A 57478-nucleotide genomic window follows, 5' to 3' on the forward strand; every position below is an offset into this window, starting at 1 on the left:
GGTCGGCGTCGGAGGGCTGGATGACGGACTATGGTCGGCGACCGGGATCAAGGACGCGTGGACGACAAGTGATGGCTGATCAGTCGAACAGCGCAATCGCGCCGCGAGTACCTGCCTTGCGCCCCAGGGGTGCGCGGGCCCCGGGTATCGGCATCGTGCGTCAAGCGCGCGTGTATGCCGACAGAGGAAACCTGGTCGTACGGGACGGACGCAGGCGCGAGCGCCGCTACACCGTCGGTGGCGCAGGAATCCGTAGAGCAGCCTTCTTCCCTCCTGCCGACATGTGGGAAACGGCGATGAAACGGGCGAATGCCCGTTGGGGGATCGCGGTCTTCGAGGATGCGGAAGGCCGTCATCTGCTACATGTTCCGCTGGCGGAGTGGCTGCCGGAAGCAGGGACCGTCGGCACTGCGGATGTCGGACCGCTCGACTGTCTGGAACGGACCGGCCTGAAGGATCTCTGCGACAGCCTGGGTATCCCTTTCTCGCAGAGCCCCACGGCATGGGGCCGCGAAGCCTCGGAGAACCCGGGTGATGGTCGTCCCGATACAGCGCACAACGCACTCCTGCCTCCTTGGCACAGCTGGGTGAGAGGGATCGGTGTGTTCGGCTGGCTCATCGCGCTGGGCCTCTTCTTCATCCTGAAGGGCGCAGACGTCTGGGGTCTGATGGCCGCAGTCGCGCTGCTCCTGGTGCCCGGAAGCGACGCCGTGATGCGCGTCCTCGACTGGTGGCGGACTCGTGATGACGCGAGGCTCTCCACCGCGGTGACGGTCCGGCCCTCTCCCGCACAGGGCTCCGGAGCCACCCGGCGCTTTCTCGAAACCACAGCCGTTCGAGTGCTGCCCGATGACGTGGTGTTGACCAACACCATTGGCGAGGAACGTTGGCTCGCGCGGCGGGGAGGGCATGGTGTTGCCCGACTGGTTCGCCTGATGGACCCCGCGTCCTCGGCCCCCCTTGGCATCGAGTTCCGTGACGGCAAGGGCAAGACGCGTGCGCTGCTGCCTTGGCGCTCGTGGTTCGCCGGCCCGGGCGGGAGTGAGAACTGGTCGGAACTCGTCGCAGCTCTCGCACTCCCTGTATCGGATGAGAACTTCAAAGGATCTGAGAGGGCGGGACACACGGAGCGTTCCGGAACCACGGATCCTTGGTGGCGTAGCCATGTACTCGCAGGTGACGCTCGGAAGATGTCACCCATGGGAGGGAAGGAGGCTCGCAGGGCGACAAGCTGGCAGGAATCGGTGATCGGCGGAAACGAAGTAATGCTGGTTCCGTTGTTCAGTCTGCTCCTTCTCCCTGGCGTCTTCTCGGACACCGGCTCTGTGTTCGTTGCGGGGATCCTTTCCGCCCTCACCATCGTCCTCGCGCTGACGCCGTCCGTCGTGCACCGACTGTCCAGCAGCTTCAAGCTCGACCGACCCATCGAACCGGAATCATCGTGAACGAACTTCGGGCTTCCGGCGATGTGCAGCCGCCGCCCCCGTCCGACTATCAGCTGTTGTTGCCTGACGGCTGGTTCCGGATCCTCCTCGAACCACACCAGCGTGAGCGGTCCGTCGAAGCACTGGTGAAGCGTCAGTTCAACGGAGTCGATGACGCGCCGCATCTGCGTCGCCTGCTGCGGGAAGAACTGCTCGCACGGGCCACCGACGCCTTCGGCGAAGGGGGCATCGAGCTATACATCAGCCTCCAGCAGGCAGGCACGCTCACCATCCCGGCTTCGCTGCTGATCACTCTCGTGCGTCCGAGGAGGCCCGGCGCCGGATTGCCGTCCCCGACCGACCTCGCCGAAGCCCTTGGTGCGGAAAGCGGTGCGGGGCAGACGATCTCAGTCATCGAGCTCGCCGCAGGAACTGCCATGAGGGTCCAGGTCGATCCTGAGGAAACACCCACTGGGACGCAGAGAAGCGAGGACCAGTACGAGCTTCCTTCCCTCACCGTGGACTATCAACTGGCCATTCCGCATACTGATGCGCATCTGTTGCTGACGTTTTCCACGCCACTCATCCAGATCGCAGACACCATGGCAGATCTTTTCGGTGCCATCGCAGGATCCCTGAAGTGGCAGGGTGCAGCAACGTGAGTGCCATCGAGAGCTGTGGCATCGTCTGCCCGCTGGACTGGATCCCGCTGCCGATCGAACCGGACGGCAAAATGTCGGGTTGGGCGGAAACCGTAGCGGAAAAACTGTGCGAACAGAACCATTCCGCAGGGTACAGCGTCAGTCCGGAGACCATTCGAGATGACCTGCTCAAACGGGCGGCGGACAGCTGTGGGCGCGAACCTTTTTACGCCTTTGCGCTCTACCCTGACGGCTTTGAAACGGCGGTGGCGATACTGGAGATCGACCTGATCGAACCTGACGCTTCCGTGCCGCGGATCAGCCTCGAATGGTTGGCGGAAACGTTCAGCACCGACGATTTCGGGCCACCGCACATCTCCCGAACCGAACTGCCGATCGGTCCCGCCGTGCGCATCCGGCAGAACTTCGCCACTGGTTCCGTCACGGCGGGAGAGCCGGGAGTCCTGCTCGAAACGGTCATGTATGGAGTAATTCCTGACGGTTCCGAGAGCGCGGTCGTCCTTCTCGTATCCTGGACCGTCCCGGGGATCGCCGAGGTGTTGGAAGAAGTTGTCGACGGCGTAGCGCGCACACTCAGCGTGGAACTTGCAACGTCTTGACGCGCAGGTGCGAATGGAGCCTTCCTCTATGACGTCCGGGAGCGCGATGCACATGCCGGACGACTCCCCATCATTCTCGAATGACAGTCCCCGTTGGTCGAAGCCTTCGAGTGTCGGATCGACCTTCAGCCCGGGTGGCTCGATCTCACTCTCGCGGAGGGGACCTCGCTTGAGCGTGACCGAGCTGGCGGATATGGCTCATACATGCCGGGCAGTGATCCACAGTCCAACCGATGACCACTTCAGGGTGATGACATGTACCTCCCCTCCAGCGTCCTCGACGGCAGTCGTCGGCAGCGCCTCGCCGTAGGAGCCATGCTTTTCGTCCTCATGGTCGCTCTGGGCGTGGGGCTCACTCTCACCGCGTTTCAGGCGACCGGCGGCGACGTGTTGCCTGCCATCGGGGTCGCGGCAGCAGCGGTGTCCGCGTATCCGCTCGTCTGGTGGTCCGCTCGTTACTGGTACGCCGCCTTCAGCGAGGGACGGCATACCGAGCCGGTGTCCCAGCCGCCCTCGTGGCCCTGGTTGCCACCGCCGTTGGTCATCGGTGTGGCTGCAGTTGTCACCGGTGTCCGGGCGTTGGGCCGAGGTGACAGCGGTGGATGGTTCAGTCTCGGGCTCGGCGCCTTGTTCGGGCTGCCCGCTCTCGTGGGACTCGCCGTGCTGCTGCTGGTCCGTAACTCAGAAAGGGCGGCGCGCACCCCCACATCGCCGACGACAGAGCCGCCGAGGCCGCGTCGCGACTGGGGGCCCGTCGGCTGAGGACGTCGGCTCTCGACTGACATGTCGTCGCATCCCGGCCGGGTGCCACGGCTGCGGCGGGGAGTCGAGGCTCCAGGGCGATGGCTGAGGGGTCGACGGGCTGGGCTCGTGCCCGAACTCGCTCGCTATCCTCGTCCGGACCTCGCGAGGAATGGGAGAGTCCATGTCTGTTGGTTCAGGGGCCGGGAAGCCCCGGGCTCAGAACTCTGAACGCTCGGTCGCGGGGAACGTCGTCTTCGGTGTCGGGCTGCTGCTCGTGCTGGCGACCATGACGCTCGGCGCCTACGCCGGCGTCGCCCTGGCCGGTGGCCTGGCGGACGACTCGTTCCTGGAGCCGACGGTGCCGCACGACGGACGCAACGCGCTGATCGTCGGCGGCATCGGTGCGGGCGGCCTGACGGGCCTCCTGGTGCCGCTCATTCTGTTCTCCGCCGTCCGCAGCACCGAGGACAAACCCAGAACCGGACCCGGCGAGGCCCTGCTCAAGATCCTCGGCACCCTTGCCGTCGGTGTCTACCTGCTGCTCGTCTCCGTCGTCGCGGCACAGGTCGGCCGGCTCCTGCCCGAGGGGGCTACCGCCCTGGTCAGCGTCTTCGTCGTCGGCTTCAGTTGGATGCCGTTGGCGCTCGTGCCGTGGGAGAGGTTCGGACTGGGCAAGGTGCAGGGGCTGTTGGGCACCTCCCGCGGGTCGGTGCGTGGACCGGGCCGCGGTACGCGGACAAAGAGCGGCTCCGCACAGTGAACCTCCCTGGGATGTCGCGGCGTACATGCGCAATGACAGTCACTGCTCCTGAACCGGGTCGACGAAGGACACCGTCTGGAGGAGTGCCGTCATCAGTGTGTAGACCTCGGACCACTGGTCCATGGACGCCGTGTAGAGAGTGAAGATCGCGGTGAACGGGCCGGTGGGGAAGGGGATATGGACCTGGATCTGCCCGGTGACGAGCTTCGTCGGCTCGCCGCTCGTCGTCACTTCGGGGCCGAGGTCGTACTCGCGCACCGTGATGCAGGACACCGCCGGGCCGCACGGCAGGTCGATCCAGATGGCGTCGTTGAGCGGGTCGGCGGCGAGCGTCGCGAGGATGCCCTGTGCCACGACGTCCGGGTCCGGGTCGGCCTGTTCGGTCGGGGTGATGGCTATCGAGAGCGCGCACTGTGCGACGCCGTCGGACTGTTCGAGATCTTGGGTGCGACCTCGAGTCCCGCGTCCACGTCCATGGCGCGTCGCTAGTTGATCCTGTTCGCGCCTGTCCAGGGCGCCGAGGACAAGCCGGGGACGGGACCCGCCGGTGAGAACTCTCCCCGGAGTTCTCGGCAGCCTCATCGTCGGCGTCTACGTGGACGTGCGAGAGAGCGGCGTCTGGCGGGATCGCGCTCTCTGCCTTGTTCGTGATCCTGATGCTTCGCGCGAAGTCGTCGATCGCGTCGAAGGAAGCTTCGAGGAGAGCCGGGTCGTCGTAGTGTCCCTTGAGGACCAGGTCGATGTCGTGGGTCGGGTCGTTCCAGGCGTAGGTGACCGAGAGCATCAGATTCTCATCTGCGCCGGTCCAGCTACGCAGACAACGGAGACCTTCGCCGAAGTGCGGAGAAGCGAACGGGGCGGTCTCCACGCGTTGGCCGGCCGCGGCGGTCGAAGGATCGGGTTCAGCCAGCATGCTGAGATGCAGTGGACTGTGCTCCTCGTCGCAGACAAACTGTTTGACGAAGAAGACCAGGGGCGCCGCCTGTGGCGGCATCGGGCCGAAGAGAAATGCCTGGTCGGCCTCAACCCGGTCGCGCAGCATGACGGCCGAGCCCTCCAGGAATTTCTTCATCCGCCGCTTTTCGCGCCACGTGAGTTTGCGCCGGTGCAGCAAGGCGCTGGCATCGAGTTGCAAGTCCAGCCATTGCGCGAACTCCGACCTGGAACCGTGCAGCGGCATGTGAAACCACAGGGCCGGATCGGCGTCGGTCTCGACAATCATCATGCATAGCTCCAGCGGAAGGTGGTCATCACGGCATCGAAGAGCTCGACAAGGGTCTGGGTGAACTCAGTGTCCGTATCGGGATCGGCCGGCAGTTACCGCAGGGTGCGCACAGACGCCGCACCGGCCAGTTCGCGGGTGCGGCGGGGCATCGTTGCCCGTCGCGCCGGGCGGTCAGCCTTCTGCGGTGTCCGTCAGCCATAGGCTCCGCGCGAAGACGTCCACTTCCTCGAGGTGCGCCGCCAGCCAACCGGGATCGTCGGCCACCGTACGTACCGACAGGTCGACCCCGAACTGCTCGGACCGCCACGCGAAGTTGAGCGACATCATCAGTGCTCCCTCGCGAGAACCCCAGTACCGCAGAGAGCGCAGTCCTTCGCCCAGCCGCTCGGTGGCGAAGGAGTCCACTTCGGTCGGGCGCACCGGACTGTCCCTGTCCGCCTGCACGGCCTCGCGAAGTTGGGTCACACGATCCCCCTCGGCTGGAACGGTGAGGGCGTAGAAGGCCAGCGGGATACGGCGTGGGTCAGGCGCATAAAGAAAGACCTGATGGGCGGGAACCCGGCCGGGAATCCCCTCTGCCAGCATGTCCAGCCGCTTTGTCAAGGAGCGGATCTCACGTCGCTTGGGCCGTTTCTCACGCAGTCGCCAGAGCATGACAGCGTTTTTCTGCGCCCATTCCTGACGCTCGTCGATGCTGTCCCACTTCAGGGGCATCAGAAGCCACTCTGCAGGATCCGAATCGGTTTCGAGGAAGATCACGAATAACCCCAGCGGAACGTGGTCATCACGGCGTCGAAGAGTTCGACGAGGACATCGGCGAACTCACTGCGGGGGTCCCCGTCGGCGATGGTGCTGAAGCAGACCGTCACCCACTGGGCGACGGTGGTGCCTGGGACCGGCAGTACGTAGTCGATGCGACGGGAGGCGTACTCCACTTTCCGCTCCAGATCGGCAGCCACGACTGTGTCCACTCGGACGCCGGCCGGCCGGTGACGTGAGTGACCGGGGTGGGGTCGTTGGTGTTCTGGCGACAACGACCCCGCCCGGCGGTCGCTTCGTTCAGCGGTTCACCGACTGGATTTCTTCGACCGTGATGTTCTGGACCGCCTCGATCGTGCCGTCCGGCAGGGCGACCGCTCCGGCCTGGCCCGTGCCCGTCCAGCTGATCTCCCAGGTGAGGGCCGCCTTGAGAGGGAAGGTCTCGCCGCCGGACGAGCGGCGGTAGACGATGCCGCAGGGCGGGGTCTGCTTCGCCTTGCCCTTGACGTACGGTTCGCCGATCCTGCCGTCGACGATGGGGCAGCCGCCGTCCGCGGGGATCGTCGTGGCCTCCGCCGTGCCCGGGCTGAGCGTCAGGGACTTGGGCTTCGCGGTCGTGGTCGCCTGGATGTTGAACCCCGGGACGTTGATCGCCGCCGTTGCCTGGACCTCGTCGAACACGGCCTTGTCCAGCCACGCCCACGTCGGCAGGTTCACCTTCGTGACGGCCTCGGGCGCCAGCGTCACCTTCGTGCCCGGCAACTCCATGTGCTGGTAGGCCAGGGCCGCCAGCATCTCCGGGGTGATGGCCTGCTCGTACTGCGGTGGCGGGGCCTCGCCGTTGTCGACCCAGAAAGGCAGGTCGGAGCATGCGTTCCGCTTGAGGATGTCCGGCTCGTCGGGATTCTCGACGGCGGCCCAGAACATCCCCTCGCCGTCCTTGTCGACGTTGTAGTCCTTGTAGCCGGGGGTGTCGGTCCAGCCGTAGTCGTCCTCGTAGTGGCGCTGCATCTCGCCGATCGCCGCGCCCGCGTGGCCGGTCATGCCGGGCTGGTTCTTGGCGGTCTCGATGTTCTTGGACATCTCCTTCTTGAAGTCCTTGGCGCCGAGGTAGGGGGCGTACCAGCAGGGCGGGGGCGACCAGTTGACGTCGGCGGACGCGACGTTGCCGGTGCCGCCGTTCTTGGTCACCGCTCCGGAGTACTGGATGCGGGCGGCGGCGTAGATGCCCTGGCCATTCTTGCCGCCCTCTTGGTCACTGCTGGCACCGGTGCCATCGCGTGGTCCTCCCGCCGCGTGGGCGGGTGCCGCCAGGACGAGAGTGCCGAAGGCCAGCGTCAGGGCAACTGAACTGATGCCGAGGGAGGTACGCCGCGGTGCGTTCACTGGCACTTCGTCGCCTCCTCCTCGACGAACACCTTGGATGCCTGCCAAAGGGTGTCGCTCGTGGGCAACTTGACCATGATGATCTTGTAGTGGCTGAAGTCCTCAAGGCTGGGTTCGGTCTTCAGGACTTTCCCCGTCTTGACTTCCTTGGCATAGAGCTTGCTCGAATCCGCGCAGAACGCGACTTCTACAGTGTTGCCATTCGTGGTGGAGCGCGTGGTGGCGTCGTAGTTACGTCGAGTGCCGGTGGCGGTCCAGCCGCCCTTGACCCATTCCTTGATCTGGACTTCCGCGTAGCGCAGTCCCTCGCCGGTGGAATAGGCGGCCACGGCCGCATCGTCGGCTGTGCGCTTGCCTACGCCCCGGTACAGGGCCCGGACGTAGTTGGCGGCGTCATCCATCGCCGCCGCCTCATTCTTCGCCGTCGGTGCGTCCCAGTCGAAGACCAGGTCCAGGTTCATGTCCTTCGGCAGGGACACGTCCACCCCGTCCGGCCTGTCCTTCGCCGTCCCCGCCGGCTCTGCCGATTTCGTCGGCTTGTCCGTGGAGCGGTCCGCGCCTGCGATCTTGTCGTTGTCGCTGGACTTGTCGTCCTCGCCGCCGCATGCCGTCAGCAGCAGTGCTGCGGTGGCGGCGAGCGCGGTAGCAACGGGCAAAGTGCGGCGCTTCACAGTGAACCCCCGTGAGACTGAGATGCATTCGAGAGCCACGACGGTATCCGTGGGGCGAACGGTTTCGCTACCGCGAACCTCCCCGCGAGCCGGGGCGGGCAGGGAGGAATCGGGGCAAGCCGAGCGCGTGTGTGGCTTGATCGTGTCGGAAAGCGCACGGCTCAGTCGTCCCCGCGCGGCTGCCTCGTCGCGTCCGGCGTGTCCGGTGTGTCCGGCGCGTCCGTCATCGGCGGGTACCCGTCCGCGCACTCCGGGCGCGCGTACACGTTGAAGCCGGGGCCCGCCGCCGCGTGTACCTCGTGGACCAGGACCGGGTGGCTCGTCACGCGGTGGCAGCGGGCGGCAGCTCAGCGCTGTTTTACGGTGGAAGTCATGGCGGCAGACAGGCGGTTCACCGATCGACCCCAGCAAGATCGCGTACGTCTATATGCAGGTGGCGGACCACATCGCCGCCCGGATCGCGGCGGGCGAGTCGCAGCCCGGGGCCCGGCCGGCCGGAGAACGCGACCTCGGTACGGAGTACGGGGTCGCCTGTCTCACCGCCCGCCGGGCCGCCCGCGAACTCCGTGAGCGCGGACTCGTCGTCACCCTCCCCGCCAAGGGCACCTTCGTCGCGTACCCCGAGACGACAGACGACGGTCAGGAGCAGTAGCGGCTCGTAGGAGTTCGCGTTCACCACACGCGGGCACAAAACAGGCATGCCATGCTGCCTGTCCGCTCCGCACGACGTCCTGCGTTCCGCCGCCACCTTCGTCCCCGCCCTCCTCCGCGCACTCCACTCCGCAGCCCGTCGCGGTACGGCACAGGCGCACCGTCCCCACGATCCCGACGCCGTGTCCGCCGTCAACCTGGAGCTGGTGACCCTCACCGAGGACCGGGCCGTCATCACCTGGCACACCGGGGTGGAGGGCAGCGACGACGGGTTCGGGCGGATGCTTCCCGCCGTGACCGAGGGGGAGGTCGTCTACGGCACCCACCCCGCCCGGTTGCACCGGACCGCCTCCGAGGGCCGTGACACCGCCCACCACTACGTCGAGTTGACCGACCTGGAGCCGGGGCAGACGTACTACTACCAGGCCCGTTCGCGGAGTTCGGCGGCCACGCCCACCCCGTTGCACCTGGTGAAGGGGAATGCCGTCGGGACCTCCTTCCACGGCTTCGGCACGTACGGAGGCCCGTACTCCTTCACCACGCCTCAACCCCCGCCCGGCCGCCACCTGCTGTCCGTCGCGCTCTGCAACGATCTGCATCTCGGCGAGACCACCGCCGGGCTGGTGGCGGGCGTGCCGATGATGCGCGGCATCTCGCAACGGCTCGGCCTCGCCCCGTACCCGGAGGTCATGGGGAGGGCGCTGGTGGAGGAGGCGCACCTGCGTGGCGCCCACCACCTGCTGGCCGCGGGGGACATATCGGCGGGCGGGGCGCCGGGGGACCTGGCGGAGGCCAGGCGGCTGCTGGACGGTTTCGGTACGCACGGGCAGGACTACTTCGTGGTCCGCGGCAACCACGACCGGCGTGGGCCCGCCGTCCCCGGGGCGGCGGGCGGGGACAGCTTTCTGGACGCCTTCCCAAGGGAGGGAAGCGGGTCCGGCGGCGGGGCGGGTGACGGGGCGGCTTATTTCGCCCGGGACCTCGGCGGGCTGCGCATCCTCGGCCTGGACACCTACGAGAAGAAGGGGAAGGGGGCCGGAGCGGGCGGCCTCTCCGACGGACAGCTCTCCTGGTTCCGGGCCCAGCTGCGGGACCACGCGGACCAGCCCACGCTGGTCTTCGGGCACCACCCGCTGACCGTACGCAACTCGCCTTTCCCCGTGACGGGCGGGCAGCGGCTGAACCGTCGCCAGGCCCGTACGATCCTCGACGCGTACGCCGCCGCCCCCGGCGTCTTCCTCCACCACGCGGGCCACACCCACCGCAACAAGCGCACGGTCCTGCCGCAGGCGCGGCACGTCACGTTGCAGGAGGTGGGTGCCGTGAAGGAGTACCCCGGCGGTTTCTGCCTGCTGCGCGTCCACACCGGCGGGTACGCCCTCAACTACTACAAGACCAGCAGCGGACCGGCGCGCGAGTGGAGCGAGCGCAGCCGGCGCGTGGCGGCGGGCCTGTGGCCGCAGTACGCACTCGGCCGCTCGGTCAGCGACCGCAACAGCGTGACGGTGCGGGACCTGTCCGGCATCGCACCGGCCGCGGCGAGGCTCTCCGTCGCCCACGGCTGAAGCCGCACTTCCGTGGAGTCCGGCGTGGAGTCCGGCGTGGAGTCCGACGCGTACGGATGAGCCGTTGCGACCGCGCCCACGGGACTGCGTAGGCTCTGCTGGGTTCGTGCGCGCACCAGCCCGCGCCGTACCCTTCGTGACGTCGTGACTTCGTGACGTCGTGACCGCCGGAACCGGGGAGAACAACCGACATGGCCCGCTACATGGAAACGCTCACCATCGAGCGTGGTGGCTTCCGGATCAAGGTGCCCGAGTCGTGGTGGGAGTTCGACGTGCGGCCCGAGTCGCGGGACGACTCGATCCGGCGCATGGTCGACGAACGGGTGCGGCAGCAGCCGGAGCTCGCCAAGTACCGGGACACGTACGCCGCCTTCCTGCAGAAGGCCGCCGCGGACGCCTGGAAGTCGGGCGCGCTGTACTGCGGCTGCATGGCCGAGAGCTTCGGCGGTGACACCCCGATCACCGGGTCGGTCACCGTCTCACTAGTCGGCGGGCGGACGAAGGACGGCGAGCCCCTCTCCACCGACCCGCAGGTCATGGCGAGCCAACTCGCCGTGCGCGAGGCAAAGAAGGAGGGGGACGCGTGGCGCAAGGTGACCACGGTGGACATCCCGGGCGTCGGCCCGGCCGCGCGGACGTACGGCATCGAGGACATTCCCGTACCCGGTGACGCACTGAACCGCACCATCCGTGCCGTGCTCGTGCAAACGTTCATCCCCGTCCCTGGCCAGGAGGGCAAGGTTGCCCTGGTCGCCGGGAGCAGTCAGGTGCTGGACCTCGCGGACTCGTTCTTCGACATCTTCGACGCGATCACGTCGACGTTCCGTTTCGCGGAGTAGGACGGTGGCGTAGGGCCGTACCTGCGCGGAGGCCCTCGTCGTCTCCTTCGCCGCCGTGACCTTTTCGCCGAACGCCTGTACCCAGTAGCTTCACTTGTGCGTACGTGTGGTTGACGGGGTCGGTGTGGTGGTGGTTGTGACGGGGGTTGGGGTGTGGCGGGGTTTCGGCCGACGGACTGGCATGTGCTGGATCTGGAGAGGGATCCGACGCCGGGTGATCCGGTCCGGGTGAAGTCGCTGGCCAAGGGCCTGCATGACTTTGCGGACGATGTGCGGGATGCGTTGCGGTTGGTGCAGGGGATGGCGGGTGAGGATGCCGTCCTGGCGATGGTGGGGAAGACGGCTGAGGTGTTCCGGGACGAGTTCTCGGGTGTGCCGAAGAATTTGAAGAAGCTGAAGAAGTCGTACGACCTGGCGGGGGATGCGCTGGCGGCGTACTGGCCGCAGCTGGAGCGTGCCCAGGCGCTGGCGGACAGGGCGCTTGCGAAGGGGCGGGAGGCGCAGGCCGATCTCGCCTCCGCCAAGTCCAGGCTGTCGTCGGCTGATTCGTGGGTGGCGCGCGCCAGCAAGGAGGCGGACAAGTACAAGGGCGATCCGACCGGTGGCAAGGACGTCGAGAAGCCGGACGAGGCGAAGGTGCGGGCGGCGACCCGGGATGCGCAGAGCGCGAAGGATGCGCACACGGCGGCCCGGTCGGAGGTGTCCTCGGCGCAGAGTGCGCTGGATGCGGCGAAGAAGATGGCTGCTGATGCGCGTGCGATGCGGGAGGAGGCGGCCGGGGAGGCCAAGCGGAAGCTGGACGAGGCGTCGGATGCGGGGATTCAGAACCGTAAGTGGTACGAGGAGGTCGGCGACTGGTTCGTCGACAACTGGGACACCATCGTCGCCGTCTGCAAGGTCGTCGTCGCGGTGCTGGGGATCATCGCGCTGATCATCGGGGGGCCGATCCTGGGCGCGATCGTGCTGATCGCGGCCCTTGTCGTCCTCGCGGACACCCTCAACAAGTACATGAAGGGGCAAGCCTCCCTGTGGGATGTGGCGTTCGCCGCCCTGGACTGCATCCCGGGGATGAAGGGGCTGACCACCCTCGGCGGACTCGCCAAGGGGCTCAAAGGGCTCGGCGCGATGGGTCTCAAGGGAATGGCCGCGGGACTGCGCGGGCTCGGGAAAAGCGCACGCGCCATGCTCGGGAGGTCGAAAGACGCCTTCGCCCGCTTCAAGACCAAGGTGCGTAACGGTCTGAGTGACCCCATCGACATGGCTACAGGATTCATGTTCCTCCCGCAGACCGATGTCGAACTGCCGGGAGCCCTGTCGCTCGTCTTCCAGCGACGTGTCCAGTCCGACTATCGCGTGGGGTGGTGGTTCGGGCCTTCGTGGTCCTCGACCATCGACCAGCACCTCGAAATAGATGAACAGGGCGTCATTTTTGTCACCGAGGACGGCCAGTTGTTGTCCTATCCACATCCGGAGGGACCGGAGGCCCCGGTATTTCCGGAAGCGGGACAGCGATGGCCGCTCGCCCGACTGGAGAACGGCGGGTACAAGGTGAGCGATCCGCTCACCGGAATCACTTCGGTCTTCGGCAGGCCGGCCGCCGACGGCTGCGCACCACTGCGCAGGACGAGCGACCGCAACGGACGCTTCCTGCAATTCGAGTACGACGTCCACGGTCTTCCCACGGGCATCAGATCCTCCGGCGGCTACCACCTGAAACTGACCACGGAAGACGGCCGTGTCACCGCGCTCGAACTGGCCAGGGCGGCGGAGGACGGCTCCGACGTCACGGTCAGACGCTTCGGGTACACGGACGGAAACCTCACCGAAGTTTACGGATCCACCGGCCTGCAACTGCGTTTCGAGTACGACGACAGGTTGCGCGTCGTCTCATGGACCGATTCCAACAACAGTCGCTACAAGTATGTGTACGACGATGAGGACCGGTGCATCGCGGAAGGCGGTGAAGGGGGACACTTCACACTTTCTCTCGAATATGGCGGAACGGACCCGGCTTTTCCCGGAATGCACGTCACCACGGCGGTCACCCTTGAAGGACAGGTTTCCAAGCACATCATCAACGACGCCTACCAGGTCGTTGCGGAGGTTTCCCCCAACGGGTCGGTGACGCGTACCGAATACGACCGGCATCACCATGTGACCGCTCGGACGGACGCGTTGGGGAACACTCTGCGGATCGACAACAACGCTTACGGCCTGCCCGTGCGGGTCGTGCGCCCCGACGGCTATGAGACCTCTGTCGAGTACAACGAGCTGAATCTCCCCATCACTCTCGTGCAGGAGGACGGATCGACCGTCCGGCACACCTATGACGACCGGGGGAATCACCTGTCGGTGACGGACGAGTCGGGTGCCACGACGACCTTCGCGTACGACGATTCCGGCCACCTGATATCGGCGACGGATCCCTCGGGAAACAGTCTCCGTGTCCGGAACGATCCGGCGGGTCTTCCGGTGGAGACGGTGGATCCGACGGGCGCGACGACCCGCTACCGGTACGACGCGTTCGGGCGTATGAGCGCGGTGCTCGACCCTGTCGCCGCCGAGACCAGGCTCTGGTGGACCGTGGAGGGACAACTCCGGCGCCGGGTGGGTCCGGCGGGTGCCGAGGAGACGTGGACGTACGACGGCGAGGGAAACTGTCTCAGCCACACCGACGTGGAGGGCCGCGTCACCCGCTACGCGTACACGCACTTCGACATGCTTGCCGCCGAGGTCCGGCCGGACGGATCCCGGTACGAGTTCGAGCACAACGCGGCGCTGCAGTTGACGAAGGTCGTCAACCCCCAGGGACTGACGTGGCGGTACGAGTACGACTTGGCGGGACAACTGACGGCCGAGGTCGACTTCGACGGACGCCGCGTGGAGTACGAACACGATCCGACAGGCCGACTCTCGGCACGCGTCAACGCGGTCGGTCAACGGGTCACCTACACGTACGACTCGCTCGACTGGCTCACCGCGAAGGACGTCGACGGGAACACGACGCACTACGAACGCGACGTGATGGGCCGCCTGTTGCGCATGACAGGACCCTCCTGCGAAGTGGAGTACCGGCGGGACGAACTCGGCCGCATGATCTCCGAGCGCGTCGACGGGCGGGCTCTGTCGCGTACGTACGACCGGACGGGCCGCCCCGCCCGACGCGTGACGCCGGCCGGTGCGGTCACGACCTTCGCATACGACGCCGCGGGGCGGCTGTCACGTATGGACTGTGCGGGGCGCGCTCTCGTCTTCTCCCATGACGCAGCGGGACGCGAGACCTCCAGGAGATTCCCCGACAGAGGACTCACGTTCAGCCGCCTCCTGGACCCGGAAGGCCGGGTGGCGGAGCAGGCGGTGACCACTCCCGCGGGAACACTGCTGCGCCGGGCCTATCGCTACCGTGGTGACGGCCATCTCACCGGTGTCGACGACCAGCGGAGCGGCCCGCGTCGGTTCGAGCTGGACCGGGCGGGCCGGGTGACCGCCGTGCGGGCCCGTGACTGGAACGAGAACTACGCCTACGACGCCGCCGGCAACCAGACGCGGGCTGCCTGGCCGGACCGGCACCCGGGGGCGGAGGCGCAGGGCGAGCGCGCCTACGAGGGCAACAGACTCGTCCGTGCCGGCGTCATGGACTATGTCCATGACGCCGCGGGGCGCATCGTCCTACGCCGCAAGGCCAGGATCTCCCGGAAGGCTGATGTCTGGCGTTACACCTGGGACGCGGAGGATCGCCTCACCTCCGTGACGACACCCGACGGCACGGTGTGGCGCTACCGTTACGACCCGTTCGGCCGGCGAACGGTCAAGCAGCGACTGGCTCCGGACGGTACGACGGTGGCCGAGGAGATCCGCTTCACCTGGGACGGTTCGGCCCTGGTGGAACAGATCGCGACCGGGCCCGACCTGCCCCTCCCCATCGCGACCACCTGGGACTACGACGGTCTTCATCCCGTCGCCCAGACCGACCGGAGAATCGATTCACTGGATCAGGGCGACGTCGACTCCCGCTTCTTCTCTATCGTCACCGACCTCGTCGGAACGCCGACCGAACTCATCGACGAGCAGGGCGACGTCGCCTGGCGCGCTCGTGCCACGCTGTGGGGTGCCACGGCCTGGAACCGGGATGCCGAGGCGTACACGCCGCTGCGTTTTCCCGGCCAGTACTTCGACCCCGAGACGGGGCTGCACTACAACCACCAGCGTCATTACGACCCGGAGACCGCCCGCTATGCCAGCCCCGACCCCCTGGGACTGGAGCCGGCCCCCAACCCCTTCGCCTACGTGGCCAACCCGCTGCAGGGATATGACCCGCTGGGCCTGGCGCCGCGCTACGCCAACCGGCCCGATCGCTACGGCTGGGGCGGCAGTGTCAGATACGGACGTACGGACCACCTCGGACGTCCCACCGGGATCTCCGCGAGCATCCGCCGGGAGATGGTCATCCAACAGGGCTCGGAGGCGGGAAGCATGTGGACCAAGGGGTGGCGAGGCCAGGGGACGCTGTTCAACGAAGCGCGAGGACATCTGCTGGCCAACACTCTCGGAGGAGCGGGGAAGGGACCGAACGCGCCTCACAATCTCGTGACCCTGACCCAGAATCCCACGAATCACCCGCACATGTACGAGATGTTCGAGAAGCCCGTTGCCGATGCCGCGCGCAATGGCGAGATCGTCCAGTACAACGTGACACCGATCTACGCGGGTACGAATCCGATACCGATCCGGCTGGAGTTCTCCGCCTTCGGCAACAGAGGGTTCTCACTCAGTGGTTTCCTCGACAATCCCGCCTCCGGCGTACGCACGCCGTGACGTCGTGGTGCCCGGCGGCGGCGCCTTGCGGGCTCGCGCCCGTTGGTTACGCTGCCACGACCGGACCGGAGGAGGAGCATGACCCGCACGACGCCGGAACGTCCCCTGGACATCGAGGCAGTCATCCCCGAGCTGTCCGAGTACCGCGGCACCGGGACACGGCTGCACCCGCGCCCGGGTACGCCCCTCAGGGAAGGGAGTTCGGTCGGCGGGCCCCTGCTGTGGCCCGCCGACGAACCGTGGCCCACCTGCACGGTGCCGCACAAACGACGCTTCGGGGACCGTGTCGGTGATGTACGCCTGCGCAGGAGGATCCTCGCCGAGGCGTGGAGCCGAAAACCGGCTCCCGGGCAGCCGGCCGGGCCGACCGAGGAAGAACTGCAGATCCTCGACACGCTCCGCCGGGGCCGGCACGCTCCGGGGCTCGGCGACACCGATCCCATTCCCCTGCTGCCGGTCGCCCAGCTCTACGCCCGAGACGTGCCGGGCCTCGGCCTGCCGGGCGAGGCGGATCTCCTGCAGGTTCTCTGGTGTCCGTTCAACGCGCACGGCGAGGACCGGAACGTGGATGTCCAGTTGTTCCGGCGCACGGTCGCGGACGTCACGGAGGTGCTGGCGGAGCAGCCCGAACCGGAGGTCGTGGGTCGCGACGACTACGTCCCGGATCCCTGTGTGCTTCATCCTGAAGAGGTGGCTGAGCACCAATACGGCGGGCTTCTGCCGTTTCCTGTCCGGGCGCGGCTCGACGAATGGCAGGACTGGGAGGACGAGAACGCGGTGAGTTACCAGTTCGACCTGTCGATCCCACCCGGATGGAAGGTCGGCGGTTTCGCCTCATGGCACGTCACCGGCCCGCAGGAAGTGCGGTGCGAGTGCGGACAGGAGATGAAGCTCCTCCTCACCATGGACAGCAGGGAATGGGACAGGGGAACTCGAAGCTGGGTCCCTCTGGAGGACCGTGAGGTGGCCGACACCGAGGCGAACACCCCCACCCGGATCGTGGTGGGGCGAGGAGGCTCCCTCCTGGTCTTCGTATGTCCGTCGGACTGGGCTCATCCGCACCGGATCGTTCTGCAGTAGCGAAAGGGTGCTGCGTGCCGCCGACCGGAACGCGATGACGACTGACAGCCGGTTGCGGCGGCCGCATCCGTCGCGCCGGGCGCGGAAGCCGTCATCGGGATCGCCGGCTTCACCTCTTCGGCTGTTTCCCCGGCGGACGTCCCTCGGTCAGCTGCGAAGTGGCCCGCCCCCACAGGGAACCCTGTGAGCGACCGGTGCAGGAGTGATGGACACAGCGTGACCGGTACGCGTCCCCGCCCGGCACCCTGATTCGCTGTCGCACATCGGCAGCCCCGTACGCAGCCCCTTCTTCCGGCGGGAACCGAACGACCCGCGTTGCGCGTGGATAACGTCGGGGCATGTGATGTCCGAGGCCACGGACGCGCCTTGAGGGCCTTATGTGCTGCTGATACGGTGCGATGACTTGACATTCCTTCCGGCCATGGCTGATCGCCGGGTGTCCGACCAGGTCGGCCAGGTCGGGCGGCACGCCCGGTGAGGGCGAAGTGGCCGAAGTGCGTCAAGTGTCCTGAACGACAACAACCTTCTTGGGTGTACGGGGAGCGGTCGCGTGAAGATCCAAGAGCGTACGGGGGCGGGCAGCAACCGTTCCTCCGCGCCGGTTCAGCCGACGATGGGGGAGCGACTTCCCTCGCCGCCTCGCGAGCGCAAACCGGCACTGGCCGCGCTCGCGGTGCTGCTGATCCTCGTGGGCGCGCTCGGGGCGACCATGCTCGTGCTGCGCGCCGGCGACCGTATCGAGGTCATCAAGGTGACCGGTGACATCCAGGCCGGTGAGTCCGTCGGCGACAAGGTGGACTCGGTCCTGGTCGCCGACGACGCCGGGGTCAACTACATCAGATGGACCCAGCTCGACGCCCTGAAGAAGCTCAAGGCCAAGTCCACGATCTACAAGGGCACCCTCGTCATCGGCGAGATGTTCGGCGCCCAGAGCACCCTCCCGGCCGGCAAGGCCGTCGTCGGCCTCTCCCTCAAGGAGGGCCAGTACCCCGAGGGCCTCGCCGTCGGCGACCTCGTGGCCGCCTACCAGGTCGGCAACACCGGCTCGTCGAGCGCGAACTCGGACGACGAGGCGGGCTCCGGCTCCACCGGTTCCGCGGGCAGCGCCGGCGCGCCCCTCGTCGACGACGCCCGCGTCACCACCGCGCCGGGTACCAGGAGCGACAGCACCATCAGCAGCACCAACAAGCGCGTCACCGTGACCGTCGACGAGAGCGATGCCGCCGCGCTGGCCCGCGCCGCCGCGGCGAACCAGGTCGCCCTCGTCAAGGTCCCCGGCAACTAGCGGCGGAGAGTCACACACACCATGGCCCTCATCGCCATCGCCGCGGACAAAGGCTCCCCGGGCGTCACCACGACGGCCGTCGCGCTCGCCGCCGTCTGGCCGCGCCGCGTGCTGCTCGCCGAGACCGACCCGGCCGGCGGCGACCTCGTGTACCGCAGCGCCGCCGCCCACGGCGGACCGCTGAACCCCAACACCGGCATGCTCTCCATCGCCGCCACGGCCCGCCGCGGCCTCGTGCCGGACCAGATCTGGGACCACGTACAGCCGTTGAGCGGCGGCCTCGACGTGCTCGTCGGGCTCGGGAGCGCCGAGCAGGCGGCCGGGCTGGCCGGTCTGTGGCCCACCCTCGGCCGGGCCTTCGCACAGCTCGCCGACTCCGAGCACGCGCCCGCCGACGTCATGGCGGACTGCGGCCGGATCAGCGGGGACACCCCCGCCGTCGAGATGTTCTCCCAGGCCGCGCTCGTCCTGCTGGTCGCGCGCACCGAGCCGGAGGCCATCGCACGCGTCCGGGACCGGGCCGCCGCGCTCACCGCCAAGTTGCACGGCGGACCGCGGGGTGCGGCGGCGCTGGGCACGCCCCTCATAGGCGTCGTCCTCATCACCGACCCGGGCGACTCCGGGAAGATCGTCCACCAGGTCAACGACATGCTGCTGGCCGCGCAGACCGGCGCCCGCGTCGTCGGCACGGTCGCCCAAGACCCCTCGGGCGCCGACCAGTTGGCCGGCCGCAAGCGCGGACGGCTCGACAAGTCGCTGCTCATCCGCTCGGCGCGCAAGGTCACCTCGGACCTCTACCAGCAGTTCGGCGCGGCCTGGTCCGTACCGGCCGGCGGTCCGAACGGGCAGCGCCCCGCCGGAGCCGGCCGATGACCGCGGCGACGTACGGGCGCGGGACAGCCGGGGGCGGCCGATGACCGCTGTCGACCACCAGCTGGTCAAGCGGTTCCGGCAGGAGGCCGGTGACCGGATCGCCGAGCAGCGCCGCCTCGACCAGGTCTCCGGCGTCACGCCGATGTCCAACGAGGACGAGCGGCAGTACGCGCGCGCCGTCATCGCCCAGATCCTGGAGGACCACGCCCGTACGGAGATCAACTCCGGGCGTACGCCGCTGGACGCCGAGACCGAGGAGCAGTACGCGGCCGCCGTGCACGCCGCGCTCTTCGGCGTCGGCCGGCTCCAGCCGCTGCTCGACGACCCCGAGGTCGAGAACATCGACATCAACGGGTACGACCAGGTCTTCGTCGGCTACGCCAACGGCGAGGAGGTCAGGGGCGATCCCGTCGCCGAGACCGACGAGGAGCTCATCGAGCTGATCCAGATCCTCGGCGCCTACTCGGGCCTGTCCTCCCGGCCCTTCGACTCCGCGAACCCCCAGCTCGACCTGCGGCTGCCGGACGGTTCGCGCCTGTCCGCCGTCATGGACGTGACGCGCAGGCCCGCGCTGTCCATCCGCCGCGCGCGCATGGGCAAGGTCTTCATGTCGGACCTCGTCGGCAACGGAACGCTCACCCCCGAGGTCGGGCACTTCCTGGCCTGCGCGGTCCGGGCCCGCAAGAACATCATGATCGCGGGCGCCACCAACGCCGGCAAGACGACGCTGCTGCGCGCCCTCGCCAACGAGATACCGCCGCACGAACGACTCATCACCGTCGAACGCGCCCTGGAACTGGGGCTCGACACCTTCGCCGACCTGCACCCGAACGTCGTGGCGTTCGAGGAGCGGCTGCCCAACTCCGAGGGCCAGGGCACCATCTCGATGGCGGAACTGGTCCGCCGGTCGCTGCGTATGAACCCCTCGCGCGTCATCGTCGGCGAGGTCCTCGGCGACGAGATCGTGACCATGCTGAACGCGATGTCGCAGGGCAACGACGGCTCACTGTCCACGATCCACGCCAACAGCTCCAGCGAGGTGTTCAACCGCATCTCCACGTACGCGCTCCAGGCGACCGAGCGCCTGCCCATCGAGGCCAGCCAGATGCTCGTCGCGGGCGCGGTCAACTTCGTCGTCTTCATCCAGCGGCGCAACGACTACCAGACGGGCGGCCGGCTCCAGCGCATGGTCACCTCCATCCGCGAGGTCAACGGCGTCGACGGACGCGTCCTGTCCAGCGAGGTGTTCGCCGAGGCACCGGACGGCCGCGTCGTGCCGCACGCGCCCCTCGCCTGCCTCGAAGACCTGATCCAGCACGGCTATCGCCTGCCCGGCGGGAACTGGGGGTGACCTGATCATGGCCGCACCGAGCACGAGTGATCCGATCACGGCCGCGCCGACCGTGACCCTCGCCGCTCTCGACTCGCTCGGCTCCATGGGCGGACTGTTCTCCACGACGGTCCTGTACGCGCTCGCGTGCGGCGTCGCGGTGGGCGGCGGCCTCGCCCTGCTCGCCGTCGCGGTCCGCGGACTGCCCGCCAAGCCCGAGCACGAGAAGCAGAAGGCGAGCGCACGCGCCTCCGAGCTCGCACGGTTCGCGGGGCAGCGCGGGTCCATCGCCGCGGGCGCCGGCATCGTCGTCCTGCTGCTCACCCGGTGGGCCGTCGCCGGCCTCGCGACCGCCGTCCTCGTCTTCTTCTGGGACAAGCTCTTCGGCGGCGCCTCCGAGGAGAAGGCCGCCATGCGCCGCGTGGAGGCCCTCGCCTCCTGGACGGAGTCGCTGCGCGACACCATCGCGGGCGCGGTCGGCCTGGAACAGGCCATCCCCGCCTCCGCACGCGCCGCGGCGCCCGTCCTGCGCCCGCACCTCGACGCCCTCGTGGACCGGCTGCGCTCGCGTACGCCGCTGCCCGACGCCCTGCAGCAGCTCGCCGACGAGATCGACGACGCGTCCGCCGACATCATCGTGGCCGCGCTGATCCTCAACGCCCGCCTGCGCGGCCCGGGTCTGCGCCAGGTCCTCGGCGCGCTCGCCAAGTCGGCGCGCGAGGAGGTCGACATGCGCCAGCGCGTGATGGCCCAGCGGGCCTCGACCCGGCGCTCGGTGCAGATCGTCGTCGCCGTGTCGATCGCCTTCGTGCTGGGCCTGTCCATCTTCAACCGCGAGTTCGTCGAGCCGTACGGGACGGCCGTCGGACAGCTCGTACTCGCGTGTGTCTGCGGTCTGTTCGCGCTCGGCTTCTGGTGGCTGCGGAAGCTGTCGACCATCGAGACGCCGGAGCGGTTCCTGGTGCGGGACGAGTCGTCGGTCCGGTTCGTCCGGCCGCGTACGCCGTCGGCCGCCCAGTCCCCGGCACCGTCCCACCCGCAGTCGTCGCCGGAGGAGGGGGTACGCCGATGAACTCCACCCTGACCCTGCCCGTCCTGGTCGGTGCCGTACTGGGCCTCGGCGTCTACGCCCTGGTCCGGGCCCTGATGCCGACCAGCCGCAGCGCCGTCGCCCAGGTCGCGCGCATCGACGCGATGAGGGCACGGGGAGCGGCGTACGAGTCCGCGCACCGCACCTCCGACAGCGACCCCGGGGGACGGCTCGGCGGCGTACGGGCCCGGGTGGGCCGGCGCGTCGCCGAGTTCTACCTGCAGCAGGGCTGGGAGCAGCACTCGCTGCGGGCGGACCTGTCGGTGCTCGACCGGAGCTGGGAGAACTTCCTCGCGACGAAGGCGCTGCTGGGCGCCGCGGGCCTGTTCTTCGGGCCGTTCCTGTTCGCCGTCGTGTGGACGCTCGGCTTCGGCGACAGCCCCGCCATCCCGGTCTGGCTCGCCCTGCTCTGCGCGCTCGTCTTCTTCTTCCTGCCCGACCTGGAGGTGCGGCGGGACGCGGCCGAGAAGCGGCGCGACCTGCGGCGCGTGATCGGCGCGTACCTGGACCTCGTGTCGATGAGCCTGGCGGGCGGCCGCGGTCTCCCGGAGGCCCTGATGGCCGCCGCCGAGGTCTCCGACGGCTGGGCCACACAGCGCATCCGCAACGCGCTCGCGGACGCCCGGATCACCGGCATCAGCCAGTGGCAGGCCCTCGGTTCGCTGGGGGAGGAGATCGGGGTGGAGGAGCTCAAGGACCTGTCGGCCTCACTGGCCCTCGTCGCGGACGACGGCGCGAAGGTGCGCGAGTCGCTCGCCTCGCGCGCCGAGACGATGCGGCACCGCGAACTCGCCGAGATCGAGGGCAGCGCCGGTGAGAAGTCGCAGTCGATGCTCGTGGCGCAGCTGCTGCTCTGCGCCGGGTTCCTGGTCTTCCTGATCTTCCCGGCGGCGATGCGCGTGTTCCAGGTCTGAATCCGCCAACCCACAACCGCTGTTGCACTGCCCCGAACTGTCTTGAGAGGACAACTCACCATGAACGGACGGAACTACAGCACCGGGATCCCGGGGGTGGACTTCCTGATCACCTTCCTCCAGGGCCGGGTGCAGCGCGCCCGCTCCGGCGAACTCGACCGCGGTGCGTCCGCGGTGGAGTGGGTCATCATCTCGGCGGTCGTCGTGGCGATCGTCGGCGTGGTCGCCGCGATCATCAACGCCGCGCTCAGCGACGGCGCCAACAAGGTCGGCGACTGCATCAAGGGCGCGGACGCGGGCAGCACCTGCTGATCACGCCGCAATTCCTTCTCTCTCGCATACGGGGTCGCAGGTGAGCGTGAGCGTACGACGCTGGGTACGCCGCAGGGTGGAGGCCGCCTCCGCCCGCGGCGACTCCGGCATGACCGCGATCGAGTTCGTGCTGCTGACGCCCGTCCTCTTCTTCATGATCTTCGCGACGGTGCAGTTCGCGCTGTACTTCTTCGCCGACCACGTGGCCCAGGCGGCGGCCCAGGCGGGCGCCCGCAAGGCCCGTGCCACGGCCGACGCGTCGCCGGGCGCGTGGCGCGGCGAGGCGCGGGACGTCGTGGACAGCTACATCGCCCAGCTGGGACCGCAGTTGGTGCTCGGCCCTGACGTGAAGCTGCTCCAGCCGGACCAGAACACGGTCGGTGTGGAGATCACGGCGAAGGTGCCGTCGGTCTTCCCGGGCTTCGACCTGACCGTGCACGCGCAGTCGGTGGGGCCGGTGGAGCGGTTCGTCGAGGAGGGCGAGAACTAGATGCGCCCAGGTGTACGTGAGGCCGTGCGCGCGGCCGCTGACCGGGGACTGTCCACGGTCGAGGTGGTGATCCTCGCCCCGGTGATGATCCTCTTCATCCTGGTGCTGGTGGCCTTCGGGCAACTGGTGGACGGACGCGGGGCGATCGACGGGGCCGCCCGCGACGCGGCCCGCTCCGGTTCGCTCCAGCGGGACGAGGGCTCGGCGATGGCGGAGGCCCAGAAGGCGGCGGACGCCGACCTGGGGGACGTCTGCGCCGGGCCGGTGTCGGTGAACAAGACCAGCGCCGGCTTCGAGGACGCCGACCTCTTCACCGTGGAGGTCAGCTGTGAGGTGCGGGGCCTGGCGATGCTCGGCCTGGACGTACCGACCCGCCTGACGGCGTCGTTCACGTCCCCGCTGGACCCCTTCAAGAGGAAGGCGTGACGACGTGACGGCAGACGCGGCGGACGCCGTGGGACGTGAGAGGGGCACCCCGCGCGACGGCCTGCGCGGTGGCTCGCGCGACGGCCTGCGGGGCTGGGTGGCCGTGCGGCGCGACCGCCTCGGCGACCGGGGCTCCGGCGCGGGCGCGGTGATCATCTTCGCGCTGGTGTTCCTGTCCCTGTCGGCCTTCGTCATCGACGGCGGCCTGTCCATCTCCAAGCGTGAACGCGCCGCCGACATCGCCGAACAGGCCGCCCGGTACGCCGCCCAGGACGTGGACCTCGAAGAGCTGTACCAGAACGAGGACGGCGGGGCCCCGATCCTCTTCGAGAACTGCGGCGCCCGGGTGAAAGCCTTCGCCCAGGAGATGGGCATGACCAATGCCGACACGGCCGCCACGAACTGCGTCGCCGCCGACGCCGACCAGGTCGAGGTGGAGGTCCAGCTCACCTACTCCCCGGTCTTCACCGGCCTGTTCTACGGCGGCGACGTGACGGTCCGGGGCCGGGCGGTGGCGGAGAACGAGGTCGGCTGAGGCGCCTGGGCCGGACGTCCGCCCCGTGCGGGACGAGGCGGCTACTTGCCGCCCTTGTCCTCGGACTTGACGCCCTCGGACACCTGCTTCGCCAGGTCGTCGTCGAGCTTCTTGAACTCGCGGACGATCGCCTCGGACATCTGGGCCAGGGCGTCCAGCTGCTGGTTGATGTCCTCGCGGCCGTCCTCCCAGTTGGACTCGAAGTCCTCCAGCTTGTCGTAGACACCACCGTCACCGATGTCGTCCCGGTAGGACTCGAAGAGTTTCTTGGTGTGGTTCATCCGCGACTTGATGTCCCGCAACCGGGAGCCGTAGTCCTCGAGATCGCTGAGCGGCAGTGCGAGGTCGGGCTTTCCCATGTCGGATCCTCTCCGTGGTTCTCCGCGATGGCGGTGGCGGTAACGGTAACGGTGGTGGTGTCCGGGTCAGGGCGGACAACCGCGGCTTAGCGGACAGGCGGTGCCGAAGTGGGCGTGTGGCGACGGACTCGCCCCTGCTGGCCCTTCGACAGTCTCAATAGGATCTCAGTAGGCTCTGTACACCCCCACTCTCTCCCCGTATCTCCCTCCACACACGACTTCAGGACATCCGCCATGGCGCGACGTACCACTTCCAACTCGCCGGGAGGCCCGCCCGGCTCGTCCGGGTCGCCGGGCTCGCCGGGTCCGAGGAACCGGACGCCGCAGCCCCTGCCGGGGCGCCGCCGCACGGCGGGGGACTTCGTCAAGGCGTTCCTCGCCCTCGTCGCCCTCCTCGTGCTGCTCGTCGGCGTGCCCGGGGTGCTCGCCACCCAGATGGGCTGGCCGCTGCCCTCCGGGGCGCCGAAGGTGGAGTGGCTCCAGCAGGAGATCACCGTCGACACGTTCATCAACGTGCTGACCGTGGTCGTCTGGTTCGCCTGGGCCCAGTTCACCGCCTGCGTGCTCGTCGAGGTGAAGGCCGCGCTGTCCGGTGTCGGACTGCCGAACCGGGTGCCCGGCGCCGGCCCGAGCCAGCTGCTCGCGCGCCAGCTCGTCGCCGCGCTGCTGCTGGTCGGCGCGACCGCGGCGAGCTTCACACCGGGGCTGTCGCAGCTCGGCCGGCAGCTGGAGGGGAACCAGCGGCCGGCCGCCGCCGCGGCGGCCCAGCAGACCCCGGGCGGGCTGCTGGGACAGCAGCGGGAGCAGGCCGCCGCGAGCGCCGCCGCGCTGGCCGAGCAGGCCGCCGGCGCCGCCGCGCACGCGGAGGGCGGCAGCGGCGCCCGGGCGTCCGAGGGGGACACGAAGTTCTACCGGATCCAGCCTCCGGAGGGCCGCCACCACGACTCGCTCTGGGAGGTCGCGGAGCGCCACCTCGGTGACGGGCGCCGGTACAAGGAGATCTACCAGCTCAACAAGGACCGTACGCAGCCCGACGGTTCGAAGCTCTCCGAGGCCAGCCTCATCCGGCCCGGCTGGATCATGGAGATGCCCGGCGACGCCCGCGGCGGCGAACTGGTCGAGATGCCCGACGAGGCCCCGAAGGTCTCCCCGGAGGTCCAGCGGCAGATCTCCGACTACGCCAGGACCGGCGGCGCGCACCAGCAGGGCGGCGACCGGCAGGGCGGCGGGTCCGGCACGCTGGATCGCGACACCGCCCACATCAGCCTCCCCGAGCAGCGGCCCGGCCCCGGACAGGGGCAGGGGCACGATCAGTCCGGGCAGCAGGGGCAGGGCGGGCAGGAGCATGCCGCGCCCCCGGCCGGTGAAGGCAGCGGGTTCGGGCTGCCCGAGGCCCTCCTCGGCGCGCCCCTCCTCGCCGCCGGCCTCCTCGGCGCCCTCGGCCGGCGTCGCCGCCAGGCGCTGTGGCAGTCCGCGCTCGGTGCCGTCGGCGGGCGCCGCGGCATGGAGCCGCCGACGCCCACCGGCGCCGCCGCCGACGCGCAGGACGCGCTGCTGGCGGGGGCCGATCCCGAGGGCGTACGCCTGCTGGACCGTTCGCTGCGCGGGCTCGCCGCGTCGCTCGCGGGCGAGTCCCGTCCGCTGCCGACCGTGTACGCGGCCTGGCTGAGCGGCAACGGCGACCTGCACCTCCAGCTCGCCCAGCCCGCCGGCAGGCCGCCCACGCCGTGGCAGCTCGGGCAGGACCAGACGTTCTGGATGCTGGCCCGCGCCGACGCCGAGCGGTACGAGGACGTGGACACGGCAGCCCCGTACCCCGGTCTCGTCAGTCTCGGCACGATGGACGACTCGCGGCTGCTGCTCAACCTGGAGTCCGTGCCCGGCATCGTCTCGCTGAGCGGCCGCGAGCAGGACCGGGCCGGTGTGTTCGCCTCGGTGGCCGCCGAGCTGGCCACCAACGGCTGGTCCGACCGCATGACCATCACCCTCGTCGGCTTCGGCGAGGACCTGACGCCGCTCGCACCCAACCGGCTGCGCCACCTCGACGACATCGAGGCGCTCGTCGAGACCATGGAGGCGGAGACGCGGCAGCGGCGCGGCGCGCTCGGCGCGGCCGGCCAGGACTCGGTCCTCACCGGGCGCACGGGCCCGGCCCAGCACACCCGTTGGGCCCCGCACCTGGTGCTGCTGGCCGCCGAGCCGTCCGCCGAGGACGCCGTCAAGCTCGCCGAACTCGCCGCGGACGCCGGCCGGCTGGGCATCGGCTACCTCGTCGGCACCGACTCGGGCGACCTGCCAGGCGCCGCCTGGGAGATGGAGATCACCAGCGAGGGCAAGCTCCTCGCGCCGCTCCTCGGCCTCGAACTCGACGCGCAGCTCCTCCCCGTGTCCCAGCAGCGCGCCGTCGTCGAGCTGTTCACCGACGCCGATCCCGAGCGCGACGACGACCGGCCCACCACCACACCGCCGTTCCTCGTCGACATCAGCGAGCAGGGGCGTCCCGCGGTGTACGCGCGGCTCGTCGGCCCGTACGAGATCATCGGGCTGGAGACGCCGGACGGGGAGCGCAGCCCGCTGCTGCACGAGGCGCTGGCCCTGCTGCTCCTGCACCGCGAAGGGGTGCATCCCCGGGTGCTGTCCTCCGCGCTGTGGCCGCGCGGGGTCACGGACGACGTGCGGGACGCACTCGTCGAGCGGCTGCGCGGCTGGCTCGGCAGCGACCCGGACGGCACGCCGCGGCTCGCCGCCGACGCGACCGGGCGGCTCAAGCTCGCCAAGTCCGTCGTGTCCGACCTGGACGTACTGCGGTCGCTGTACCACGAGGCGACCCAGGGCCGTGGCACCGACAGCCGTGCGGTGCGCGGGCGTCTGCTGACCGACGCGCTGGTCCTGGTCCGGGGGCCGCTGCTCGCCGAGCGGCCCGCCGGGCGCTACGGCTGGCTGACCCACGAGATCATCGACGCCCAGCTCCCGCTGCTGGTCGCGGACATCGGGCTCGCCCTCTCCGCGTTCCACCTGGAGAAGAACCGCGCGGAGAAGGCGATCGAGGCGCTCGACGCGGCGCTGGGCTCCGCGCCCGGCGACGAGCGGCTGTGGCACGAGCTGCTGCGCGCCACGCACGCGACCGGCGACAGCGACCGGCTGAAGCGACTCGCGGCCGACCTGGTCTCGCGCAGCGGGGCGCGCGGGCTGCCGCCGCGGACCGAGGCACTCCTCGACGAACTGCTGCCGACCTGGCGCAGCGGCGTCGCCGCCGTGGGATGAACCGCCGATGAGCGGCCTCCAGATGTACGACCTGCTGCTGATCGCCGGCGCCGCCCTGTGGGGCGGCGTCGCCGGTCTGTTCGTGCCGCGCGCCGCGTACCGCTTCTCGGTGGCCCCCGAGGAGCCGTGGGCGACCCGGTGTCCGGAAGGGCACCTCATCGGCGGCCGGGGCGGTGGCTGGATCGGCCCGGCGCGCTGCCCCGACTGCGGCGGCGGGCGTGCGTACGGCCCGAGCAGCCCCCTCGTGTCCGTCACCACCGCCCTCGTCTGCGGAGCCCTCGCCGCGGCGACCGGGACCCGGCCCGAGCTGGCGGTCTGGCTGCTGCTCGCGCCCCTCGGCGTACTCCTGGCCGTCGTGGACTTCCGGGTGCAGCGCCTGCCGGACGTGCTGACGCTGCCCCTGGCGGGCGCCGCGCTGGCCCTGCTCGCGGGCGCCGCGGTGGCCCCCGAGCACGCCGGGAACTGGCCGACCGCGCTGTACGGGGCCCTGGCCCTCGGCGCCGGCTACTTCGTCCTCTTCCTCGTCAACCCCACCGGCATGGGCTTCGGGGACGTGAAACTCGCCCTCGGTCTCGGCGCGGTCCTCGGCTGGTACGGCTGGGGGACCGTGCTGCTAGGCACCTTCGCGGGGTTCCTGTTCGGCGGGTTGTACGGGATGGCCCTGGTCGTCGCCCGCCGGGCCGGGCGCAAAACGTCCATCCCCTTCGGCCCGTTCCTGATCGCCGGAGCCTTCACGGGGCTGCTCATCGGGGCCTACGCGGCCTGACGTCGGGGGCGGGGAACGGCTGGCGTACGCTGGATCAGTCTGTCCACACCCCCATGAAAGGGACCGCTCCGGTGACCGAGAAGGCCGACCTCCAGTCCGTCCTCGACCGTGCCGCCGAGGGTGGGCGGATCACCCCCGAAGAGGCGCTCGACCTCTACCGCGACGCCCCGCTGCACGCGCTGGGCGCCGCCGCGGACGCCGTGCGCCGCCGCCGGTACGCCGGTACGGAGCACATCGCGACGTACATCATCGAGCGGAACATCAACTACACGAACGTCTGCGTCACGGCGTGCAAGTTCTGCGCGTTCTACGCCCCGCCGAAGGACACCGCCAAGGGCTGGACGCGCGACCTGGACGACATCCTGCGCCGGTGCGCGGAGACCGTCGAGCTGGGCGGCACGCAGATCATGTTCCAGGGCGGCCACCACCCCGACTTCGGCGTGGAGTACTACGAGGAGCACTTCGCCGCGATCAAGGCGGCGTACCCGCAGCTCGTCATCCACAGCCTGGGGGCGAGCGAGGTCGAGCACATGGCCCGCATCTCCAAGGTGAGCGTGGAGGAGGCCATCACGCGCATCCACGCGGCCGGGCTCGACTCCTTCGCCGGCGCCGGCGCCGAGCTGCTGCCCGCGCGGCCCCGCAAGGCCATCGCCCCGCTGAAGGAGAGCGGCGAGCGGTGGCTGGAGATCATGGAGACCGCGCACAACCTGGGCGTGGAGTCCACGTCCACCATGCTCATGGGCACCGGCGAGACCAACGCCGAGCGCATCGAGCACCTGCGGATGATCCGTGACGTGCAGGACCGGACGGGCGGCTTCCGCGCCTTCATCCCGTACACGTACCAGCCCGAGAACAACCACCTCAAGGGTCGTACGCAGGCCACGCTCTTCGAGTACCTGCGCATGATCGCCATCGCGCGGCTCTTCATGGACAACGTCGCCCACATCCAGGGCTCGTGGCTGACCACCGGCAAGGAGGTCGGCCAGCTCTCGCTGCACTACGGCGCGGACGACCTCGGTTCGATCATGCTGGAGGAGAACGTCGTCTCGTCGGCGGGTGCCAAGCACCGGTCGAACCGGATGGAGATCATCGACCTCATCCGCAAGGCGGGGCGGGTGCCGGCGCAGCGGGCCACGACGTACGAGCACCTCGTCGTGCACGACGACCCGGCGAACGACCCCGTCGACGAGCGGGTCCAGTCGCACATCTCGTCGACCGCGATCGAGGGCGGGACCGCGCATCCCGAGCTGAAGCTGCTCGCGTCCAACTGACGCCGTGACACTGACGATCCACGTCGCGGACGAGCTGCGCCTCACCTGGGACGGCACCGGCGCCGTTCCCGGCGGGGCCGTCGCCGTGGAGGGGGACCGGGTCGCCGCGACGGGCTCCTCGGCCGAACTCCGGGAACGGTTCCCCGCTGCGCGGGTGCGGCGGTGGCCCGGGGTGCTGGGGCCCGGGCTGGTGCACGAGGGGGTGCTGCCGGGGGCGCCGACGCCGCGGGAGCGGGTGCATGCCGTTCTGACGCGCGGGGCGGTGGCGGTGCCGGCGGAGTCTGTGACCGAGCCCGGGCTGAGGGCTGCCGCCGAGCGCAACGGGTTGCTGGTGCTGGCGGCGGCCCGGCCCCCCGCGACGATTGTCGCCGGGGGCCGGGCCGACCTGGCGGTCTTCACGGAGGACGGGTCGTGCGTGGCGACGGTGTGCGGAGGGCGGTTGGTCCACCGCCGCCGATAGCCCCGCCGGCAGCTCCGCTGGTCGTGCGGGTTCGGCTGCGGCCCGGTGGGGGCTGGCCGCGCAGTTCCCCGCGCCCCTAAAAGCCCAGGCCAGCCACGACGGACCCGTCTTTCAAGGGGCGCGGGGAACTGCGCGCTCAGCCACGGCGGACTCGTCTTTTCAGGGGCGCGAGGAACTGCGCGCTCAGCCACGACGGGTCCGCACCCGTGTCTTTTCAGGGGCGCGGGGAACAGCGCGATCAGCCACAGCGGGCCCGCACCCGGGGGCTCAGGGGGCGCGGGGAACTGCGCAGGCCGCGCGCACCGGAGCCGCGGATGTCCGGCGACCCCGCGCGTCAGCCCGTGAGCGCCGTCGCGAACGCCCCCGCCGTCTGGGCGACCCCGCTGCAATCCGTCGCCGCGTCGTCAGCGGCGGAGCCGCCGTCACACGGCTGGTCCCGGAACGTGGACCACATCGACACCCACGCAACCCCCTTCTCCTCCGCGAAAGACCGGACCTGCGCCGCGTCCGACAGCGAGAACGTCTCGTTGTCCACGTCGTTGACACCGAGCATCGACGTGAGGGCGAGCCCCCGCCACGCCCCCTCGTCCGACAGCCCGAACACCTCCTCCACCTGGTCGTGGGCGGCCTCGGCCGACGTCTGCGCGTAGTCGCCCATGTCCCCGTCGTACGTGCTGCCGTAGTTCATGGTCATGATGTTGACCGTGGACACCTCGACCCCGTGGTCGTTGGCGGACTCCAGCAGCGCGACCCCGTCCTCGTCGAGCCCGGACGGCATGACGGGCAGGGTGAAGGTGACCTCCAGGTCGTCACGCTCCTCCTGCAGCAGCGCGATCGCCTCCGACCGCAGCGCGACCGAGCCGGAGTCGGTCAACTGCTCGCCCTCGACGTCGAAGTCGGCCCGCGTTGCCCCCGCGGCGTCGAGCGCCTTCCCGTAGGCGTCGGCCAGCTCCGAGGCACTGTCACAGGCCGAGGCCAGCTCCTTGCCGGAGGCCCCGCCGAAGGAGACCCGCACGGCGGCGCCGGACTCGGTCAGCGCCGAGATGCGGGACACCACCGCGGAGTCGCCGATCGCGGTCGTACCGTTCCACTTCGGCGTACAGGAGCTGCCGTCCGCGATGACGAACGCCAGGTTGTACGTCGAGGGCGACCCGGCTGAGTCGTTGCCGGAGGCGGTGGTGGCGCTGACGTACGGGGCGTACCCGGTGACCGGCGCGCTCGCGGAGGGCGACGCGCCGTCCGACGCCCGGCTGGTGGACGACGAGCCGCCGGATCCGTCCGTACCCGAGGAACACCCCGCGCAGGCAAGGGCGATCACGCAGAAGAGCCCGGCGGCCGGCTTCAGGAAATTCCTCATCGCGCTTGCTCCACTCTCGTGATGTCTGTCTCGACCCGGAAACACAGTGCGCTTCCGGAGGGGAAATGTCTCACGAACACCCCTGCCGCACGAAGACAGCCGATCCATGGGAAACCGGTGGGGCACAACGAATTTTTGGGGCCAACAGGGCGGTGATACCCGGACATTGGGCATCCTCTCGGTGGCCCTCGGCCCGTCCCGCGATCGGTGACTCTCTCAGGGAAAAGACAGGACCGGGCGTTTCTCATGGCCGGCTCACAACAGAATCAGAGTTTCGGTCACATAAAGGCTCCCTAATATCCGGGGAATGCATTCCGAGCCTGCCATCGAATCCCGCGCAACCGTGCGCGGCCGCCGCCGCAAACGCGGCAACGGGTCCGCCGGGTCCGACGGGTCCGCGGACGGTCCCGTGTTCGTCGACACCTCCGGGCGCAGGGCCAGGCTGCTGCGCAGAATCGGCCTGCTCCTCGGCGCCGTCTGCGTCGGATACGCGGTCGTGCTCGGCATGGCGTTCATGGGCTGGGGCCCCTCGCTCACCCCGTCCTCGCTGCTGCCCTTCGGAGGCGGCGGCCCGAACGGCGGCCAGAACTCCGGCCCCGGCGGCGGACTCCAGCCGCAGGGCGGCACCGGCAGCCCGCCCGCGCGCCCCACCGGCGCCCCGCCCTCGGGTCTGCCGACGGGCGCCGCCCCTTCCGGCGTACCGAACGGCGCCGCCCCCACCGCCGCCCCGTCGGCCCCCGCCGCCGTCCCCTCTGCCTCCGCCTCGTCCGCCGCCGCGGCCGCCAACTGACCGGAACGCACCCACACCCATGGCTACCACGACGCCCCCGCGCGGCCGCCGGCGCGCGCCCTCCCGGATGACCCGGGCCGCCGGCCGGGCCGCCGCGCTGCAGAAGCCGCGTGTCGTCCTCGCCCTGCTGATCCTCCTCGCGCTCACCAGCGTGCTGCTGCTCGACGGCTATCTGCGCGCCGAGGTCGGCGGCGACGAGCGCGTACGCAGCAACGCCAGTTCCAGCAAGGTCCCGGACAAGGTCATCGACGGCGGGCCGATCCTGTCCTTCAGGGACGGGCAGGCGCAGACCCGGTCCGTCCCGGAGAAGACCATCGCGCTCACCTTCGACGACGGCCCCAACCCCACCTGGACGCCGCAGATCCTGAAGATCCTGGAGGAGAACGACGTCCCGGGCACGTTCTTCGTGGTCGGCTCGATGGTCTCGCGCTACCCGGACATCGTGGACGACCTGGTGGACCAGGGCAACGAGATCGGCATCCACACCTTCACGCACGTCGACCTCTCGTACCAGAGCGACACCCGGATCGAGCGGGAGATGGCACAGACGCAGCTCGCCCTGGCGGGCGCGGCGGGCATCACGACGACGCTGTTCCGGGCTCCGTACTCCTCGCAGACGGACGCCATCGACAACTACAGCTGGCCCGTCTACAAGAAGCTCGGCGCGCAGGGCTACACCAGCGTCTTCGTCGACACCGACAGCGACGACTGGAAACGGCCCGGCGTCTCGAAGATCATCGAGTGGGCCACGCCGTCGAAGAACGAGGGGGCCTCGGTCCTCTTCCACGACGCGGGCGGCGAACGTTCGCAGACGGTCGCGGCGCTCGGCACGTACATCGAGAAGATGAAGGCGAAGGGCTACACCTTCACCACCATCAGCGGCGCCATCCAGCAGGCGGACGCCGAGGAGCAGCAGGCGGACGCGGAGGAGCAACAGGCGGACGCGGGCGCGCAGCCCGGGGGGCAGGCACCCGGCGGCCCGCGGGGTCAGGGGGCCGCCGGAGCCGGGGGCGACGGCCTCCAGACCGCCCACCACACCGCCACCGGCACCACCCTCTACGAGGGCAAGGCCCTCGTCGCGGCGGTCGCCGTCGCCGAGTGGACCGTACCGGGCCTCGCGGTCGGACTCGCCGTCGTGGGCGTCGCCGTCATGGGCCGCTTCGGGATGATGCTGGTCCTCGCCCGCAGGCACCACCGCCGACGCAACAGGCGCCGGTTCAGCTGGGGACCGCCCGTCACCCGCCCGGTCAGCGTGATCGTGCCCGCGTACAACGAGAAGGAGTGCATCGCCAACACCCTGAAGTCGTTGGCGCGCAGCACCCATCCGATCGAGATCATCGTCGTGGACGACGGTTCCACGGACGGCACCAGGGAGATCGCCGAGGCGCTCGGCATGCCGAACGTGCGCGTCATCCGCCAGGAGAACGCGGGCAAGCCCGCCGCCCTCAACAACGGGGTGCGCAACGCCAGTCACGACATCGTCGTGATGATGGACGGCGACACGGTCTTCGAGGCGGACACCGTACGCCACCTGGTGCAGCCCTTCGCCGACCCCGGTGTCGGCGCGGTCGCGGGCAACGCCAAGGTCGGCAACCGGAACACGGTCATCGGCGCCTGGCAGCACATCGAGTACGTGATGGGCTTCAACCTCGACCGCCGCATGTACGACCTGCTGCGCTGCATGCCCACCATCCCGGGCGCGATCGGCGCCTTCCGCCGGGAGGCCGTGCTCGCGGTCGGCGGGATGAGCGAGGACACGCTCGCCGAGGACACCGACATCACCATCGCCCTGCACCGGGAGGGCTGGCGGGTCGTCTACCAGGAGCACGCCAAGGCGTGGACCGAGGCGCCCGGTTCCCTCAAGCAGCTGTGGTCGCAGCGCTACCGGTGGTCGTACGGGACGATGCAGGCGCTGTGGAAGCACCGCGGGTCCCTGACGGACAGGGGGCCCTCGGGCCGTTTCGGCCGGGTCGGCATGCCGCTGGTGGTGGTCTTCCAGATCGTCACGCCCGTCTTCGCCCCGCTCATCGACGTGTTCACCCTCTACTCGATGATCTTCATCGACCTCAGGGCGTCGCTGCTCGCCTGGCTGGCCGTCCTGTGCGTGCAGCTCGTCTGCGCGGCGTACGCGTTCCGGCTCGACCGGGAGAAGTACCGGTACCTGCTGATGATGCCGCTGCAGCAGCTCGCGTACCGGCAGATGATGTACCTCGTCCTCATCCACTCCTGCGTCACGGCTCTGACCGGCGGCCGGCTGCGCTGGCAGAAGCTGAAGCGCACGGGGGAGGTCGGTACGCCGGCCGGAGCGGGCTGATGGGCTCCCACCGCAGGGGCGACCGCCTCCCGGTGGCCGCGCCGCCCGCCCCGTCCCCGTCCCCGTCGCGGGCGCGGGCGGCCGGGGGCCGCGACCGGTACTTCGACACCCTGCGGGCCGTCGCCCTCGTCCGGGTCGTCGCCTACCACACCTTCGGGTGGGCCTGGGCGGGCATGGTCCTGCCGTCCATGGGCATCATGTTCGCGCTCGCCGGGACCCTGATGGCGAAGTCCCTGGAGCGGCCCGCCCCCGGCGTGCTCAGGAGCCGACTGCGCCGGCTGCTGCCGCCCTTCTGGTGCTGGGGATTCTTCGTCGTCGTCGCGATGCTGGTGCACGGCTGGATGCCCGGATGGCAGATCGTCCACTGGATCGTGCCGCTCGGGGATCCGCCGGGCGACGCGTGGGGCGAGCAGGCGTGGGAGATCGTCTGGTACCTGCGGACGTACCTCTGGTTCGTCCTGCTCTCCCCTCTGCTGCTGCGGATCTTCCGGTCGGCCCCGGTCGCGGTGCTGGGGCTGTCGCTCGCCCCGATCGTGGTCCTCCAGTTCGGGTGGGAGCCGCCGGACAACCGCTTCGGGACCGGGCTGACCGACCTGGCCACGTACCTGTTCTGCTGGATCCTCGGCTTCGCGCACCGCGACGGGGTCCTGCGCCGGCTGACGCCGTCCGCCGTCGTCGTCCTCTCGCTCGCCGCCCTGGGGTACGGCGGCTGGTACGCCCTCACGCACCAGGCCGGCACCGGCTCGTACGACCTCGACGACATCCCGTACGCGCAGGCGTTCTGGTCGGCGGGGTACGTGACCCCGCTGATGTACGCGAAGGACCGCTTCGGCATCGACTTCGCGTGGCTCGCCCGCCACGGCCGCCTCGACCGGCTCGTGCGGATCTTCAACGCCCGGGCCGTCACCCTCTATCTGTGGCACGAGATCGCGCTGATCCTCGCCGTCCCGCTGATCGACCTGTTCTGGAACGTCCCGGCGTTCGAGGCGTACCTGCCGCTGGAGAGCCAGTGGTTCCTGTTCGGCGTCGGCTGGGTCCTCATCGCCGTCTTCGTGCTGCTGTGCGGGTGGGTGGAGGACGTGGCGGCGGGGAAGAAGCCGAGACTGCTCCCCTGAGGGATCCCTCGAAGCGCACCGGAACGATCTGAACGGCCGGCGTACGGGCCGGGTGCCGTGGGGCGGCCCGGTCCGTACTGCCACAATGGGCCCGTGACCCGCGCATCCCTGAACAAGCAGCCGCACGAAGTCGCCTCCATGTTCGACGACGTCGCGGAACGCTACGACCTGACGAACGACGTGCTGTCGCTCGGCCAGGACCGTGTGTGGCGCAAGGAGGTCGCGAAGGCGGTCGACGCGCGGCCCGCGCAGAAGATCCTCGACCTCGCGGCGGGCACCGCCACCTCCTCGCTGCCCTTCGCGCGCACGGGTGCGTACGTCGTCCCCTGCGACTTCTCCCTCGGCATGCTCCGGGTCGGCAAGAAGAACCACCCCTGGCTGCCGCTCACCGCGGGCGACGCCACGAAGCTGCCGTTCAAGGACGACACCTTCGACGCGGTGACGATCTCCTTCGGCCTGCGCAACGTGCAGGACACGGACGCGGCGCTGCGGGAGCTGTACCGGGTGACGAAGCCCGGCGGACGCGTGGTGATCTGCGAGTTCTCGCACCCGACCTGGACGCCGCTGCGCACCGTCTACACCGAGTACCTGATGCGCGCCCTGCCGCCGGTGGCCCGCGCGGTCTCCTCGAACCCCGACGCGTACGTCTACCTCGCCGAGTCGATCCGCGAGTGGCCCGACCAGCCCGCCCTCGCCGCGCGCCTGACCGGGGCCGGCTGGTCGAAGGTGGCCTGGCGGAACCTCACCGGCGGGATCGTCGCGCTGCACCGCGGCCACAAGCGGAGCCAACCGCTCATCTGAGGAGCTCACAGGGGTCACCCGGGGCGTCGAGTTCGCGTTGCAGTCCGCCCGACGGAGGCCGTGGCAGCCGTGGTTCGCGCACCCCGGCGCCCCCGCCGCCCTCACCCTCGCCGAAGTCGAACCACACCGTCACGACCGCCCCGCGCGGCACCTCGGAACCGGGCAGCGGGTACTGGCGTACGACGTAGTCGACGACGGTCAGGTCGAAGTCGGGCCGGTCGGGGGCGGCGAGCAGCACCCCGCGCGCCTCGGCCGTCTCGCGCGCGTCGACGGCCATCAGACCTACGAGCCGCGGTACGCGCACATCGGGTGTCTTGCGTGGAATGCGCACAGACGTCACCCCCAGCGGTACCGGCAGGGTAAGCCCATGCCGGGCCCCGCCGGAAGGCGTGGGGGGCCGGGCCGGTGCCCGTCGGAGGGCGAGCCGGTGGCCGTCAGAGGGCCAGCCGGTAGCAGTGTCCGAACTGGTCGGACTTGGGCGTCGTGAACGTCTCGGCGAGCTCCATGCCGAGGCGTCTGGTCACGGCGATCGAGCGTTCGTTGCGGGCGTTCACCATCGCCACCACACCGGTGACGCCCGTCGCACGCACCCGTTCCAGCGTGGCCCGCGCGGCCGCGGTCACGTATCCCTTGCCCCAGTGCTCGCGGCCGAGCCGCCAGCCGATCTCGATCTCGCCCTTCGGGCCCCACTCGTGCGGCCACGGCTGGGCGCCGGTGAAACCGAGGACTTGCTCCTCCTCGTCGAGCACGGTCCAGAAGCAGAAGCCGTGCTCGGCGTCGTGCCGGCGCTGCCGGGCGGTCAGCTCCTCGTAGACGGACAGTTCGGCGGACCTGCCCCCGTGGAACTCCATCACGTCCGGGTGGGCGAAGACCCGGTGCCAGGCGAAGGCGTCCTCGTCGGTGGGGACGCGCAGGTGTACCACGGGGAGAGCTCGGTTCACGGGGCAGCCCTTCAGACAGGTGATCAGTACCGCTGCATAGACTGCCCATGTCCCGTGCCCGTCAGCACGCGGATTTCAGGACTTCGCACGCACAGAACGTCGCACGCACAGACCGCACGCACAGATGTCGAGCCTTCGAGACTTGGGGAGACCCCGCCGTGACCGAGTCCCCGTCCCAGCCCCTCTCCGAACACTCCGCGCCTCTCCCCGCCCACTCGGCGCCCCTCTCCGAACACTCCGCCGATGTGATCGTCGTCGGGGCCGGGCCGGCCGGTTCCACCACGGCGTACCACCTGGCCAAGGCCGGACTGGACGTCCTGCTCCTGGAGAAGACCGCGTTCCCGCGGGAGAAGGTGTGCGGCGACGGACTGACGCCCCGCGCCACCAAACAGCTCGTCTCCATGGGGATCGACATCTCGGAGGAGGCCGGCTGGCTGCGGAACAAGGGGCTCCGCATCATCGGCGGCGGGGTCCGTCTCCAGCTGGACTGGCCGGAACTCGCCTCCTACCCGGACTACGGACTGGTCCGCAAGCGCGACGACTTCGACGAGCAGCTCGCCCGGCAGGCCCAGAAGGCCGGCGCGCGCCTCTACGAGCGCTGCAACGTCGGCGCCCCGGTCGTCGACGACCGCACCGGCCGCATCACGGGCGTGCACGCGAAACTCGGTGACGCCGACTCCAAGGACAAGCGGGACGTCACCTTCCACGCGCCGCTGGTCGTCGCCGCCGACGGCAACTCGACCCGGCTGTCCCTGGCGATGGGCCTGCACCGCCGCGAGGACCGCCCGATGGGCGTCGCCGTCCGTACGTACTTCACGTCCCCGCGCCACGACGACGACTACCTGGAGTCGTGGCTGGAGCTGTGGGACCGCCGCGGCCCCGGCGAGGACCGCCTGCTGCCGGGCTACGGCTGGATCTTCGGCATGGGCGACGGCACGTCCAACGTCGGCCTGGGCGTCCTCAACACCTCGTCCTCGTTCAAGGAGCTGGACTGGCGCGAGGTCCTCAAGGCGTGGTGCGCCTCGATGCCGGCGGACTGGGGCTACACCCCGGAGAACATGACGATCCCGATCCGCGGGGCCGCCCTGCCGATGGCCTTCAACCGCCAGCCGCACTACACGAAGGGCCTGCTGCTCGTCGGCGACGCGGGCGGCATGGTGAACCCCTTCAACGGCGAGGGCATCGCCTACGCCATGGAATCCGGACAGATCGCCGCCGACGTCATCGTCCAGGCCCACGCCCGCGCGACCCCGGCCCAGCGCGAACTGGCCCTGCAGCGCTACCCGAAGGTCCTCAAGGACACCTACGGCGGCTACTACACGCTCGGCCGGGCCTTCGTGAAGCTCATCGGCAACCCGAAGGTCATGAAGATCGCCGCCCAGCGCGGCCTGACCCACCCCATGCTGATGAGGTTCACCCTGAAGATGCTCGCCAACCTGACGGACCCGACGGGCGGCGACGCGATGGACCGCATCATCAACGGCCTCTCGAAGGTCGCCCCGAAGGCATAGACCCGGCGGCCCCACCCGTCTCGTGGGGCACACGGACGGGCCGCTCCCCGGCAGGGGGAGCGGCCCGTCGCGGTGTTCAGGTCGGGTGCCCACACACGGAGCACCCGGGACCGGGGGTCAGAGAACCCGCACCGCACCGTCCGCGGGGTAGCCCGACAGGTCCTGGATGACGACGCCCTTCGAGGGGTTCGCCGCGTCCAGGTACTGGCCGCCACCGATGTAGACGCCCGTGTGGTACGCCGAGCCTGCGCCGCCCCAGTACAGGATGTCGCCGACCTGGAGGTTGGACAGGGAGACCTGGGTGCCGGCCACGGACTGGTCCTGGGAGATGCGTGGCAGGTCGACACCGACCTGCTTGAACGCGGCCTGGACCAGGCCGGAGCAGTCCCACGCGTCGGGGCCGGTGGCACCCATGACGTACGCGTCGCCGACCTGGGCCCGCAGGAAGGAGATGACGGTCGCGACGCTGCCGCTGGCGGGAGCCACGGCGTCGTTGCTGGCGGCCGTCGAGGCCGTCGAGGCCGTTGTGAGGGTCGTCCGGCCGGCGGAGCGTGTGGCGCGCTCAGCGGCGTCCTTGCGGGCCGCCTCGGCCTTCTCCTTGGCCTCGGCCTTCTTCTTGGCGTCGGCGAGGTCCGCCTTGGCCTGCTTCGCGGCCTTCGCGGCAGCCGCGTCACGCTCGGCGCGCAGCTGGTAGTCGGCCGCGGCCTGCTGGGTGACCTCCGCGGACTCGGCGACCTGAGCGGTCATGTCGGCCGTGAGGGTGGGCAGCTCGATGGTCTGGGTCACCGGCTCGGCCGCGTTGGCCGTTCCGGCGGCACCGGCCACTGCCAGGGTGCCGAGGACGCCACCGGCAACTCCGGCGCGCATCGCGAGCGCCGAACTGCTGCGAGGCCGGGGTTTCCGGTGGCTGCGTATGTGAGCGGTGTGGGACATAGGGACAACCGGTATCAGGGGCTCCTCCATACCTTCAAGAAACGTGTGGTGCGCCACAATTGTTCAATGGGCGTCCGAATCCCTGCCGCAGCGCCCCTTATTGACGCCGTAACGGGCATTGCGGACAGCGCCCGGCACGCCTGTGATCATGGGCTTTTCGAGTTACGTCCGAATTGCCCCTCGCCTACCACTGGTTGGGGCGGTTGGCCAAGCCCGGTTGTTTCCGGCCCGTTACCGATGTGACGCACGTCACGGAACGATGGCCCTGGGGGCCGCGTCACGCGCGCGGATCGTGGGGAGGGAGGAGGGCCGGTTCGGCATCCCTTCCGCGCCACCCTCTGTGCCGCCCTCCGCTCGTGAACGGATGCACGCGCCCGAGTCGTCCACAGCGGACGTCCCAACTCCCCCCGACGTGTGAACGAGTTCCTCTATCAAGCGCCCCCGTCCAGCGCCAATTTGCCTTGCGCTCCAAGGCCTTGATAGAGCGCCAAGGCTCCTACCAGCGACGACGAGCGAAATTGTCACCTCTGGTGATCACTCGGACGCTTCTCGTACGAAGATCGGCACTCATCCGACTTCATGATCCTTCGCCGGGTGGTGGAGATCACAAAGACGTTGTCGCACCCCGTGTCGCAGATCACAGACCCGCAGGCATAGGATGCGGGGCAGTTGGGCTTGTGACCTGCTTCACATGTGCGCGATCTTCGAGGAGCCGCTCGGAGCCCGCGCGCCGCACGAAGGCCGTGGGGCACGTGAAGCAGGGGCGACGCCCAGTGCAACCGCCAGCAGTCAATGCCGACTGAGAGGAGCGAGGAGCGGTGAACGCGTATGCGCCCATCCTCGTACTGGGAGCCCTCGGGGCAGGCTTTGCGATCTTCTCCGTGGTCATGGCCACGCTTATCGGTCCAAAGCGATACAACCGGGCCAAGCTCGAAGCCTACGAGTGCGGAATCGAGCCGACCCCCACGCCGGCGGGCGGCGGGCGGTTCCCCATCAAGTACTACCTGACGGCGATGCTCTTCATCATTTTCGATATCGAGATCGTCTTCCTCTATCCCTGGGCCGTCACCTTCGACGCGCTCGGGGTCTTCGGGCTCGTGGAGATGCTGCTCTTCGTGCTCACCGTCTTCGTCGCCTACGCGTATGTATGGCGGCGCGGCGGCCTGGAATGGGACTGAACCCCGCATGGGACTGACCCCCGCAAGGGACTGAGCCCCGTATAGGGGACAGAGGAGCCATTGAGCATGGGACTCGAAGAAAAGCTGCCGAGCGGCTTTCTGCTGACCACCGTCGAGCAGGCCGCGGGGTGGGTGCGCAAGTCGTCCGTCTTTCCCGCAACGTTCGGCCTCGCCTGCTGCGCCATCGAGATGATGACGACGGGCGCCGGCCGCTACGACCTGGCGCGCTTCGGCATGGAGGTCTTCCGCGGTTCGCCGCGGCAGGCCGACCTGATGATCGTCGCCGGCCGGGTCAGCCAGAAGATGGCGCCGGTCCTGCGGCAGGTCTACGACCAGATGCCGAACCCCAAGTGGGTGATCTCCATGGGGGTCTGCGCCTCTTCGGGCGGCATGTTCAACAACTACGCGATCGTGCAGGGCGTCGACCACATCGTCCCCGTCGACATCTACCTGCCCGGCTGCCCGCCGCGGCCCGAGATGCTGATGGACGCGATCCTCAAGCTCCACCAGAAGATCCAGTCCTCCAAGCTCGGGGTGAACGCCGAGGAAGCGGCCCGCGAGGCGGAGGAAGCGGCGCTCAAGGCGCTCCCCACCATCGAGATGAAGGGGCTGCTGCGGTGAGCGACGCGAACGGCAACGCCACGAACGGCACGGGCGGGGCGGCGGACCGCCCCAACCCCGACAAGGACCTCGGCGCCTCCAACCTCCCGGGCCAGCGAGGCGACGGCGGCGAGGAGATCCGCGTCCAGCGCGGCATGTTCGGCGCGGACAACGGCGGGGACACCTCCGGATACGGCGGCCTGGTCCGCTCGATCCGCCTGCCCGGCCCGGCCGCCCGCCCGTACGGCGGCTGGTTCGACGAGGTCGCCGACGAACTCGAAGGCGCCCTGGAGGAACAGGGCCTGGTCCCGGAGAACGCGATCGAGAAGACGATCGTCGACCGCGACGAGCTCACCTTCCACATCGAGCGCGAGCACCTGCTCCAGGTCGCCCGGACCCTGCGCGACGACCCGGCCCTGCGCTTCGAGCTCTGCACCGGAGTGAGCGGGGTCCACTACCCGCAGGACAAGGGCCGCGAGCTGCACGCCGTCTACCACCTGCGCTCGCTCACCCACAACCGGCTGATCCGCCTCGAGGTCAGTGCCCCGGACAGCGACCCGCGCATCCCGTCCCTGGTCGAGGTCTATCCGACCAACGACTGGCACGAGCGCGAGACGTACGACTTCTTCGGCATCGTCTTCGAAGGTCACCCGGCGCTGACGCGGATCATGATGCCGGACGACTGGCAGGGCTTTCCGCAGCGCAAGGACTATCCCCTCGGCGGCATCGCCGTCGAGTACAAGGGCGCCCAGATCCCGGCTCCGGACCAGCGGAGGTCGTACTCATGAGCACGCAGTCACCGAGCGCACAGTCACCGAGCGCGCAGTCGGCCTCCGCGCGGGAGACCACCGAGGGCACCGTCTACACGGTCACCGGCGGCGACTGGGACGAGGTCGTCCAGACCGCGGCCAGGGCCGACGACGAGCGCATCGTCGTCAACATGGGCCCTCAGCACCCGTCCACCCACGGCGTGCTCCGGCTCATCCTGGAGATCGACGGCGAGACGGTCACCGAGGCCCGCTGCGGCATCGGCTACCTGCACACCGGCATCGAGAAGAACCTCGAGTACCGGACGTGGACCCAGGGCACCACCTTCGTGACGCGCATGGACTACCTGACGTCCTTCTTCAACGAGACCGCGTACTGTCTCGCCGTCGAGAAGCTCCTCGGCATCGAGGACCAGGTCCCGGACCGCGCGACGATCATCCGGGTGCTCCTGATGGAGCTGAACCGACTCTCCTCGCACCTGGTGTGCATCGCCACCGGCGGCATGGAGCTCGGCGCCACCACGATCATGATCTACGGCTTCCGTGATCGTGAACTGATTCTCGACATCTACGAACTCATCACCGGCCTGCGCATGAACCACGCGTTCATCCGGCCCGGCGGGCTCGCCCAGGACCTGCCGCCGGGCGCGGTCGACCACATCCGCGAATTCGTGAAGAAGATGCGGAAGAACCTTCCCGAGTACGACAAGCTCGCCACCGGGAACCCCATCTTCAAGGCCCGTATGCAGGACGTCGGCCACCTCGATCTGACCGGCTGCATGGCCCTCGGTGCCACGGGGCCGATCCTGCGGTCCGCGGGCCTCCCGCACGACCTGCGCAAGGCCCAGCCCTACTGCGGCTACGAGACGTACGACTTCGACGTCCCGACCACGGACACCGCCGACGCCTACGGGCGTTTCCTCGTCCGTCTGGAGGAGATGCGGCAGTCGCTCGCGATCGTCGAGCAGTGCCTGGACCGGCTGGAGCCGGGTCCGGTCATGGTCACCGACAAGAAGATCGCCTGGCCCGCCCAGCTCGCGCTCGGCCCCGACGGTCTCGGCAACTCGCTCGACCACATCAAGAAGATCATGGGCACCTCCATGGAGGCCCTGATCCACCACTTCAAGCTGGTGACCGAGGGCTTCCGCGTCCCGCCGGGACAGGCGTACGCGGCCGTCGAATCACCCAAGGGGGAACTCGGCGTGCACGCCGTGTCCGACGGAGGCACCCGCCCCTACCGGGTCCACTACCGGGACCCGTCCTTCACCAATCTGCAGGCCATGGCGGCGATGTGCGAGGGCGGCCAGGTCGCCGACGTCATCGTCGCCGTCGCGTCCATCGACCCCGTGATGGGAGGCGTCGACCGGTGACCACCACTCCTTCCGAGCAGGGCGTACAGCCACAGGGCTCACAGCAGCAGGGGCCGCGGCCCCAGGGCATCAGCCTGGGGATGCCCCAGTTGCCCGCACCCGACTACCCGGCCGACGTACGGGCCCGGCTGGAGGCGGACGCGCGCGAGGTCATCGCCCGCTACCCGGACTCCCGGTCCGCCCTCCTCCCGCTGCTGCACCTCGTGCAGTCGGAGGAAGGCCATGTCACGCGCACGGGGCAGCGGTTCTGCGCGGAGATGCTCGGCCTCACCACCGCCGAGGTCACCGCGGTCGCGACCTTCTACTCCATGTACCGCCGCAGGCCGAGCGGCGACTACCAGGTGGGCGTCTGCACCAACACGCTGTGCGCGGTGATGGGCGGCGACGCGATCTTCTCCGCCCTCCAGGAGCACCTGGGCGTCGGCAACGGAGAGACCACCGGCGACGGCAAGGTCACCCTGGAGCACATCGAGTGCAACGCGGCCTGCGACTTCGCGCCGGTCGTGATGGTCAACTGGGAGTTCTTCGACAACCAGACCGTGGAGAGCGCGAAGGGCCTGGTCGACGACCTGCGCGCGGGAACGCAGGTCGAACCGACCCGCGGCGCCCCCCTGTGCACGTTCAAGGACACCGCCCGCATCCTGGCGGGCTTCCCCGACGAGCGCCCCGGCGCGGTCGGGGCGAGCGGCGGCGCGGGCCCCGCCTCGCTGGTGGGCCTCCGCCTGGCCAAGGGGGAGACGGGCGCCGCGCGCGTGGTGCACCCGCGCGGCTCCGGAGCTCCCCGGGACGGGGCGGCAGCCTCCCGGGACGGGTCGGCGCACGACCCGTCTCCGACCGAGCACCTCAGTTCGCACGACGCGCCGCAGGACACGGCGGCCTCCGACCCGGACCACCCGGCCGGGCCCGCCGCCGAGGAGGGGGAGTGATGACCGTGTCCACTCAACACGGGGGCGCGTCCCAGCCGGGCACCGGCGGGGAGAACAGTCCCGAGAAGCTGCTCTCACCGGTGCTGTCGGCCTTCTGGGACGAGGACGAGTCCTGGTCGCTGGACGTGTACCGCAGGCACGACGGGTACGAGGGCCTGCGCAAGGCGCTCGCCATGTCACCGGACGACCTCATCGCGTACGTGAAGGAATCCGGTCTGCGCGGGCGCGGCGGTGCCGGATTCCCCACCGGGATGAAGTGGCAGTTCATTCCCCAGGGTGACGGAAAGCCTCACTATCTAGTTGTCAACGCCGACGAATCGGAACCGGGGACCTGTAAGGACATCCCGCTCCTCTTCGCGAACCCGCACAGCCTCATCGAGGGCATTGTCATCGCCTGCTATGCGATCAGGTCCTCGCACGCCTTCATCTATCTGCGGGGTGAAGTCGTCCCCGTACTGCGCCGGTTGCACGAAGCCGTGCGCGAGGCATACGCGGCCGGCTACCTGGGCGAGAACATCCTGGGCAGCGGACTCGATCTCCAGCTCACCGTGCACGCGGGTGCGGGCGCGTACATCTGTGGTGAGGAGACCGCACTGCTCGACTCGCTCGAAGGCCGCCGTGGCCAGCCGCGACTCCGTCCCCCTTTCCCTGCGGTCGCGGGCCTCTATGCCTGTCCGACTGTTGTGAACAACGTCGAGTCGATCGCGTCGGTTCCCGCGATTCTCCACAAGGGCAAGGAGTGGTTCCGCTCGATGGGGAGCGAGAAGTCCCCGGGCTTCACGCTGTACTCGCTCAGCGGCCATGTCACCAGCCCCGGCCAGTACGAGGCGCCGCTCGGCATCACGCTCCGCCAGCTCCTCGACATGAGCGGCGGCATCCGGGCCGGACACCGCCTCAAGTTCTGGACGCCGGGCGGCTCCTCGACCCCGATGTTCACCGATGAGCACCTCGACGTCCCTCTCGACTACGAAGGAGTGGGGGCCGCGGGTTCCATGCTCGGCACGAAAGCACTCCAGTGCTTCGACGAGACGACCTGTGTCGTCCGGGCCGTCACGCGGTGGACCGAGTTCTACGCCCACGAGTCCTGCGGCAAGTGCACGCCCTGCCGCGAGGGGACGTACTGGCTGGTGCAGCTCCTGCGTGACATCGAGGCCGGCAAGGGCGTCATGTCCGACCTCGACAAGCTGAACGACATCGCCGACAACATCAACGGCAAGTCCTTCTGCGCCCTCGGCGACGGCGCGGCCTCGCCGATCTTCTCCTCCCTCAAGTACTTCCGCGAGGAGTACGAGGAGCACATCACGGGCCGCGGCTGCCCCTTCGACCCCGCGAGGTCGACGGCCTGGGCGGACCAGGACAAGCACACGGAGGTGAACGCATGACCGTGACCACGAGCGCTCCCTCCGGGGGCGGGGAGGCGGCGGTCCCGCCGGAAGATCTCGTCTCGCTGACCATCGACGGCGTCGAGATCAGCGTGCCCAAGGGCACCCTGGTCATCCGGGCCGCCGAGCAGCTCGGCATCGAGATCCCGCGGTTCTGCGACCACCCCCTCCTCGACCCGGCCGGCGCCTGCCGCCAGTGCATCGTCGAGGTCGAGGGCCAGCGCAAGCCGATGGCGTCCTGCACGATCACCTGCACGGACGGGATGGTCGTCAAGACCCACCTCACCTCCCCGGTCGCCGAGAAGGCCCAGAAGGGTGTGATGGAGCTCCTGCTCATCAACCACCCGCTGGACTGCCCGGTCTGCGACAAGGGCGGCGAGTGCCCGCTGCAGAACCAGGCGATGTCGCACGGTCACTCCGAGTCCCGCTTCGAGGGGAAGAAGCGGACGTACGAGAAGCCCGTCCCGATCTCCACCCAGGTACTGCTCGACCGTGAGCGGTGCGTGCTGTGCGCCCGCTGCACCCGGTTCTCCAACCAGGTCGCGGGCGACCCGATGATCGAACTGATCGAGCGGGGCGCGCTCCAGCAGGTCGGCACCGGCGAGGGCGACCCCTTCGAGTCGTACTTCTCCGGGAACACCATCCAGATCTGCCCGGTCGGGGCGCTCACCTCGGCGGCGTACCGGTTCCGCTCGCGGCCCTTCGACCTCGTCTCCTCGCCCTCGGTGTGCGAGCACTGCTCCGGCGGCTGCGCGACCCGTACCGACCACCGGCGCGGCAAGGTCATGCGGCGCCTCGCGGCCGACGACCCCGAGGTCAACGAGGAGTGGATGTGCGACAAGGGGCGGTTCGGATTCCGGTACGCGCAGCAGCGCGACCGGCTGACGACGCCCCTGGTGCGCGGTGCCTCCGGTGAACTGGAGCCCGCGTCGTGGCCCGAGGCCCTGGAGGCGGCCGCCCAGGGACTCCTGGCCGCCCGCTCCCGGGCCGGCGTCCTCACCGGCGGCCGGCTGACCGTCGAGGACGCCTACGCGTACAGCAAGTTCGCGCGCGTGGCCCTCGACACGAACGACATCGACTTCCGCGCGCGCGTGCACAGCGCCGAGGAGGCCGAGTTCTTGGCCGCCCGCGTCGCCGGACGGGGCAGGGACCTCGACGGTACGGGCGTCACGTACACCGCCCTGGAGAAGGCACCCGCGGTCCTGCTCGCCGGGTTCGAGTCCGAGGAGGAGGCGCCCGGCGTCTTCCTGCGGCTGCGCAAGGCGTGGCGCGGACACGGACAGCGGACGTTCTCGCTGGCCACGCACATGACACGCGGCCTGGAGAAGGCGGGCGGCACGCTGCTGTCGGCCGCCCCCGGCACCGAGACCGAGTGGCTGGACGCCCTCGCCTCCGGAGTCGGCCTGGACGAGGACGGCGCGGGGGCCGCCGAGGCCCTGCGCACCCCGGGAGCCGTGATCGTCGTCGGTGAACGGCTGGCCTCCGTGGCCGGCGGGCTGACCGCCGCCGTACGGGCCGCCACCGCCACCGGCGCCGAACTGGTGTGGATCCCGCGCCGGGCCGGGGAGCGCGGCGCGCTCGAGGCGGGGGCGATGCCCTCGCTGCTGCCCGGCGGACGCCCGGCCACCGACCCGCGCGCGCGGGACGAGGTCACCCAGGCGTGGCGGATCGCCGCGCTTCCGCACCGCCACGGCCGTGACACCGGACAGATCATCGAGGCCGCCGCCACCGGCGAACTCTCCGCGCTCGTCGTGGCGGGCGTCGAGGTCGCCGACCTCCCCGACCCGGCACGCGCGCGTGCGGCGCTCTTCCAGGTGGGCTTCCTGGTGTCGCTGGAACTGCGTCCCAGCGAGGTCACCGAGCTCGCGGACGTCGTACTCCCGGTCGCCGCCGTCGCCGAGAAGGCAGGCACCTTCCTCAACTGGGAGGGCCGGGCACGGCTCTTCGACGCCGCTCTCAAACCCGACCAGATGACCCGCCGGGTGGCGCCCACCGACGCACGCGTCCTGCAGATGCTGGCCGACGCCATGGACGTGCACCTGGGGCTCCCCGACCTGCGTACCGCACGCCTGGAACTGGACCGGCTCGGTGCCTGGGACGGACCGCGGGCGGCCGGGCCGGTGGCGACGGCGGCCCAGGCACCGCGGCCCGCCGCCGGGGAGGCCGTGCTCGCCGGACACCGGCTGCTGCTCGACCAGGGCCGTCTCCAGGAGGGCGACGAGGCGCTGGCCGGGACCCGGCACGCCGCACACGCGCGCGTGTCGGCCGCCACGGCCGCCGAGGCGGGCGTCAAGGACGGCGACACGCTGGCCGTGACAGGTCCCTCCGGAGCGGTCGAACTCCCGCTGCGGATCACGCAGATGCCGGACCGCGTGGTCTGGCTCCCGCTGAACTCCGCCGGAGGGGGCGTCGCCTCGGACACGGGCGCGACGCCCGGCGCACTCGTCCGCATCGGACCGGCGACCCTCGCGGCCGAGGCCCCCAAGGAGGTGGAGGCATGATGTCGGACCTCGCCGCGCCGGCGTACCTGGCCGCGGAGGACCTCTCCATGTTCGGCCACGACCCCTGGTGGCTGGTCGTCGTCAAGGCGGTCTTCTGCTTCGCCTTCCTGATGATCACCGTGCTCTTCTCCATCGTGTGGGAGCGCAAGGTCGTCGCCTGGATGCAGCTGCGCATCGGACCCAACCGGCACGGCCCCTGGGGCATGCTCCAGTCGCTCGCCGACGGCGTGAAACTGATGCTCAAGGAAGACCTGATCGTCAAACGCGCGGACAAGGTCGTCTACGTCCTCGCCCCGGTCGTGGCGGCCATCCCGGCCTTCATGGCGATCGCCGTCATCCCCTTCGGACCGGCCGACAACCAGATCTCGATCTTCGGCCACCGCACCACGATGCAGCTCACCGACCTGCCGATCGCGATGCTCTACATCCTCGCGGTCGCCTCGGTGGGCATCTACGGCATCGTCCTCGCGGGCTGGTCCTCCGGATCGACGTACCCGCTGCTCGGCGGCCTGCGCTCGTGCGCGCAGATGATCTCGTACGAGATCGCCATGGGCGCCGCGTTCGCGTCGGTGTTCCTGTACTCGGGCTCGATGTCGACCTCGGAGATCGTGGCCCAGCAGGAGGACCGCTGGTTCGTCATCCTGCTGCCGGTGTCGTTCCTGATCTACATCGTGACGATGATCGGCGAGACCAACCGCGCCCCGTTCGACATGCCGGAGTCCGAGGGCGACCTGGTCGGCGGCTTCAACACCGAGTACTCGTCCATCAAGTTCGCGCTCTTCATGCTCGCCGAGTACGTGAACATGGTGACCGTCTCGGCGGTCTCCGTGACGCTCTTCCTGGGCGGCTGGCGGGCCCCCTGGCCCATCAGCACCTTCTGGGAGGGCGCCAACCACGGCTGGTGGCCGATGTTGTGGTTCGTCGTCAAGGTGCAGCTGCTGCTGTTCTTCTTCATCTGGCTGCGCGGCACCCTGCCCCGCGTCCGCTACGACCAGCTGATGAAGCTCGGCTGGAAGGTCCTGATCCCGGTCTCCGTGGTCTGGCTGATGCTCGTCGCGACCGTACGGACGCTGCGGAACGAGAACTACGACTTCGCCGACATCGCCCTGTACGTGGGCGGCGCGGTCCTTGTCCTGCTGCTGCTCTCCTTCGTCGCCGACATGTTCCGCGAACGCAGGGCGGCCCAGGAGGCGCCGGAGGAACCCACCGCCTTCGATCCGATGGCGGGCGGATTCCCCGTACCGCCGCTGCCGGGACAGGAGCTGCCGCCGGTGCCCCGGCGCCGCCCGCGCCGGGAGCGGGAGTTGATTGTCAGTGGTGGGCCCGATACTGCCAGTGACGGATCCGATGGACCTCGTGACGGAAAGGAGGCGTCCGATGGCTGATGAGCAGAAGGAGACCAAAACCGGTTTCCAGAACCCCGTCGCAGGCTTCGGCGTGACCTTCAAGGCCATGTTCAAGAAGCGGCTGACCGAGCAGTATCCGGAGCAGCAGAAGACCACCGCCCCGCGCTTCCACGGCCGGCACCAGCTCAACCGCCATCCGGACGGCCTGGAGAAGTGCATCGGCTGTGAGCTGTGCGCCTGGGCCTGTCCCGCCGACGCCATCTACGTGGAAGGCGCGGAGAACACCGAGGAGGAGCGCTACTCCCCGGGTGAGCGGTACGGGCGGGTCTACCAGATCAACTACGCCCGCTGCATCCTGTGCGGCCTGTGCATCGAGGCGTGCCCCACGCGCGCGCTGACGATGACCAACGAGTTCGAGCTGGCCGACAGCAGCCGTGCCAACCTCATCTACACCAAGGAGCAGCTGCTCGCCGGTCTGGAGGAGGGCATGGTCGAGTCGCCGCACTCGATCTTCCCGGGCATGGACGAGCAGGACTACTACCGGGGGCTGGTCACCGAGGCCGCGCCGGGTACGGAGCCGCAGGTCGCCCACTCCAAGGGCGAGGTCCCGCAGGAGGGCACGTCGACCTTCGGCGAGGACGAGCCGGCGTCGGGGCAGGTGATCGGCCGATGAGCGCGCAGCTCGCCGCCGACGTCACCTCGCTCGCGGCCTACTCGACCTCCACCGGAGAGGCCGTCCAGTTCTGGGTCCTCGGCACCGTCGCCGTGATCGGCGCCCTGTGCACCGTCTTGATGAAGAGGGCCGTGCACAGCGCGCTCTGTCTCGCCGGGACGATGATCATCCTGGCGGTGTTCTACCTCGCCAACGGCGCGTACTTCCTGGGCATCGTGCAGGTCGTCGTCTACACCGGCGCGATCATGATGCTGTTCCTCTTCGTGGTCATGCTCGTCGGTGTCACCGCGGCGGACTCCCTGAAGGAGACCATCAAAGGGCAGCGCTGGCTGGCCCTCCTGTGCGGCCTCGGCTTCGGGATCCTGCTGTGCGCGGGCATCGGCAACGCGTCGCTGACGGAGTTCAACGGCCTCGCGCAGGCCAACGCCGGCGGCAACGTGGAGGGTCTGGCGGCCCTCATCTTCACGAAGTACGTCTTCGCCTTCGAGATCACCGGCGCCCTGCTCATCACGGCCGCCGTCGGCGCCATGGTGCTCACCCACCGCGAGCGCACCGAGCGGGCCAGGACCCAGCGCGAGCTGGCCCAGGAGCGGGTGCGCGCGGGCAAGCAGCTCCCGCCGCTGCCCGCCCCCGGCGTCTACGCCCGGCACAACGCGGTGGACATCGCCGGTCTCCTCCCCGACGGCACCCCGTCCGAGCTGACCGTCATCGGCACGCTGCGCGAGCGCGGCCAGATCCGTGACGTGTCGGACGAGGCCATCAAGGACCTCAAGGCACTGGAGCAGCGTGCCGGGGAGCGGCTCGGCCGCGACGACCGGGCAGAGGAGGCCGCGAAGTGAACCCCGTCAACTACCTGTACCTCGCCGCCCTGTTGTTCACGATCGGCGCCACCGGCGTCCTGATCAGGCGGAACGCCATCGTGGTGTTCATGTGCGTGGAGCTGATGCTCAACGCCTGCAACCTCGCGTTCGTCGCCTTCTCCCGGATGCACGGCAATCTCGACGGCCAGATCATCGCCTTCTTCACGATGGTCGTCGCCGCCGCGGAGGTCGTGGTCGGGCTCGCGATCATCGTGTCGCTGTTCCGTTCCCGCCACTCGGCCTCGGTCGACGACGCCAGCCTGATGAAGCTGTAAGGGGTCGCTGCAATCGTGGAGAATCTGATCGCGCTGCTTGTGGCAGCGCCCCTGCTCGGAGCGGCCGTACTGCTGTGCGGCGGCAGGCGGCTCGATGCCGTCGGCCACTGGATCGGCACGGTCCTCGCGTCCGCCTCCTTCGTGATCGGCGCGATCCTCTTCGCCGACATGCTGGGCAAGGACGCGGAGCACCGGGCCGTCGGCCAGCACCTGTTCAGCTGGATCCCCGTCGAGGGCTTCCAGGCGGACGTCGCCTTCCAGCTCGACCAGCTGTCGATGACGTTCGTCCTGCTGATCACCGGCGTCGGCTCGCTCATCCACGTGTACTCGATCGGGTACATGGAGCACGACGAGCGCCGCCGCCGCTTCTTCGGCTATCTGAACCTCTTCCTCGCGGCGATGCTGCTGCTCGTCCTCGCCGACAACTACCTGCTGCTGTACGTCGGCTGGGAGGGTGTGGGCCTCGCCTCGTACCTGCTCATCGGTTTCTGGCAGCACAAGCCCAGCGCCGCGACCGCCGCGAAGAAGGCGTTCCTGGTCAACCGCGTCGGCGACATGGGCCTGTCGATCGCCATCATGCTGATGTTCACCACCTTCGGGACCTTCGCCTTCGGACCGGTCCTGGAGGCCACTGGCGAGACCGGCGAGGGCAAGCTCACCGCCATCGGCCTGATGCTGCTGCTCGCCGCCTGCGGCAAGTCCGCCCAGGTGCCGCTGCAGTCCTGGCTCGGCGACGCGATGGAGGGCCCGACGCCGGTCTCGGCCCTCATCCACGCCGCGACCATGGTCACCGCCGGTGTGTACCTGATCGTCCGCTCCGGGGAGATCTTCAACGCCGCGCCGGACGCCCAGCTCGTCACCACCGTCGTCGGAGCGGTCACGCTCCTCTTCGGTGCGATCGTCGGTTGCGCCAAGGACGACATCAAGAAGGCACTCGCCGGTTCGACCATGTCGCAGATCGGCTACATGATCCTCGCGGCGGGCCTCGGCCCGATCGGCTACGTCTTCGCGATCATGCACCTCGTGACGCACGGCTTCTTCAAGGCCGGGCTCTTCCTCGGTGCCGGCTCGGTCATGCACGGCATGAACGACGAGGTCGACATGCGCAAGTACGGCGGCCTCAGGAAGTACATGCCGGTCACCTTCGTGACGTTCGGCCTCGGCTACCTCGCGATCATCGGCTTCCCGGGTCTGTCCGGCTTCTTCTCCAAGGACAAGATCATCGAGGCCGCCTTCGCCAAGGGCGGCACCGAGGGCTGGATCCTCGGCGGCGTCGCCCTGCTGGGCGCGGCCATCACGGCGTTCTACATGACGCGCGTGATGCTGATGACGTTCTTCGGGGAGAAGCGCTGGCAGCCCGACGAGAAGGGCAACGCACCGCACCCGCACGAGTCGCCGAGGTCCATGACGATCCCCATGATCGTGCTGGCCTTCGGATCGGTCTTCGCCGGCGGCTTCTTCGGCATCGGCGACCGCTTCCTGCACTGGCTCGAGCCCGTCACCGAGCACTCGCACGGCCACCCGCCGATCGGCGCGACGGCCATCACGCTCTCCACGGTGACCGTCATGGTCGTCGGCGTCGGTCTCGCCTACCTCCAGTACGGGCGCCGTCCCGTCCCGGTCGTCGCCCCGCGCGGCTCGCTGCTCACCCGGGCCGCCCGGCGCGACCTCCTCCAGGACGACTTCAACCACGTCGTCCTGGTGCGCGGCGGCGAGCACCTCACACGCTCCCTGGTGTACGTCGACCACACGCTGGTCGACGGGGTCGTCAACGGCACGGCGGCCTCGATGGGCGGTCTCTCCGGACGGCTCCGCAAGCTGCAGAACGGCTACGCGCGCTCGTACGCCGTCTCGATGTTCGGCGGTGCGGCGGTCCTCATCGCCGCGACCCTGCTGATGAGGGCGGTCTGATACCGATGTCCTTTCCTCTGCTGACAGCGACGGCGGCGCTCCCGGCGATCGGGGCGATCGCCACGGCCGCCGTGCCGGCCGCGCGCCGCACCGCCGCCAAGTGGCTGGCGCTGCTCGTCTCGCTCGCCACCCTGGTCCTCGCCGTCGTCGTCCTGGTCCGCTTCGACCCCGACGGCGACCGCTACCAGCTCACCGAATCGCATTCCTGGATCAAGGACTTCGGGGTGCGGTACGAACTGGGCGTGGACGGCATCGCGGTGGCGCTGATCGCGCTGACCGCCCTGCTGATCCCGTTCGTGATCCTCGCGGGCTGGCACGACGCCGACCCGCTGGAGACCCACAGCAGCCGGTGGCGGCCGACGCAGGGCTTCTTCGCCCTGATCCTCGGCGTCGAGGCGATGGTGATCATCTCCTTCGAGGCCACCGACGTCTTCCTCTTCTACATCTTCTTCGAAGCCATGCTCATCCCGATGTACTTCCTCATCGGCGGCTTCGGGGACCGGGCCCACGCGGGTTCCGACGAGCACGCGGCGGCACAGCGCTCGTACGCCGCCGTGAAGTTCCTCCTCTACAACCTGGCCGGCGGCCTGATCATGCTGGCCGCCGTGATCGGCCTCTACGTGGTGGCGGGGAACTTCTCGCTCCAGGAGATCGCCGAGGCCCGGGCCAACGGTTCGCTCGACATGGCGACCAACACCGAGCGCTGGCTGTTCCTGGGCTTCTTCTTCGCCTTCGCGGTGAAGGCGCCCCTGTGGCCGCTCCACACCTGGCTGCCCAACGCCATGGGGGAGTCCACCGCCCCGGTGGCCGTCCTGATCACGGCGGTGGTCGACAAGGTCGGCACCTTCGCGATGCTCCGCTTCTGCCTCCAGCTCTTCCCGGAGGCGTCGAAGTGGGCGACGCCCGCCATCCTCGTCCTCGCCCTGATCAGCATCGTCTACGGGGCGCTGCTCGCGGTCGGCCAGCGGGACATCAAACGCCTGGTGGCGTACGCGTCGATCTCCCACTTCGGCTTCATCATCATGGGCATCTTCGCGATGACCAGCCAGGGACAGTCCGGTGCGACGCTCTACATGGTCAACCACGGAATCTCGACCGCCGCGCTGATGCTGGTGGCCGGCTTCCTGATCTCGCGGCGCGGCTCGCGCCTGATCGCCGACTACGGAGGGGTGCAGAAAGTCGCGCCGGTACTCGCCGGCACCTTCCTGATCGGCAGCCTCGCGACGCTGTCGCTGCCGGGGCTCGCGCCGTTCGTGAGTGAGTTCCTGGTCCTGGCCGGCACGTTCGCGCGCTACCCGGTGATCGGGATCATCGCCACCTTCGGCATCGTCCTCGCCGCGCTCTACTCGCTCGTCCTGTACCAGCGGACGATGACGGGCCCGGTGAAGCCCGAGGTGTCGGCCATGCCCGACCTCCGGGTACGGGAACTCGTGGTGGTCGCCCCCCTGATCGCCCTGCTGATCCTCCTCGGCGTCTATCCGAAGCCCCTCACCGACATCGTCGATCCGGCGGTCAAGCAGACCATGTCCGACGTCCAGAAGAAGGACCCCAAGCCTGACGTGGAGGCCGCCAAGTGAGCGCAACAGCCGTCCACAGCCTGTGGACAACGGCGGCCGATCCGATCCAGAAGATCGACACGCCGAACATCGAGTACGGGCAGCTGTCGCCCACCCTGATCGTCATCGGGGCGGCGGTCCTCGGAATCCTGGTCGAGGCATTCGTGCCCCGCAAGTCCCGTTACTACGTCCAGCTGTTCGTGTCCGTCGTCGCCCTGGCCGCCGCGTTCGCCGCGGTCGTCGGGCTCGCGGCGAGCGGATACAGCAGCACGAAGGCCGGCATCGCCGCGATGGGCGCCATCGCGGTCGACGGGCCCGCGCTCTTCCTGCAGGGCACCATCCTGCTGGCCGGTGTACTGGGCGTGTTCACGTTCGCCGAGCGGCGCCTTGACCCCGTGGCGCACGGCAACCGCGTGGACTCCTTCGCCGCGCAGGCCGCGTCCGTGCCGGGCAGCGACAGCGAGAAGGCCGCGGTCAAGGCGGGATTCGCCACCACCGAGGTGTTCCCGCTGCTGCTCTTCGCGATCGGCGGCATGCTCGTCTTCCCGGCGGCCAACGACCTGCTGACACTCTTCATCGCGCTGGAGGTCCTCTCGCTGCCGCTCTACCTGCTGTGCGCCGTGGCCCGCCGCAAGCGGATCATGTCGCAGGAGGCCGCGGTCAAGTACTTCCTGCTCGGTGCCTTCGCCTCCGCGTTCACCCTCTTCGGCATCGCCCTGCTCTACGGCTACGCCGGTTCCGTGTCGTACGCGACGATCGCCCAGGTCGTCGACGGCACGGTCGAGACGGTGAACCCGGCACTCGCCGGCACCATGGGCAACGACGCGCTGCTGCTCATCGGCGCCGCGATGGTCGTCATGGGCCTGCTGTTCAAGGTCGGCGCGGTGCCGTTCCACATGTGGACCCCGGACGTCTACCAGGGCGCGCCGACCCCGGTGACCGGCTTCATGGCCGCCGCGACCAAGGTGGCCGCCTTCGGCGCGCTGCTGCGGCTCCTGTACGTCGTCCTGCCGGGCCTGCGCTGGGACTGGCGGCCGGTGATGATGGGCGTCGCGGTCGTCACCATGCTGGGCGGCGCGATCGTCGCGATCACCCAGACCGACATCAAGCGGCTCCTCGCGTACTCGTCCATCGCGCACGCGGGATTCATCCTCGCGGGTGTCATCGCGACGACACCGGACGGCGTCTCGTCGGTGCTCTTCTACCTGGGCGCGTACTCGTTCGTGACGATCGGCGCGTTCGCGGTGGTCACCCTCGTCCGGGACGCGGGCGGCGAGGCCACCCACCTGTCCAAGTGGGCCGGCCTCGGACGCAGGTCACCCCTGGTGGCGGCCGTGTTCGCGGTCTTCCTGCTGGCCTTCGCGGGCATCCCGCTGACCTCCGGCTTCTCGGGCAAGTTCGCCGTCTTCAAGGCGGCCGCCGAGGGCGGCGCCGGCGCGCTGGTCGTGGTCGGCGTGATCTCGTCGGCCATCGCGGCCTTCTTCTACATCCGCGTGATCGTGCTGATGTTCTTCAGCGAGCCGCGCCCGGAGGGACCGACGGTCGCCGTGCCGTCGCCCCTGACGATGACGGCGATCGCGGTCGGTGTGGCGGTCACGCTGGTACTCGGTGTGGCGCCGCAGTACTTCCTGGATCTGGCGGGCCAGGCGGGCGTCTTCGTCCGCTGACGGTGACGGTGACGTCGCGTCGTTCCGGGCCTCGGGCCCCGGCTCCCCGAAGGAGCCGGGGCCCGAGACCTTTCCAGGCCGGGCCGAGCCGGCCCGAGCTGGGGTGGTGCTGTGGGGTGAGGTGGGGCTTTTCGGACCCGTCGGCGTGC

At 69.6% G+C, this 57478-nt stretch carries 55 protein-coding genes (1 of these 55 cut by a window edge); 44 read left to right on the plus strand and 11 right to left on the minus strand.

Annotated elements, in window-relative coordinates; all coding sequences use genetic code 11:
• The 6 genes from ACFYXC_RS33245 to ACFYXC_RS33270 form a co-directional block, all read left to right on the plus strand.
• A protein-coding gene (locus ACFYXC_RS33245; RefSeq protein ID WP_389555885.1) for a putative T7SS-secreted protein crosses the window boundary here: on the plus strand, positions 1-79 show its end. It extends 1451 nt beyond the left edge of the window; only the last 79 of its 1530 coding nucleotides appear in the window; its start codon lies off the left edge, out of view; its stop codon occupies positions 77-79.
• Positions 72-1445 (plus strand): hypothetical protein, encoded by a 1374-nt coding sequence (locus tag ACFYXC_RS33250; RefSeq protein ID WP_389555887.1) that lies wholly within the window; start codon positions 72-74, stop codon positions 1443-1445. Before ACFYXC_RS33245 ends, ACFYXC_RS33250 begins: the two co-directional genes overlap by 8 nt.
• The gene (locus ACFYXC_RS33255; protein ID WP_389555889.1) at positions 1442-2086 is read left to right on the plus strand and encodes a hypothetical protein; all 645 of its coding nucleotides are present in this window, start codon (positions 1442-1444) and stop codon (positions 2084-2086) included. The genes ACFYXC_RS33250 and ACFYXC_RS33255 overlap by 4 nt, the downstream gene beginning before the upstream one ends.
• Positions 2083-2685, plus strand: coding sequence for a hypothetical protein (locus ACFYXC_RS33260; RefSeq protein ID WP_389555891.1), 603 nt, complete (start codon positions 2083-2085; stop codon positions 2683-2685). Before ACFYXC_RS33255 ends, ACFYXC_RS33260 begins: the two co-directional genes overlap by 4 nt.
• Before the next feature lie 255 nt (positions 2686-2940).
• A complete protein-coding gene (locus tag ACFYXC_RS33265; RefSeq protein ID WP_389555892.1) occupies positions 2941-3447 on the plus strand; it encodes a hypothetical protein in 507 nt (168 codons plus the stop codon).
• A gap of 163 nt (positions 3448-3610) precedes the next feature.
• Positions 3611-4189 carry a hypothetical protein gene (locus ACFYXC_RS33270; RefSeq protein WP_389555894.1) on the plus strand — a complete coding sequence of 193 codons (579 nt, stop codon included), beginning with the start codon at positions 3611-3613 and terminating at the stop codon, positions 4187-4189.
• A 39-nt stretch (positions 4190-4228) separates the two neighbouring features.
• Here ACFYXC_RS33270 and ACFYXC_RS33275 read toward each other — a convergent pair whose 3' ends face one another.
• The gene (locus tag ACFYXC_RS33275; protein ID WP_389555895.1) at positions 4229-4543 is read right to left on the minus strand and encodes a hypothetical protein; all 315 of its coding nucleotides are present in this window, start codon (positions 4541-4543) and stop codon (positions 4229-4231) included.
• Positions 4544-4736: 193 nt separating this feature from the next.
• Here ACFYXC_RS33275 and ACFYXC_RS33280 point away from each other — a divergent pair, with 193 nt between their 5' ends.
• The gene (locus tag ACFYXC_RS33280) at positions 4737-5420 is read left to right on the plus strand and encodes a hypothetical protein (protein WP_389555896.1); all 684 of its coding nucleotides are present in this window, start codon (positions 4737-4739) and stop codon (positions 5418-5420) included.
• Between the two features lie 165 nt (positions 5421-5585).
• On the opposite strand, the gene ACFYXC_RS33285 is transcribed toward ACFYXC_RS33280, so the two are convergent.
• The 5 genes from ACFYXC_RS33285 to ACFYXC_RS33305 all read right to left on the minus strand — a co-directional run bounded on the left by ACFYXC_RS33285 (position 5586) and on the right by ACFYXC_RS33305 (position 8556).
• Positions 5586-6173 carry a hypothetical protein gene (locus ACFYXC_RS33285; RefSeq protein WP_389555898.1) on the minus strand — a complete coding sequence of 196 codons (588 nt, stop codon included), beginning with the start codon at positions 6171-6173 and terminating at the stop codon, positions 5586-5588.
• Entirely contained in the window at positions 6170-6373 is a 204-nt protein-coding gene (locus tag ACFYXC_RS33290; protein WP_389555899.1) for a hypothetical protein, read from the minus strand. Before ACFYXC_RS33290 ends, ACFYXC_RS33285 begins: the two co-directional genes overlap by 4 nt.
• Positions 6374-6473: 100 nt before the next feature.
• The gene (locus ACFYXC_RS33295) at positions 6474-7559 is read right to left on the minus strand and encodes a hypothetical protein (protein ID WP_389555966.1); all 1086 of its coding nucleotides are present in this window, start codon (positions 7557-7559) and stop codon (positions 6474-6476) included.
• Positions 7556-8230 carry a hypothetical protein gene (locus ACFYXC_RS33300; RefSeq protein ID WP_389555901.1) on the minus strand — a complete coding sequence of 225 codons (675 nt, stop codon included), beginning with the start codon at positions 8228-8230 and terminating at the stop codon, positions 7556-7558. The genes ACFYXC_RS33295 and ACFYXC_RS33300 overlap by 4 nt, the downstream gene beginning before the upstream one ends.
• Before the next feature lie 161 nt (positions 8231-8391).
• Entirely contained in the window at positions 8392-8556 is a 165-nt protein-coding gene (locus ACFYXC_RS33305) for a hypothetical protein (protein WP_389555902.1), read from the minus strand.
• Between the two features lie 101 nt (positions 8557-8657).
• On the opposite strand from ACFYXC_RS33305, the gene ACFYXC_RS33310 reads away from it, so the two are divergent.
• The 14 genes from ACFYXC_RS33310 (at position 8658) to ACFYXC_RS33375 (ending at position 24435) form a co-directional block, all read left to right on the plus strand.
• Entirely contained in the window at positions 8658-8882 is a 225-nt protein-coding gene (locus tag ACFYXC_RS33310; protein ID WP_389555903.1) for a GntR family transcriptional regulator, read from the plus strand.
• A gap of 46 nt (positions 8883-8928) precedes the next feature.
• Positions 8929-10446, plus strand: a complete 1518-nt coding sequence (locus ACFYXC_RS33315; RefSeq protein ID WP_389555905.1) for a metallophosphoesterase — start codon at positions 8929-8931, stop codon at positions 10444-10446.
• A 191-nt stretch (positions 10447-10637) separates the two neighbouring features.
• Positions 10638-11285, plus strand: a complete 648-nt coding sequence (locus tag ACFYXC_RS33320; protein ID WP_389555906.1) for a hypothetical protein — start codon at positions 10638-10640, stop codon at positions 11283-11285.
• A 183-nt stretch (positions 11286-11468) separates the two neighbouring features.
• Positions 11469-16100, plus strand: coding sequence for an RHS repeat-associated core domain-containing protein (locus ACFYXC_RS33325; protein ID WP_389555907.1), 4632 nt, complete (start codon positions 11469-11471; stop codon positions 16098-16100).
• 78 nt (positions 16101-16178) lie between these two features.
• A complete protein-coding gene (locus ACFYXC_RS33330; protein ID WP_389555909.1) occupies positions 16179-17180 on the plus strand; it encodes a hypothetical protein in 1002 nt (333 codons plus the stop codon).
• 550 nt (positions 17181-17730) lie between these two features.
• A complete protein-coding gene (locus ACFYXC_RS33335) occupies positions 17731-18465 on the plus strand; it encodes a hypothetical protein (RefSeq protein ID WP_389555910.1) in 735 nt (244 codons plus the stop codon).
• Positions 18466-18486: 21 nt separating this feature from the next.
• Positions 18487-19338, plus strand: a complete 852-nt coding sequence (locus ACFYXC_RS33340; protein WP_388921817.1) for a hypothetical protein — start codon at positions 18487-18489, stop codon at positions 19336-19338.
• 40 nt (positions 19339-19378) lie between these two features.
• Positions 19379-20689 (plus strand): CpaF family protein, encoded by a 1311-nt coding sequence (locus tag ACFYXC_RS33345; protein ID WP_388921820.1) that lies wholly within the window; start codon positions 19379-19381, stop codon positions 20687-20689.
• 85 nt (positions 20690-20774) lie between these two features.
• Positions 20775-21740, plus strand: a complete 966-nt coding sequence (locus ACFYXC_RS33350) for a type II secretion system F family protein (RefSeq protein WP_389555968.1) — start codon at positions 20775-20777, stop codon at positions 21738-21740.
• Positions 21737-22672 (plus strand): type II secretion system F family protein, encoded by a 936-nt coding sequence (locus tag ACFYXC_RS33355; RefSeq protein ID WP_389555911.1) that lies wholly within the window; start codon positions 21737-21739, stop codon positions 22670-22672. Before ACFYXC_RS33350 ends, ACFYXC_RS33355 begins: the two co-directional genes overlap by 4 nt.
• Positions 22673-22732: 60 nt before the next feature.
• Complete coding sequence (locus ACFYXC_RS33360) at positions 22733-22984, plus strand: hypothetical protein (protein ID WP_055509289.1); 252 nt, start codon at positions 22733-22735, stop codon at positions 22982-22984.
• A 40-nt stretch (positions 22985-23024) separates the two neighbouring features.
• The gene (locus ACFYXC_RS33365; protein ID WP_389555913.1) at positions 23025-23474 is read left to right on the plus strand and encodes a TadE family protein; all 450 of its coding nucleotides are present in this window, start codon (positions 23025-23027) and stop codon (positions 23472-23474) included.
• Positions 23475-23900: a TadE/TadG family type IV pilus assembly protein gene (locus tag ACFYXC_RS33370; RefSeq protein ID WP_389555914.1), complete on the plus strand. Its 426-nt coding sequence runs from the start codon at positions 23475-23477 to the stop codon at positions 23898-23900.
• A gap of 61 nt (positions 23901-23961) precedes the next feature.
• On the plus strand, positions 23962-24435 hold the full coding sequence (locus ACFYXC_RS33375) for a pilus assembly protein TadG-related protein (RefSeq protein ID WP_388921962.1): 474 nt from the start codon (positions 23962-23964) through the stop codon (positions 24433-24435).
• Positions 24436-24476: 41 nt separating this feature from the next.
• Here ACFYXC_RS33375 and ACFYXC_RS33380 read toward each other — a convergent pair whose 3' ends face one another.
• On the minus strand, positions 24477-24794 hold the full coding sequence (locus tag ACFYXC_RS33380) for a hypothetical protein (RefSeq protein WP_388921832.1): 318 nt from the start codon (positions 24792-24794) through the stop codon (positions 24477-24479).
• A gap of 234 nt (positions 24795-25028) precedes the next feature.
• On the opposite strand from ACFYXC_RS33380, the gene ACFYXC_RS33385 reads away from it, so the two are divergent.
• From ACFYXC_RS33385 to ACFYXC_RS33400, 4 genes are all read left to right on the plus strand, one after another.
• Positions 25029-28058, plus strand: a complete 3030-nt coding sequence (locus ACFYXC_RS33385) for a BTAD domain-containing putative transcriptional regulator (RefSeq protein ID WP_389555916.1) — start codon at positions 25029-25031, stop codon at positions 28056-28058.
• Between the two features lie 7 nt (positions 28059-28065).
• On the plus strand, positions 28066-28824 hold the full coding sequence (locus tag ACFYXC_RS33390) for a prepilin peptidase (protein WP_389555918.1): 759 nt from the start codon (positions 28066-28068) through the stop codon (positions 28822-28824).
• A 71-nt stretch (positions 28825-28895) separates the two neighbouring features.
• A complete protein-coding gene (gene mqnC / locus ACFYXC_RS33395; protein ID WP_389555920.1) occupies positions 28896-30095 on the plus strand; it encodes a cyclic dehypoxanthinyl futalosine synthase in 1200 nt (399 codons plus the stop codon).
• Positions 30096-30099: 4 nt separating this feature from the next.
• A complete protein-coding gene (locus ACFYXC_RS33400) occupies positions 30100-30555 on the plus strand; it encodes a hypothetical protein (RefSeq protein WP_389555921.1) in 456 nt (151 codons plus the stop codon).
• Between the two features lie 334 nt (positions 30556-30889).
• On the opposite strand, the gene ACFYXC_RS33405 is transcribed toward ACFYXC_RS33400, so the two are convergent.
• A complete protein-coding gene (locus ACFYXC_RS33405) occupies positions 30890-31912 on the minus strand; it encodes a chitinase (RefSeq protein ID WP_389555922.1) in 1023 nt (340 codons plus the stop codon).
• 307 nt (positions 31913-32219) lie between these two features.
• Between ACFYXC_RS33405 and ACFYXC_RS33410 the strand changes: the two genes are divergently transcribed.
• The 4 genes from ACFYXC_RS33410 to ACFYXC_RS33425 all read left to right on the plus strand — a co-directional run bounded on the left by ACFYXC_RS33410 (position 32220) and on the right by ACFYXC_RS33425 (position 36932).
• Positions 32220-32702 (plus strand): hypothetical protein, encoded by a 483-nt coding sequence (locus ACFYXC_RS33410; protein WP_389555923.1) that lies wholly within the window; start codon positions 32220-32222, stop codon positions 32700-32702.
• 19 nt (positions 32703-32721) lie between these two features.
• Complete coding sequence (locus ACFYXC_RS33415) at positions 32722-35016, plus strand: bifunctional polysaccharide deacetylase/glycosyltransferase family 2 protein (RefSeq protein WP_389555924.1); 2295 nt, start codon at positions 32722-32724, stop codon at positions 35014-35016.
• The gene (locus ACFYXC_RS33420; protein WP_389555926.1) at positions 35016-36131 is read left to right on the plus strand and encodes an acyltransferase; all 1116 of its coding nucleotides are present in this window, start codon (positions 35016-35018) and stop codon (positions 36129-36131) included. Before ACFYXC_RS33415 ends, ACFYXC_RS33420 begins: the two co-directional genes overlap by 1 nt.
• Positions 36132-36224: 93 nt before the next feature.
• A complete protein-coding gene (locus ACFYXC_RS33425) occupies positions 36225-36932 on the plus strand; it encodes a demethylmenaquinone methyltransferase (RefSeq protein WP_388921861.1) in 708 nt (235 codons plus the stop codon).
• On the opposite strand, the gene ACFYXC_RS33430 is transcribed toward ACFYXC_RS33425, so the two are convergent.
• Together ACFYXC_RS33430 and ACFYXC_RS33435 are read right to left on the minus strand one after the other, a co-directional pair.
• On the minus strand, positions 36925-37263 hold the full coding sequence (locus ACFYXC_RS33430) for a PASTA domain-containing protein (protein WP_389555928.1): 339 nt from the start codon (positions 37261-37263) through the stop codon (positions 36925-36927). The genes ACFYXC_RS33425 and ACFYXC_RS33430 overlap by 8 nt on opposite strands.
• Positions 37264-37366: 103 nt before the next feature.
• Positions 37367-37873: a GNAT family N-acetyltransferase gene (locus tag ACFYXC_RS33435; protein ID WP_389555930.1), complete on the minus strand. Its 507-nt coding sequence runs from the start codon at positions 37871-37873 to the stop codon at positions 37367-37369.
• Between the two features lie 245 nt (positions 37874-38118).
• On the opposite strand from ACFYXC_RS33435, the gene ACFYXC_RS33440 reads away from it, so the two are divergent.
• A complete protein-coding gene (locus ACFYXC_RS33440) occupies positions 38119-39384 on the plus strand; it encodes a geranylgeranyl reductase family protein (RefSeq protein ID WP_388921965.1) in 1266 nt (421 codons plus the stop codon).
• 117 nt (positions 39385-39501) lie between these two features.
• Here the strand turns inward: ACFYXC_RS33440 and ACFYXC_RS33445 are convergent, their stop codons facing one another.
• Positions 39502-40347, minus strand: coding sequence for a C40 family peptidase (locus tag ACFYXC_RS33445; protein WP_389555931.1), 846 nt, complete (start codon positions 40345-40347; stop codon positions 39502-39504).
• A gap of 788 nt (positions 40348-41135) precedes the next feature.
• Here ACFYXC_RS33445 and ACFYXC_RS33450 point away from each other — a divergent pair.
• The 14 genes from ACFYXC_RS33450 (at position 41136) to nuoN (ending at position 57329) form a co-directional block, all read left to right on the plus strand.
• Entirely contained in the window at positions 41136-41495 is a 360-nt protein-coding gene (locus ACFYXC_RS33450) for an NADH-quinone oxidoreductase subunit A (protein WP_033319564.1), read from the plus strand.
• A 66-nt stretch (positions 41496-41561) separates the two neighbouring features.
• On the plus strand, positions 41562-42116 hold the full coding sequence (locus ACFYXC_RS33455; protein ID WP_018528252.1) for an NADH-quinone oxidoreductase subunit B family protein: 555 nt from the start codon (positions 41562-41564) through the stop codon (positions 42114-42116).
• Complete coding sequence (locus ACFYXC_RS33460) at positions 42113-42883, plus strand: NADH-quinone oxidoreductase subunit C (RefSeq protein ID WP_388921874.1); 771 nt, start codon at positions 42113-42115, stop codon at positions 42881-42883. Before ACFYXC_RS33455 ends, ACFYXC_RS33460 begins: the two co-directional genes overlap by 4 nt.
• Positions 42880-44232 (plus strand): NADH-quinone oxidoreductase subunit D, encoded by a 1353-nt coding sequence (locus ACFYXC_RS33465; protein WP_388921877.1) that lies wholly within the window; start codon positions 42880-42882, stop codon positions 44230-44232. The genes ACFYXC_RS33460 and ACFYXC_RS33465 overlap by 4 nt, the downstream gene beginning before the upstream one ends.
• An 80-nt stretch (positions 44233-44312) precedes the next feature.
• A complete protein-coding gene (nuoE, locus tag ACFYXC_RS33470; RefSeq protein WP_389555971.1) occupies positions 44313-45158 on the plus strand; it encodes an NADH-quinone oxidoreductase subunit NuoE in 846 nt (281 codons plus the stop codon).
• Positions 45158-46540 carry an NADH-quinone oxidoreductase subunit NuoF gene (gene nuoF, locus ACFYXC_RS33475; protein ID WP_388921880.1) on the plus strand — a complete coding sequence of 461 codons (1383 nt, stop codon included), beginning with the start codon at positions 45158-45160 and terminating at the stop codon, positions 46538-46540. Before nuoE ends, nuoF begins: the two co-directional genes overlap by 1 nt.
• Positions 46537-49041 carry an NADH-quinone oxidoreductase subunit G gene (locus ACFYXC_RS33480; RefSeq protein WP_389555934.1) on the plus strand — a complete coding sequence of 835 codons (2505 nt, stop codon included), beginning with the start codon at positions 46537-46539 and terminating at the stop codon, positions 49039-49041. Before nuoF ends, ACFYXC_RS33480 begins: the two co-directional genes overlap by 4 nt.
• The gene (gene nuoH, locus ACFYXC_RS33485; protein WP_388921971.1) at positions 49041-50426 is read left to right on the plus strand and encodes an NADH-quinone oxidoreductase subunit NuoH; all 1386 of its coding nucleotides are present in this window, start codon (positions 49041-49043) and stop codon (positions 50424-50426) included. The genes ACFYXC_RS33480 and nuoH overlap by 1 nt, the downstream gene beginning before the upstream one ends.
• Positions 50419-51060: an NADH-quinone oxidoreductase subunit NuoI gene (gene nuoI / locus ACFYXC_RS33490; protein ID WP_388921886.1), complete on the plus strand. Its 642-nt coding sequence runs from the start codon at positions 50419-50421 to the stop codon at positions 51058-51060. The genes nuoH and nuoI overlap by 8 nt, the downstream gene beginning before the upstream one ends.
• On the plus strand, positions 51057-51899 hold the full coding sequence (locus ACFYXC_RS33495; RefSeq protein WP_389555936.1) for an NADH-quinone oxidoreductase subunit J: 843 nt from the start codon (positions 51057-51059) through the stop codon (positions 51897-51899). The genes nuoI and ACFYXC_RS33495 overlap by 4 nt, the downstream gene beginning before the upstream one ends.
• Positions 51896-52195 carry an NADH-quinone oxidoreductase subunit NuoK gene (gene nuoK / locus ACFYXC_RS33500; RefSeq protein ID WP_004927567.1) on the plus strand — a complete coding sequence of 100 codons (300 nt, stop codon included), beginning with the start codon at positions 51896-51898 and terminating at the stop codon, positions 52193-52195. The genes ACFYXC_RS33495 and nuoK overlap by 4 nt, the downstream gene beginning before the upstream one ends.
• A gap of 15 nt (positions 52196-52210) precedes the next feature.
• Positions 52211-54106 carry an NADH-quinone oxidoreductase subunit L gene (gene nuoL / locus ACFYXC_RS33505; RefSeq protein ID WP_388921892.1) on the plus strand — a complete coding sequence of 632 codons (1896 nt, stop codon included), beginning with the start codon at positions 52211-52213 and terminating at the stop codon, positions 54104-54106.
• A 5-nt stretch (positions 54107-54111) separates the two neighbouring features.
• Positions 54112-55683, plus strand: a complete 1572-nt coding sequence (locus ACFYXC_RS33510) for an NADH-quinone oxidoreductase subunit M (RefSeq protein ID WP_388921895.1) — start codon at positions 54112-54114, stop codon at positions 55681-55683.
• Positions 55680-57329: an NADH-quinone oxidoreductase subunit NuoN gene (gene nuoN / locus ACFYXC_RS33515; RefSeq protein ID WP_389555939.1), complete on the plus strand. Its 1650-nt coding sequence runs from the start codon at positions 55680-55682 to the stop codon at positions 57327-57329. The genes ACFYXC_RS33510 and nuoN overlap by 4 nt, the downstream gene beginning before the upstream one ends.
• Positions 57330-57478: the final 149 nt, after the last annotated feature.

The sequence above is a fragment of the Streptomyces sp. NPDC002701 genome (genome assembly GCF_042889045.1).
Lineage (GTDB): Bacteria > Actinomycetota > Actinomycetes > Streptomycetales > Streptomycetaceae > Streptomyces.

Bases quoted from the DNA above. Each gene is read 5' to 3' on its own strand.
- ACFYXC_RS33250 (WP_389555887.1), top strand. From the start codon at position 72: ATGGCTGATCAGTCGAACAGCGCAATCGCGCCGCGAGTACCTGCCTTG.
- nuoE (WP_389555971.1), top strand. From the start codon at position 44,313: ATGCCCCAGTTGCCCGCACCCGACTACCCGGCCGACGTACGGGCCCGG.
- ACFYXC_RS33315 (WP_389555905.1), top strand. From the start codon at position 8,929: ATGCCATGCTGCCTGTCCGCTCCGCACGACGTCCTGCGTTCCGCCGCC.
- nuoH (WP_388921971.1), top strand. From the start codon at position 49,041: ATGTCGGACCTCGCCGCGCCGGCGTACCTGGCCGCGGAGGACCTCTCC.
- ACFYXC_RS33405 (WP_389555922.1), bottom strand. From the start codon at position 31,912: ATGAGGAATTTCCTGAAGCCGGCCGCCGGGCTCTTCTGCGTGATCGCC.
- ACFYXC_RS33270 (WP_389555894.1), top strand. From the start codon at position 3,611: ATGTCTGTTGGTTCAGGGGCCGGGAAGCCCCGGGCTCAGAACTCTGAA.
- ACFYXC_RS33480 (WP_389555934.1), top strand. From the start codon at position 46,537: ATGACCGTGACCACGAGCGCTCCCTCCGGGGGCGGGGAGGCGGCGGTC.
- ACFYXC_RS33455 (WP_018528252.1), top strand. From the start codon at position 41,562: ATGGGACTCGAAGAAAAGCTGCCGAGCGGCTTTCTGCTGACCACCGTC.
- ACFYXC_RS33340 (WP_388921817.1), top strand. From the start codon at position 18,487: ATGGCCCTCATCGCCATCGCCGCGGACAAAGGCTCCCCGGGCGTCACC.
- ACFYXC_RS33355 (WP_389555911.1), top strand. From the start codon at position 21,737: ATGAACTCCACCCTGACCCTGCCCGTCCTGGTCGGTGCCGTACTGGGC.
- ACFYXC_RS33360 (WP_055509289.1), top strand. From the start codon at position 22,733: ATGAACGGACGGAACTACAGCACCGGGATCCCGGGGGTGGACTTCCTG.
- ACFYXC_RS33445 (WP_389555931.1), bottom strand. From the start codon at position 40,347: ATGGAGGAGCCCCTGATACCGGTTGTCCCTATGTCCCACACCGCTCAC.
- ACFYXC_RS33495 (WP_389555936.1), top strand. From the start codon at position 51,057: ATGAGCGCGCAGCTCGCCGCCGACGTCACCTCGCTCGCGGCCTACTCG.
- ACFYXC_RS33385 (WP_389555916.1), top strand. From the start codon at position 25,029: ATGGCGCGACGTACCACTTCCAACTCGCCGGGAGGCCCGCCCGGCTCG.
- ACFYXC_RS33410 (WP_389555923.1), top strand. From the start codon at position 32,220: ATGCATTCCGAGCCTGCCATCGAATCCCGCGCAACCGTGCGCGGCCGC.
- ACFYXC_RS33420 (WP_389555926.1), top strand. From the start codon at position 35,016: ATGGGCTCCCACCGCAGGGGCGACCGCCTCCCGGTGGCCGCGCCGCCC.
- ACFYXC_RS33320 (WP_389555906.1), top strand. From the start codon at position 10,638: ATGGCCCGCTACATGGAAACGCTCACCATCGAGCGTGGTGGCTTCCGG.
- ACFYXC_RS33510 (WP_388921895.1), top strand. From the start codon at position 54,112: ATGTCCTTTCCTCTGCTGACAGCGACGGCGGCGCTCCCGGCGATCGGG.
- ACFYXC_RS33330 (WP_389555909.1), top strand. From the start codon at position 16,179: ATGACCCGCACGACGCCGGAACGTCCCCTGGACATCGAGGCAGTCATC.
- ACFYXC_RS33350 (WP_389555968.1), top strand. From the start codon at position 20,775: ATGGGCGGACTGTTCTCCACGACGGTCCTGTACGCGCTCGCGTGCGGC.
- ACFYXC_RS33370 (WP_389555914.1), top strand. From the start codon at position 23,475: ATGCGCCCAGGTGTACGTGAGGCCGTGCGCGCGGCCGCTGACCGGGGA.
- ACFYXC_RS33390 (WP_389555918.1), top strand. From the start codon at position 28,066: ATGAGCGGCCTCCAGATGTACGACCTGCTGCTGATCGCCGGCGCCGCC.
- nuoI (WP_388921886.1), top strand. From the start codon at position 50,419: ATGGCTGATGAGCAGAAGGAGACCAAAACCGGTTTCCAGAACCCCGTC.
- nuoF (WP_388921880.1), top strand. From the start codon at position 45,158: ATGACCGTGTCCACTCAACACGGGGGCGCGTCCCAGCCGGGCACCGGC.
- ACFYXC_RS33380 (WP_388921832.1), bottom strand. From the start codon at position 24,794: ATGGGAAAGCCCGACCTCGCACTGCCGCTCAGCGATCTCGAGGACTAC.
- ACFYXC_RS33310 (WP_389555903.1), top strand. From the start codon at position 8,658: ATGCAGGTGGCGGACCACATCGCCGCCCGGATCGCGGCGGGCGAGTCG.
- ACFYXC_RS33265 (WP_389555892.1), top strand. From the start codon at position 2,941: ATGTACCTCCCCTCCAGCGTCCTCGACGGCAGTCGTCGGCAGCGCCTC.
- ACFYXC_RS33345 (WP_388921820.1), top strand. From the start codon at position 19,379: ATGACCGCTGTCGACCACCAGCTGGTCAAGCGGTTCCGGCAGGAGGCC.
- ACFYXC_RS33465 (WP_388921877.1), top strand. From the start codon at position 42,880: ATGAGCACGCAGTCACCGAGCGCACAGTCACCGAGCGCGCAGTCGGCC.
- ACFYXC_RS33415 (WP_389555924.1), top strand. From the start codon at position 32,722: ATGGCTACCACGACGCCCCCGCGCGGCCGCCGGCGCGCGCCCTCCCGG.